The following is a 57671-nucleotide window of genomic DNA, read 5'->3' as shown; positions in this document are numbered from 1 at the left end:
TCAGCGTCACCGTGTCCACCAGGTGGACACGTGGCCGAAGCGGCCCGGACCCCCGGTTCGGCCGGCGGTGATTTCGCGTCAGATTAATGGCCATGCGCGCTCAGCGATCACCCTTTAACCGCCTGTCACCTGCGGTTTCACCCGATCTCCACGTCGCTCGTCGCCCTTCGAACGCCCCCCGGCGGGCCGTCTTCTGTGTCAGAAGGGTTAAATCTCGATGGCGGGGTGCCTGAACCATCCCATATGTCAAGTGTTCAGATCTCAGGTAGGTATCACCGCTATCCGGACTGTTCCTGACTCCCTGCGAACGTAGGTAGTGTTCGGCCGGTCAAGATGCATCCACATAGCGGACCCGGAGTGGCCCCAATATGCGCATACCCAAGTCCCCAGTCGCTCGGGCGATCACGGCCGCGGTGGCGGTCGGTCTGATTGCCACGGGCTGCTCCAGCGAGCGGGACAGTGACAACCAGAGCGGCGGCTCGAAGGACACCTTCGTCTTCGCCGGTGCCGGTGACCCGGGTTCCCTGGACCCTGCCCTCGCGAGCGACGGTGAAACCTTCCGCGTGACGCGGCAGGCGTTCGAGGCCCTGCTCGAGCACGAGTCCGGCGGCACCAAGCTGGTCGGCGGTCTCGCCGAGACCTGGTCGAGCAACGAAAAGGGCACCGTCTGGACCTTCAACCTGCGCAAGGGCGTGAAGTTCCACGACGGCGAGGCGTTCAACGCCGCGGCCGTGTGCGCCAACTACGACCACTGGTTCAACTGGACGGGCACCTACCAGTCCAGCGCGGTCTCGTACTACTGGCAGACCATCATGGGTGGCTTCGCGAAGAACGAGGACAAGGAGGCGCCCGAGGCGAACTACAAGTCCTGCACCGCGAAGGACGACAACACCGCCGTCATCGAGGTCAAGAAGCCCTCCGCCAACCTCCCCGGCGGCTTCTCCCTCAACGCCCTCGCGATCCACTCGCCGAAGGCCATCGAGGCGTACAAGAAGCAGGACGCGTCCGCCAAGGGCGACGCCATCACGTACCCCAAGTACAGCCAGGAGGCCGGCACGGTCGCCGGTACCGGCCCGTACAAGATCACGAAGTGGAACAAGGGCAACAAGGAAGTCTCCCTTGAGCGCTTCGACGACTACTGGGGCGAGAAGGCGAAGATCAAGAACCTGGTCTTCCGCACCATCGACACCGAAGAGGGCCGCCGCCAGGCGCTCCAGGCCGGTGACATCGACGGCTACGACCTCGTCGCCCCGGCCGACATCAAGACCCTCGAGAAGGACGGCTACGTCGTCCCGACCCGTGGTGTCTTCAACCTCTTCTACGTCGGTATGAGCCAGTCGGCGAACCCGGCCCTCAAGAAGAAGGACGTCCGCCAGGCGATCGCGCAGGCGATCGACAAGGAGAACCTGGTCAAGACCCAGCTGCCCGAGGGTGGCAAGGTCGCCGACCAGTTCATGCCGGACACGATCGCGGGCTACTCCAAGAACGTCACCAAGTACCCGTTCGACACCGCCAAGGCCAAGGGCCTCCTCAAGAAGGCCGGTGAGGAGAAGCTCGAGATCGAGTTCTGCTACCCGACCGAGGTCACCCGCCCGTACATGCCTGCCCCGCAGGACCTGTTCGAGCTGATGAAGGCCGACCTGGAGAAGGCCGGCATCACCGTCAAGCCGAAGGCCATGAAGTGGGCCCCGGACTACCTGGACGCCACCGAGGCGGGCTCCTGCGCCCTGCACATGCTCGGCTGGACCGGTGACTTCAACGACGGCTACAACTTCATCGGCACCTGGTTCGCCGGGTTCGACAAGCAGTGGGGCTTCAAGGACAAGAAGGTCTTCGACGCCGTGAACGCGGGCTCGGAGCTGGGCAAGGCCGAGGAGCGCATCGCCGCCTACGAGAAGGCCAACGTGGCCATCATGGACTACCTCCCGGGTGTCCCGATCTCGTCCTCCCCGCCGGCCATCGCCTTCGCCAAGAACGTGAACCCGCCGAACGTCTCCCCGCTGACGCAGGAGGTCTTCGCCGAGGCCTCGTTCAAGTAAGCGCCTGATCGGCAGGAAAACCACAACGGGGGGTTCCGCCCGGCCGCCGCAACTCGGCGGCCGGGCGGGTCCATTCATGTAAGACCTCACGCAAGAAAGGGGCATGCGGGGTGCTGCGTCTCGTCGTACGAAGACTGCTCCAGCTCATACCCACGCTGCTCGGCCTGTCGGTTCTGCTCTTCCTGTGGCTCAACCGGCTCCCCGGTGGACCGGCCTCAGCGATCCTGGGGGAAAAGGCCACCGAAGCCGAAGTGGCGCGCATCAACCGTGCGCTCGGGCTGGACCAGCCCGTACACGTTCAGTACTGGCGCTTCCTGAAGCGCATCTTCGAACTCGACCTGGGGACCTCCACCCAGACCGGACAGCCGGTGTGGGACGAGTTCGTCCTGCGGTTCCCCGCGACCGTGGAGCTGTCCCTGCTGGCGATCCTGATCGCCGTGGCTGTCGGTGTCCCGCTCGGTTACTTCGCCGCTCGCAAGCGTGGTAGCTGGCTCGACCTCAGCGCGGTCTCCGGCTCGCTCGTCGGCATCTGCATCCCGGTCTTCTTCCTGGCCCTGATCCTCAAGCAGATCTTCGCCGTCAACCTCGGCATCTTTCCCAGCTACGGGCGCCTGGACACCGGTATCAACGCCACCGACGTGACCGGCTTCGCCGTCCTGGACGGCATCCTCACCGGTGAGTTCGACGCCTCCTGGAACGCGATCACCCATCTGGTCCTGCCGTCCGTCGCCCTGGCCACCATCCCGCTCGCGGTCATCGTGCGCATGACCCGCGCCAGCGTCCTCGAGGTGCAGGACGAGGACTACGTCCGCACCGCCGAGGCCAAGGGTCTCAAGCGGAGCGTCATCCGAGGCCGGCATGTGCTGCGCAACGCGATGCTCCCCGTGATCACCGCGGTCGGCCTGCTCACCGGCTCCCTGCTGTCCGGCGCGGTCCTGACCGAGTCGGTGTTCTCCTTCGGCGGCATCGGTTCTTTCATCTGGACCGCGATCAACGGCCGTGACTACCCCGTGCTCGTCGGATTCATCATGTTCATCGCGCTGATTTACGTCCTGATCAACTTGCTGGTGGACCTGGCGTACAGCCTCATCGACCCGAGAGTGCGGGTGCACTAATGAGCGTCGCCACCACCAAGACCGACAAGATCCAGCGCCTCGCCGAACTGGCCGCGACCAAGGAGACCAGCACCGGCGCCAGCCTGTGGCGGGAGGCGTTCCGACGCCTCAAGCGCAGCAAGATGGCGATCGTCGGCGCGGTCATCATCGCCCTGTTCATCCTTCTCGCGATCGTCGGCCCGTACATCGCCCCGTACTCCCCGACCGCGCAGACCTGGCGCGACGAGGTCTTCTCCAACCGTGGCGAGTTCGTCGGCATGCGCGGCGAGAACTGGTTCGGGCTGGACCACCTCGGCAGGGACCTGTTCTCCCGCTTCCTGGTCGGCGCCCGCCAGACGCTGCTGGTCGGCGTCGTCGCCACGCTGATCGGCCTGACCATCGGCTTCCTGATCGGCGGCCTGGCCGGCGCCTTCGCCACCCTCGGTGGCGAACGGGGCAGGCGCATCGACTCCGTCATCATGCGGTTCATCGACATCATGCTGGCGATGCCCTCGCTGCTGCTGGCCGTGTCCATCGCCGCCGTCATGGGGCAGTCACTGACCACGGTGATGATCGCCGTGGGTATCGTGCAGATCCCGGTGTTCGCACGGCTGCTGCGCGGCTCCATGCTGGTGCAGGGCGGCGCGGACTACGTGCTCGCCGCCAAGTCCCTGGGCGTGCGCAAGCGGCGCATCGTGGTCTCGCAGATCATCCCCAACTCCCTCAGCCCGGTGATCGTGCAGGCCACGCTCTCCCTGGCCACCGCGATCATCGAGGCCGCCGCGCTGTCCTACCTGGGCCTCGGCAACCCCGACCCGGCCATCCCCGAGTGGGGCGTCATGCTCACCCAGGCGCAGCGCTTCTTCGACAACGCGCCGATGATGGCGGTCTACCCCGCCGTCGGCATCATCATCACCGCCCTCGGCTTCACCCTCCTCGGCGAGGCCATGCGGGAAGCCCTCGACCCGAAGCTGAGGGGCTGAACCACCATGTCTCTGCTCACTGTCGACGAACTGACCATCACCTTCGGAGGCCACGGCCGCACGGAGTCCCGGGCGGTCGACGGCGTCTCCTTCGAGGTCGACCAGGGCCAGGTCGTGGGCCTGGTCGGCGAGTCCGGCTGCGGAAAGTCCGTCACCTCCCTGGCCCTGATGGGCCTGCTGCCCCACAAGGGCGTCAAGGTCGGCGGCCGTGCGACGTTCGACGGTACGGACCTGTTCACGATGAGCCCGTCCGCCCGCCGCGATCTGCGCGGCAGCCAGATGGCGATGATCTTCCAGGACCCGCTGTCCTCGCTCAACCCGGTCGTGCCGGTCGGGGTGCAGGTCACCGAGATCCTGGAGCGCCACCGCGGGATGAAGGGCGCGGCCGCCCGCAAGGAGGCCGCCCACCTGCTGGACCGGGTCGGCATCCCCGACCCGACCCGCCGGCTCAAGGAGTACCCGCACCAGCTCTCCGGCGGTATGCGCCAGCGCGCGCTGATCGCCATGGCGGTGGCCTGCGCCCCGAGCATGCTCATCGCCGACGAGCCCACCACGGCGCTGGACGTGACGATCCAGGCGCAGATCCTGGAACTGCTCAAGGAACTCGTGGACCAGGAGGGCACCGCCCTGCTGATGATCACCCACGACCTCGGTGTGGTCGCCGGTCTCTGCGACCAGGTCAACGTGCTCTACGCGGGCAAGGTCGTGGAGTCCGCCGGGCGCCGCGAGCTGTTCGCCCACCCCACCCACCCGTACGCGCACGGGCTGCTGGGCTCCATCCCGCGTCTCGACGCCCCCCGGGGCGAGCCGCTCAAGCCCATCCGCGGCTCCATCAACGACCGCATCGCGTGGGCCGACGGCTGCGCCTTCGCGCCCCGCTGCGACCGGTACGAGATGGACTGCCTGACCGGTACCCCGCAGCTCACCGAGCCGCGCGCCACCGGTCACCAGGTGCGGTGCGTCCACCCCGTACTCGACGACGCGAAGGCCGAGGAGGTCCCCGCATGAGCCTGCTCGAACTGGACGGCGTCAAGGTCCACTTCCCCATCAAGAAGGGTGTCCTGTTCGACCGTACGGTCGGTCACGTCTACGCCGTGGACGGGATCTCCCTGAAGGTCGAGGCCGGCCAGACCTACGGCCTGGTCGGCGAGTCCGGCTGCGGCAAGACCACCCTCGGGCGGTCGGTGCTGCGGCTGGTGGACATCACCGAGGGCTCCGTCGTCCTCGACGGCACCGACCTGGCCAAGCTCCCGAGTGAGGAGCTGCGCCGCTTCCGGCACCGGCTCCAGATGGTCTTCCAGGACCCGCTCGGCTCGCTCAACCCCCGGCAGAACATCGAGTCGATCCTGTCCGAGGGCATGGTCGCCCACGGCATCGGCAAGAACCAGGAGGAGCGCCGGGAGAAGATCACGTCGATCCTGGACAAGGTCGGCCTGCCCTCCAACGCGCTCGCCCGCTACCCGCACGAGTTCTCCGGCGGTCAGCGCCAGCGCATCGGCATCGCCCGCGCGCTGGTCCTCGAACCCGATGTGATCATCTGCGACGAGCCGGTCTCGGCGCTCGACGTGTCGGTCCAGGCCCAGGTCATCAACCTGCTGGAGGAACTCCAGGAGGAGCTCGGCCTCACCTATCTGGTGATCGCCCACGACCTCGCGGTGGTCCGGCACATCTCCGACGTGATCGGTGTGATGTACCTGGGCGCCCTGGTCGAGGAGGCGCCGAGCGACGCGCTCTACGCCGAGCCGAAGCACCCGTACACCAAGGCCCTGATGTCGGCCGTGCCGGTGCCCGACCCGGAGGTGGAGGACCAGCGCGAGCGCATCCTGCTCATCGGTGACCTGCCCTCCCCGGCGAACCCGCCGAGCGGCTGCCGCTTCCACACCCGCTGCCCGTGGGCCCAGGCCGAGCGGTGCTCGACCGAACGGCCGGAACTGCGGGACGTCGGCGGCGGCCATCGGGTGGCCTGCCACTACACCGAGGAGATCGCTGCCGGGACGCTGAAGCTGACCACCGGCGAGGTCGTGTCGGCCACGCGCGAGGGAGTGGAGGACGCCCCGGTGTCCGAGGAGCTGGCGGCGGCGGTGCCGGAGCAGGAAGGCAGGAAGGCCGAGCCCGCCGAGACGGCGGCTGTGAAGGTCGAGAAGGCCGAAATGGCTGTGCAGGCGGCGGAGCAGGCCGAGCAGGCGGAGAAGTCCGAGGACGCGGAGAAGGCCGAGCAGGCGGAGAAGGCCGAGGACGCGGAGAAGGCCGAGCAGCCCGCGAAGTCGACCGACAAGGCCGTATAGCGGTTGAAGACAGCAAGCTCGCCGCACCCCTCGCCTTGTTTTGAAAGGCGAGGGGTGCTTGCTGAGTAAGAATGTACGGGTGCTGCAGCAACTGTTCAGTCCGTCCGTCCTGCATACGCTCGACCTGATGGGCATCTTCGTCTTCGCGATCTCCGGTGCCCTGCTGGCCGTGCGCAAGAACTTCGACGTCTTCGGCATCGCCGTGCTCGCCGAGGCCACCGCGCTGGGCGGAGGACTCTTCCGCGACCTGGTCATCGGCGCCGTGCCGCCCGCCGCCTTCACGGACCTGGGCTACTTCGTCACCCCCCTGGTCGCCGCGGCACTGGTGTTCTTCCTTCACCCGCACGTGGAGCGCATCCAGGTCGGCGTCAATGTCTTCGACGCGGCCGGCCTCGGCCTCTTCTGCGTCGTCGGGACCACCAAGGCCTACGACCACGGACTCGGCCTGACCGCCTCCGCCTGTCTGGGCCTGGCCACCGCGGTGGGCGGCGGTGTGCTGCGCGACGTGCTCGCCAACGAGGTGCCCTCGCTGCTGCGCTGGGACCGCGATCTGTACGCGGTTCCGGCCGTCGTCGGCGCCACCATGGTCGCGCTGTGCCTCCGCTACGACGTGCTGAACGCGATGACCAGCTCCGTCGCCGCGGTCACGGCCTTCGTGCTGCGGCTGCTCGCGATGCGCTGTCACTGGCGGGCACCCAGGGCGTGGCACCGTCGTTCGACGGTCCGCGAGGAGTAGCGGCGATGCGCGCCGCCCCGCAAAGCTACCGCTTAGTATCTTCTTCTTGTACTGTTCAGCCATGCCAGAAGCAGCCTCCGCCCAGGCCACCCGGGCCACGATCGGCGCCAGTGAGTTCGACCGCGACACCGCTCTCACCCCGCGCGCGCCCGGCGTCTACGACATCGACCTCTCCGCCGGCTGGACGATCATCAACGCCGTCAACGGCGGCTATCTGCTGGCTGTCCTGGGCCGTGCGCTCGCGGACGCCCTGCCGCACTCCGACCCGTTCACCATCTCCGCGCACTATCTGACCGCCTCACAGCCGGGCCCGGCGGTCGTCCGCACCGAGACCGTGCGCACCGGGCGGACCCTGTCGACCGGTCAGGCGTCCCTGTTCCAGCACGACGAGCGGGGCGACGAGGTGGAGCGGATCCGCGTCCTCGCCTCCTACGGCGATCTGGACTCCCTGCCCGCCGACGTGCGTACGACGGCCGAGCCGCCCGCGATACCGCCGATGGAGCGGTGCTTCGGCCCCGAGGACGGACCCGCTCCCGTCGACGGCAGCTCCGCCATCACCGACCGCCTGATGCTCAAGCTCGACCCGTCGACGCTGGGCTGGGCCCTCGGGCAGCCCTCCGGCAACGGGGAGATGCGGGCCTGGTTCGGCCTCGCCGACGGCCGGGACCCCGACCCCTTCGCCCTGCTGCTCGCGGTCGACGCCCTGCCGCCGACTGCCTTCGAGCTGGGCATCTCCGGCTGGGTCCCCACCGTGGAACTGACCGTCCACGTCCGCTCCCGCCCCGCCCCGGGCCCCCTGCGCGTCTCGATCACCACCCGCAACCTCGCCGGTGGCTTTCTGGAGGAGGACGCCGAGGTCTGGGACAGCGAGGACCGTCTGGTCGCACAATCCCGCCAGCTCGCCCGAGTCCGCCTGGTCTGAAGTCGGCTCGTCCGGCGTCTTTTGCGGACGAGGCCCGTTGACCCAAGGGGGTGCGGGGGCGCAGCCTCCGGGGGACGGGACGGGAGCAAAGGCCGGCGGAGCGGTGGGGGCGGAAACCCTCGCCCGCCCCCACCGCTCTCACCCGCACCCCGCGTAGCCGTCACCCGCCCCTCACCATGCAACTCACCGCACCGGCCGGCCGCCGCACCGGAATCCACGACGCCGACGGGATGGCCGTCGCGTCCTTCGTCCTGGGCCTGCTGGGCCTGCTCGTCCTCAACGTCCTTCTCGGCCCGACCGCGATCGTGCTGGCTGCCCTGGCATTGTGGCGGGGCACGCCCCGGCGTGGCCGCGCCCTCCTCGGCCTCGGGCTCGGCATCGCCGACCTCCTCGTCCTCGTGGCATTCATGCAGGCGGACGGCACGGTCTCGTGGAGCTTCTGAGCCGGCGGACCCGCCCCGGCCACCCGCGATCCGTGGCCGGTGCGCCGGGCCCCGTAGAATCGGGCCCACCATGGCTTACCTCGACCACGCCGCGACCACGCCGATGCTCCCCGAGGCAGTCGAGGCGCTCACCGCGCACCTGGGCGTCACCGGCAACGCCTCCTCCCTCCACGCGGCCGGACGCCTCGCCCGGCGCACCGTCGAGGAGGCACGCGAGACCCTCGCCGAAGCGCTCGGCGCACGCCCCAGCGAGGTCGTCTTCACCTCCGGCGGCACGGAGGCCGACAACCTCGCCGTGAAGGGCCTGTACTGGTCCCGCCGCGACGCCGACCCGGCCCGCACCCGGGTCCTCGCCAGTCCCGTCGAGCACCACGCCGTCCTCGACGCCGTCCACTGGCTCGGCGAGCACGAGGGCGCGACCGTCGAGTATCTGCCGGTCGACTCCCACGGCAGGGTCCACCCGGACGCCCTGCGCGAGGCCATCGCCCGCAACCCCGGCGATGTGGCCCTCGCCACGGTCATGTGGGCCAACAACGAGATCGGGACCGTCCTGCCGGTCCGTGAACTCGCCGAGACCGCCGCCGAGTTCGGGATCCCCCTGCACTCCGACGCGGTCCAGGCCTTCGGCCAGGTCCCGGTGGACTTCGCCGCGTCCGGGCTCGCCGCGATGACCGTATCCGGCCACAAGATCGGCGGACCGTACGGCATCGGCGCGCTGGTCCTGGGCCGTGAGCACACCCCCGTCCCCGTCCTGCACGGCGGAGGCCAGGAGCGCCATGTCCGCTCCGGCACACTCGACGTCCCCGCCATCGCCTCCTTCGCGGCCGCCGGACGACTCGCCGCCGAGCAGCGGGAGTGGTTCGCCCACGAGATCGGGCGGCTGCGCGACGATCTGGTCGCAGCGGTCCGTGAGGCCGTCCCGGACGCCCTCCTCGGGGGCGACCCCTCATCCGAGGGACGCCTTCCGGCCAACGCCCACTTCACCTTCCCCGGCTGCGAGGGCGACTCCCTGCTCCTCCTCCTCGACGCCCAGGGCATCGAGTGCTCCACCGGCTCCGCCTGCACCGCCGGTGTGGCGCAGCCCAGCCACGTCCTCCTGGCCACCGGGGTGGATCCCGATCTGGCTCGGGGGACCCTGCGTTTCTCCCTGGGGCACACCTCGACCGAGGCCGACGTGGAGGCCCTGGCCAAGGCCATCGGGCCGGCGGTGGAGCGGGCCCGGGTGGCGGGGCTGAGCTAGCCGGACGTGGGTGACGGGGAACCGGACGGCTCGGTTCGAGCCTGTGTCGTGCGGGCCCGCCGTACCAGCTTCATGTAGCGGTCCCAGTCCCAGTGGGGGCCCGGGTCGGTGTGGTCCGTGCCGGGGACCTCGACGTGGCCGATGACGTGTTCCCGGTCGATGGGGATGTCGTAGCGGGCGCATATTCGGGCCGTGAGGCGGGCCGAGGCCTCGTACATCTCGTCCGTCAGGTCCTTGGGGCGGTCCACGAAGCCTTCGTGCTCGATGCCGACGCTGCGCTCGTTGTAGTCGCGGTTGCCCGCGTGGTACGCCACGTCCAGCTCGCGGATCATCTGGGTGATACGGCCGTCCTGGCCGACGATGTAGTGCGTCGACGCCTTGTGTCCCGGGTCCCGGAACGCCTGCACCGCGCTGTCGAAGCTGCCCTGGGTGACATGGACGATCACCATGTCGATTCCGAAGTCGTCCGGCCGGTCCGCCCGGCGCCAGTTGGCGTCCGAGGCCGCCACCCAGCGGGCGCCCGCGTAGTCGACGGCGCCCTGCTCGCGCGGCTTCTCGACACCGGGCACCCGCCACCACAGCCGCGCCAGCTCGTCCCGCGCCAGCACCGCCGTGCCCGTCGCGGCCGCCACCCCGCCCACGATCAGGGCCCGCCGCCCGATGCGCCGGTCCCCGTCCTCGGATGCTCGGTTCTCCCCCACGTGATCGTGAACGGATACCAGGCGGCCGTGGTTCCCGAGCCCCGTACCCTGGAGAGGTTATGACTGACATCCCGCAGCCCTCCCGCCCCCTCCGCGTCCTGGCCGCCATGTCCGGCGGTGTCGACTCCGCCGTCGCCGCGGCCCGCGCGGCCGAAGCGGGTCACGACGTGACCGGAGTCCACCTCGCGCTCTCCGCGAACCCGCAGTCGTTCCGCACCGGCGCGCGGGGCTGTTGCACCATCGAGGACTCGCGCGACGCCCGCCGCGCCGCCGACGTCATCGGCATCCCGTTCTACGTGTGGGACCTCGCCGACCGCTTCCGCGAGGACGTCGTCGAGGACTTCGTCGCCGAGTACGAGGCAGGCCGCACACCCAACCCCTGCCTGCGCTGCAACGAGAAGATCAAGTTCGCCGCGCTGCTCGACAAGGCGCTGGCCCTCGGTTTCGACGCGGTCTGCACCGGCCACTACGCGCAGGTGATCCAGAACGAGGACGGCACCCGCGAACTGCACCGCGCCTCCGACATGGCCAAGGACCAGAGCTACGTCCTCGGCGTGCTGGACGACCGTCAGCTCGCCCACGCCATGTTCCCGCTCGGCGACACGGTCACCACCAAGGAGGAGATCCGCGCGGAGGCCGAGCGGCGCGGACTCGCCGTCGCCAAGAAGCCCGACTCGCACGACATCTGCTTCATCGCCGACGGCGACACCCAGGGCTTCCTCGCGAGCCGGCTGGGACGCGCCGAAGGCGACATCGTGGACGAGTCCGGCAGCAAGGTCGGCACCCACGAGGGCGCGTACGGATTCACCATCGGCCAGCGCAAGGGCCTGCGCATCGGCACGCCCGCCCCCGACGGCAAGCCCCGCTACGTCCTCGACATCTCCCCGGTCGACAACACGGTCACGGTCGGCCCCGCGGCGGCCCTGGACGTCACCGCCCTCTCCGCCGTCAAGCCCCGCTGGTGCGGCGCCGCCCCGTCCGGCCCCGGCACCTACACCGCCCAGCTGCGCGCCCACGGCGGCGAGACCGAGGTGACGGCGGAACTCGTCGACGGGTCCCTCGAAGTGTCGTTCGCCGAACCCGTCCGCGGCGTCGCCCCCGGCCAGGCGATCGTGCTGTACGACGGCACCCGCGTGGTCGGCTCGGCGACGATCGCGTCGACGGTGCGGGCGACGGCCGGCGTGGCCTGAGACCGACGCACGACGGCGGGAGCGGCCCGGGCGCTCCGCACGACGGCGGGCGCCCCGCGCGGCGGCTCGGCCGGGGAGCCGGCGGGCCGCTCACCGCGCGAAGAACTCCGCCAGCACCGGCGCCAGGACATCCGGTTCCACCATGTGGGTCTGGCCCCCCAGGGTGCGGTACGTGCCCCGGGGGACGGATTCCGCGATCGCCCGCGCGGCCTCACGCATCCACGCCGGACTCGCGTCCCCCGCGATCGACAGCACCGGTACGCCGATCTTCGACAGCAGATCGCGCGGGACACCCCCGTCGCCCATCACGGCGTCGTCGTACGCGAGACTCGACGCCATCGCCTCCATCCCGGCCCACATCGGGGACTGCCGGGCGCCCTGGATGACCGCCTCACCCAGCCCGGTCAGCCGCAGGAAGAGCTCCACCGCGTCCCCGCGCCGCCCCTCGGCGAGCGCCACCGTCAGCTCCTCGGTGTACCGCGCGCGCTCCTGAAGGTCGTCGGCCGACATCGCGTACGGCGTCTCGTACACGGCGACGTGGCGCACCCGCAGTCCGCTCGCCGCCGCCCTGAGCGCCAGCGCGCCGCCCGAGGAGATGCCGTACAGCGACGCCTCACCGCCCACCGACTCGATCAGCGCCGCAAGGTCCTCGACCTCGCGCTCCACCGCGTACGGTGCCGTGTCGCCGCTCGCGCCCCGGCCCCGGCGGTCGTACACGACCACCCGGAACCGCTCCGACAGGGGAGCCGCCAGCGGCGCCACCGTGGCACCCGTCGACATCGCGCCGCTGACGAGGACGATCGTGGACCCTCGCCCGGCGCTCTCGTAGGCCAGGGACGTGCCGTCGCGCGAAGAGATGTTCTTGTCCATGTCTCACCAGACTGCCGCACGGCGCGAACTTCATCGGGGAGGCGGGCGGCGCGTCCGCCGATCGCAACCCGTCCACGCCATCAGCCGACTTCCACGTCGTAGAAGCAGAGGTGGTCCCTGATCTCCGCGACGTCCGTCTTCGGGTCCGGATACGCCCAGACCAGATCCGCCGCCTCCGGCAGCGACCAGTAGGACGCGGTGCCCTTGAACGGGCAGTGCGTGCGCGTCCCGGACGGTGACAGCAGATCGAGCCGTACGTCCTCGGGCGGGATGTAGTACCGCGCGGGACAGCCCGTCTCGCGCAGCACCCACGCCCGGTCGCTCTCCGCCAGCACTTGGCCGCCGCGCACCACCCGGACGTGCCGGTCACTGGGCTCGACGGTGATGCGGTGGCCTCTGGTCACGATCGCTCCTCCTGGGTAGCCGACTCAGCGGATACAGCGCACGCTGAAGCGGAGTTCTTCCCGAGGAGGCCAGCAGATGGGAGCCGAGGAGACCGGCAGGAACCGGGGGACCCTGGCCCACCGGGCCCGCTACGCCCTGCGGAATCCGCGGCGCGTCCCCGCCCACGCGCGGCGCGCCCTGCGCGACGCCTGGCTGCGGCTGCGGCACCGCGACCACATCGCGTACTACCGCGCGGTGATGGCCTCCGACGCGGCCCGCAGCGCCGAGGCCGCCGTCGGCCACAACCCCTCGCGCGAGCAGTGGGCGCGGATCGGCCGGATGCAGTTCGACTATCTGGTGGGCCACGGCCTCCAGCCGCACCACCGGATGCTGGAGATCGGCTGTGGCAACCTCCGCGCGGGGCGCCTGTTCATCGACCACCTGGAACCGGGCCACTACTACGGCATCGACATCTCGCCGCACATCCTGCTCGCCGCCCAGGACACCCTCGTACGCGACGGGCTGCAGGCAAAGCTGCCCCACCTGACCCTCGCGAACGACCTCACCTTCGCCTTCCTGCCCGACGGGCACTTCGACGTCGTCCACGCGCACAGCGTCTTCTCGCACTCGCCCCGGCACGTCATCGAGGAGTGCTTCGCGCACGTCGGCAGGGTGCTGGCGCCCGGCGGGTTCTTCGACTTCACCTTTGACCGCACCGACGGCGAGGAGCACCAGGTGCTGCACGAGGATTTCTACTACCGGACGCAGACGCTGGTGGAGCTGGCCGCAGGGTACGGCCTGTCCGCGCGGTTCATGGACGACTGGGAGGAACTGCCGCACAGGCAGTCGAAGATGCGGCTGACCGCTACGTCCGACCGGGCCCGTACTGTGGGCTCGTGAACATCTGCGTCTTCCTTTCCGCCGCCGACCTCGACGACCGCTACACCGGCCCCGCGCGGGACTTCGCGCGGCTGCTCGGCAAGGGCGGACACACCCTGGTGTGGGGCGGCTCGGACGTCGGTCTGATGAAGGTCGTCGCCGACGGTGTGGAGGAGGCGGGCGGCCGGCTCCTCGGCGTCTCGGTGGAGTTCCTCGCGGCGAAGGCGCGTGCCGGCGTCGACGAGATGGTGGTCGCCAGGGACCTCGCGGAGCGCAAGAGGCTGCTGCTGGAGAAGGCGGACGCGGTCGTCGTCATGGTCGGCGGCACCGGCACCCTCGACGAGGCGACCGAGATCCTGGAGCTCAAGAAGCACGGGCACACCGAGAAGCCGGTGGTGCTGCTCAACACGGCGGGGTTCTACGACGGGCTCAAGGAGCAGTTCCGCCGCATGGAGGACGAGGGTTTCCTGCCCCGCCCCCTCACCGACCTGGTGTTCTTCGCCGAGGAACCGGTGGGCGCGCTGGCGTACCTGGAGGAGAGCCTGGGTGTGGAGTGAGCGCCCGCTGATGCGAGCATGGCGGACATGGCTACCCATGTGATCACCGGAGCGGGCTCCGGCATCGGCGCGGCCGTCGCCCGCCGTCTGCACGCGCGCGGGGACGACCTCGTGCTGCACGCGCGTGACGCGGGCCGGGCCAAGGACCTCGCGGCCGAGTACCCCGGTGCCCGCACCCTCGTCGGCGACCTCGCGGACCCCGACCGGCTCAGCTGGGCCTTCTCCCACCAGTCGCTCCCGGGCCGGGTGGATTCCCTCCTCCACATCGCCGGCGTCGTCGACCTCGGACCGGTCGGCGACCTCACCCCGAAGACCTGGCGGCACCAGCTCAACGTCAATCTCGTCGCGCCCGCAGAACTGACCCGCCACTTCCTGCCCCAGCTCCGCGCGAGCCGGGGCCACGTCGTCTTCGTCAACTCCGGCGCCGGTCTGAACGCCCACGCCGACTGGTCCGCCTACGCGGCCTCCAAGCACGGCCTGAAGGCCCTCGCCGACTCCCTGCGCCACGAGGAGCACGCGAGCGGTGTCAGGGTCACCTCGGTCTACCCCGGCCGCACGGCCAGCCCCATGCAGGCCAAGGTCCATCAGCAGGAGGGCAAGGACTACGACCCCGGCAGGTGGATCGACCCCGAGTCGGTCGCCACGACGATCGTCATGGCCCTGGACCTCCCACGGGACGCGGAGGTCAACGACCTGACGGTGCGGCCGGGGCGGTGACCACCAGCCCGTCCGGCGTTTGAGGACGCGTTCAGGCCGAAGGGGGTCCGGGGGCGTCGCCCCGGGGGTGGGACGGGAAGGGGTGGCTGGGGCGGAAACCCCCACCGCCCACTGCGTACGCTTCTCGCGTGAGCGAAAACAGCCTGCCCCCCTTCGGCCCCGCCACCGGCATCGGCTCCCTGCCGGGCGGAGACGCCCGAGAAGCCGCCAGAACCGTCACCGGCAGCTTCGAGGACTTCCCCCACCTCCCCGAACTCCCCGCCCGCGGCCCCGGCGCGGACATGATCGGCCGAACCGCAGGCATGCTCGTGGAGCTGTACGCCCGCGTCGAACCCAGCGGCTGGCGCCTCGGCGACCGCCCCGGCCGCGACACCAAACGCGCCCGCTCCTGGCTCGGCGAGGACCTCGACGCGCTGGAGGAGTTCACGCAGGAGTACCAGGGCCCGCTGAAGGTACAGGCGGTCGGGCCGTGGACGCTCGCCGCCAACCTGGAATTGAGGAACGGCGAGGCCGCCCTCTCCGACCCCGGCGCCTGCCGCGACCTCGCCGCGTCCCTCGCCGAAGGGCTCCGCCTCCACCTCGCCGAGGTGCGGCGCCGCGTCCCCGGCGCGCAGCCCGTCCTGCAACTCGACGAACCCTCCCTCACCTCCGTACTGCGGGGACACGTGCGGAGCGCGAGCGGCTACCGCACCCACCGCGCGGTGGACCGGCAGACCGTCGAAGCCACGCTGCGGGACGTCGTCGGGGTTCACGACGGCGGGCCCGTCGTGGTCCACTCGTGCGCACCCGATGTTCCGTTCGCCCTGCTGCGCCGGGCGGGCGCGGCGGCGGTCTCCTTCGACTTCTCCCTCCTCACCGAGCGTGACGACGAGACGATCGGGGAAGCGGTGGAGAGCGGGACACGGCTGTTCGCCGGTGTCGTCCCGGGCGCGGAGGGACCGTTGTCGGACCCGGGCGGTAGCGTCATGGGGGTCAGGACGCTCTGGCGCAGGCTGGGGCTGCGGCCGGGACTCCTCCCGGAGGCGGTCACGCTCACTCCGGCGTGCGGGCTCGCGGGGGCCTCCCCGGAGTACGCGCGCACGGCCTACGCACACTGCGTCCGGGCGGCGAGATCCCTCGCGGACAACCCAGAGTAACGGGAGGACACACGGTGGCCGGCGACAAGCAAGCGGAGACGACGAGCGTGCCCGCCGAAGCACGGGAGAAGCACGCCGGGCTCGCCGAGCAGATCGAGGAGCACCGCTTCCGGTACTACGTGAACGACGCCCCCGTGGTCAGCGACGCCGACTTCGACAGGCTGTTGCGGGAGCTGGAGGCGCTGGAGGCGGAGCATCCGGAGCTGCGCACCCCGGACTCGCCGACCCAGAAGGTCGCCGGGGCGTACGAGACGGAGTTCACCTCCGTCCAGCACGTCTCGCGCATGCTCTCCCTCGACAACACCTTCAACGACGACGACCTCGCCGCCTGGGCCGAGCGCATCCACAAGGAACTGGGCGAGCAGAGGTTCCACTTCCTGTGCGAGCTGAAGGTCGACGGCCTCGCCGTCAACCTCACCTACGAGCGGGGCCGGCTCGTCCGCGCGGCGACCCGCGGCGACGGCCGCACCGGTGAGGACATCACGCCCAACGTCCGCACCATCGCCGAGATCCCGGACCGGCTGAAGGGCGACAAGGTGCCCGACCTCGTCGAGATCCGCGGCGAGGTCTACTTCCCGATGGAGAAGTTCCAGGAGCTCAACGCGCGGCTGAACGCGGCCGGCGACAAGCCGTTCGCCAACCCGCGCAACGCGGCGGCCGGTTCGCTGCGGCAGAAGGACCCGCGGGTCACCGCCACCCGGCCGCTGCACATGGTGGTCCACGGCATCGGTGTCCTGGAGGGCTACCAGGGCATGCCCCGCCTCTCCCAGGGCTACGACCTGCTCAAGACCTGGGGTCTGCCCACCTCCACCCACAACAAGGTCGTCGACGACCTGGCCGGCGTCAGGGATTTCATCGCCTCCTACGGTGAGAACCGGCACTCCGTGGCGCACGAGATCGACGGCGTCGTCGTCAAGCTCGACGAGATCCCGCTTCAGGGCCGTCTCGGCACCACCTCGCGCGCCCCGCGCTGGGCCATCGCGTACAAGTACGCGCCCGAGGAGGTCAACACCAGGCTCGTCAACATCCGTGTGGGAGTGGGCCGCACGGGCAGGGTCACCCCGTACGCACAGGTGGAGCCGGTCACCGTCGCCGGGTCCGAGGTCGAGTTCGCCACGCTGCACAACCAGGACGTGGTCAGGGCCAAGGGCGTTCTCATCGGTGACACGGTGGTGCTGCGCAAGGCCGGTGACGTGATCCCCGAGATCCTCGGGCCGGTCGCCGACCTGCGGGACGGCAGCGAGCGGGAGTTCGTGATGCCGGCCGAGTGCCCCGAGTGCGGTACGCCGCTGAAGGCGATGAAGGAGGGGGACGTCGACCTGCGTTGTCCCAACGCCCGCTCGTGTCCGGCCCAGTTGCGGGAGCGGCTGTTCTACCTCGCCGGGCGCAAGGCACTGGACATCGAGCACTTCGGCTATGTCGCCGCGGCGGCGCTGACCAGACCGCTGGAGCCCGCGGACCCGCCGCTCACGGACGAGGGTGATCTCTTCGACCTCACCGTCGAGCGGTTGCTGCCCATCAAGGCGTACGTCCTCGACCAGGACAGCGGTCTGCCCAAGCGGGACCCGAAGACCGGCGAGGAGAAGGTCGCCACCGTCTTCGCCAACCAGGAGGGTGAGCCGAGGAAGAACGCGGTCGCGATGCTGGCGAACATCGACGCGGCCAAGGAGCGTCCGCTGGCCCGCGTGCTGACCGGTCTGTCGATCCGTCATGTCGGGCCGGTCGCGGCGGAAGCACTGGCCCGGGAGTTCCGCTCCGTCGACCGCATCGAGCAGGCCACCGAGGAGGAACTGGCGAACACCGAGGGGGTCGGACCGACCATCGCCGCCTCGCTCAAGCAGTGGTTCGCCGAGGACTGGCACCGCGAGATCATCCGCAAGTGGAAGGCGGCGGGTGTCCGCATGGAGGACGGGGGCGCCGGCGAGGACCAGGGCCCGCGTCCGCTGCAAGGGCTCACCGTCGTCGTGACCGGAACTCTGGACCATTTCACCCGTGATGGCGCGAAAGAGGCCCTGCAGAGCCAGGGGGCGAAGGTGACCGGATCGGTCTCCAAGAAGACCTCGTTCGTCGTGGTGGGCGACAATCCCGGGTCAAAATATGACAAGGCGATGCAGCTGAAGGTGCCGGTCCTGAACGAAGAAGGCTTCAACGTCCTTCTCGAACAAGGGCCGAAGGCCGCGGCCGACGTCGCCCTTTCGGCCGAGGAGTAACGGTTGAAGGCCACCTGATCGGCGCATATCAGATGCATACGGGTGGCTGGGGCGCATTCGGGCAACCGTCGGAGACCGGTGCCCGTGGAAGCCTTCCGCGGCCTACTGTTGAGAGGTGCGCCCGCCGTGCCCAGCTGCGGTCGGGGCAACCCCGTACTCGCGAAGGGTCCGGGAAAGGGCTTTCCACCGCGGAGCCGCCGAGGGTCGACGGGCATCGGGCCGCGTGGCGTGGGCACCGCCGGCTGTGAGAGGGACGGGAATGGAACCGACCGAGAGCGCCGCCCCGGGCTCACGGCTGCGCCTGCGCCGCATGGCGGTCATCTGGCGGCGCGGCCGTGGGGACGGGCGGCCCGCGGGGCGGCCGGGCGCGCAGGGGCGCACCGGCGCGGGCACCGCGGACGCGCGCGGTGCCGGACAGCCGGCCGCCGGGCACGGCCCCGGGCTGTCCCAGTCACTGTCCGGTTCGCTCACCGAGGTGGACACGGAACGGCACCCGTCCTGGCCCGCGTTGCCCACCGCGGTCGTCGCGGCGGCCGGCTTCGTGCTGGGCGCCGGCTTCCTGCGGGCCTTCACCGGGGGACACGCGCTGTTCCCGTCCGGGACCGTCGGCTGGTCCCTGGCCGTGCTGACCGGAATCATCGTCGGCCATCTCGTGATGCTGGGGCGCTGCCGCTGGTGGGGCGGCACCGGCTCGGGCGCCGCCCTCACCCTCGCCGTGCTGATGCTGTACGGCTGGGTCCCGGCCGGCATGGTCAGCCTCACCGTCGTCGTGCTGGTCGGCATCGCCCGGCGGGGCCGCTGGCGGCAGGGCGTGCTGCACGGGGCGGTGGATCTGCTCGGCATCGGCGCCGGGGCGCTGGTGCTGGCCGCGTTCGGCTGCGTGCCGTCCGTCGAGTCGCCGTCGACTCCCGACACCTGGACGCTGTACACGGCCCCCGGGGTCGTCCTCGTCGCGGCCACCTATCTCGCGGTCACCCGCGGTCTGCTCTGGTATCTGCACACTCCGCGCGCGGGACTGCCCACCGTGGTCCGAACCGCCCTGGCCCGACAAGGGCTTGTCGCGGTCGCCCTGCTCGGCATAGCGCCCCTGATCTGTGTCGTCGCCGACGCCAAGCCCGTGCTGCTGCCCCTCTTCTCCATCCCCCTGATCGCCCTCGACTCCACCCTGTGGATAGCCCGCGCGCGGGCCGAGGAGCAGCTGCGCGATCCGCTCACCGGACTGCCCAACCGGCAGTGGCTGCTGGAACGGATCTGGCCCGCGCTGGACGACGCGGAGCGGATGGGTGTGCGCTCCGCTCTCATGCTGATCGACCTGGACCGGTTCCGGTCGGTCAATGACACGCTCGGGCATCTCGCCGGTGACCGGCTGCTGCTGCAGATCGCCGACCGGCTCAGACTGGCCCTGCCGCGCGGGGCGGAGGCCGCGCGGCTCGGCGGTGACGAGTTCGCCGTCTTACTGCCCGTCGCCGACTCCACGACCTCCGCGACCCGGGCCGCCCGCGGTCTGGTCACCGCCCTCAGCTCCCCGCTCGACCTCGACGGGCTCACCCTCGTCCTGGAGGCGAGTGCGGGAGTCGCCGTGTTCCCGGACCATGCGGTCGACGCGGAGGGGCTGCTGCGGCGGGCGGACGTGGCGATGTACCAGGCGAAGCGGGACCGCACGGGGGTCGAGGCGTACGAGTCCAAGCGTGACTCCAACACCCCCGACCGGCTCGGGCTGCTGGGCGATCTGCGCCGGGCCCTGGACGCTCGCGAGGTGCAGCTGCACTACCAGCCCAAGGTCCGCTTCGACGGGCAGGTCGCGGGGCTCGAGGCCCTGGTGCGGTGGGTGCATCCTGAGCGGGGCAAGGTGCCGCCGGACGAGTTCATAGCGATCGCGGAGTCGTCCGGGCTGATGCCCCATCTCACCGAGTACGTGCTGGAGACCGCGCTCGGGCAGGTGGCCGAGTGGCGGTCCCAGGGGCTGTTCGTACCGGTCGCCGTCAATGTGTCGCCGCGCGATGTGCACACACCCGGCTTCGCCGGCTCCGTCGCGGCACGGCTGGCCCGGCACGGAGTGCCGGCGGGAGCGCTCCAACTGGAGATCACCGAGCATGTCCTGCTGGAGGATCCGCAGCGTGCGGCCGACACACTGAACGCGCTGACCGGGCACGGCGTGAAGATGTCCCTGGACGACTTCGGGACCGGCTACTCCTCGCTGGTGCATCTGCGGCGGCTGCCGGTGAGTGAGCTGAAGATCGACCGGTCGTTCGTGGCGCGGCTGGCCGTCGACACCGAGGACGCGGAGATCGTGCGGTGCACGATCGATCTGGCGCACTCGCTGGGGCTGCTCGTGGTCGCGGAGGGTGTCGAGGACGACGAGACGTGGGAGCGGTTGCGGGATCTGCGGTGCGACGCCGTGCAGGGATGGCTGGTCGCGGCGGCGATGCCGCCGGACGAGACGACGGCGTGGCTGCTCGCCCGAGGCTCCCGGGGCTGGCAACGGCCCGCGGCGGCGCTGCCGGCGGCGAGGACGGCCGAGGACTAGCCTGCGGCGCGACACCCCGGCCCAGCGTCAACGCCGCGGAACCCCCGAAGCGCAGGGTTGCGAACCCCCGTGCGGGACGGTCAACGAGGCGCCCGGGGCCGCGCAGCCCCGCCCTCGCCGGCACGGGACAGCGCGGCGCCCGGGAACACGTTTCACGGGCACGGCCCGCCGCCCCATAGGATTGGCCCCAAACCACACACACTCACCCCAGAGGATCGCTGCATGCCTGGCATTACGCGCGAGGAGGTCGCCCACCTCGCCCGGCTGGCGCGTCTGGAGCTGAAGCCCGAAGAGCTCGACCACTTCGCAGGCCAGCTCGACGACATCATCGGCGCGGTCGCCCGCGTCAGCGAGGTCGCCGACCAAGACGTACCGCCGACCTCGCACCCGCTCCCGCTGACCAACGTCATGCGGCCGGACGACGTCCGTCCCTCGCTCACCCCCGAGCAGGCGCTTTCCGGCGCCCCGGCCCAGGAGCAGCAGCGTTTCAAGGTGCCGCAGATCCTGGGGGAGGAGTAACCCGCCATGAGCGATCACATCATCAGGCTCACCGCCGCCGAGACCGCCGCGAAGATCGCCTCGGGCGAGCTCACCGCCGTCGAGGTCACCGAGGCGCACCTGGCCCGGATCGAGGCCGTCGACGAGAAGGTGCACGCCTTCCTGCACGTCGACCGTGAGGGCGCCCTCGCCCAGGCCCGCGCCGTGGACGAGAAGCGCGCCAAGGGCGAGAAGCTCGGCCCGCTGGCCGGCGTCCCGCTCGCGCTGAAGGACATCTTCACCACCGAGGGCATCCCGACCACCGTCGGCTCCAGGATCCTCGAGGGCTGGATCCCGCCGTACGACGCGACGCTCACCAAGCGGCTCAAGGCCGCCGACGTCGTCATCCTCGGCAAGACCAACATGGACGAGTTCGCCATGGGGTCGAGCACCGAGAACAGCGCCTACGGGCCGACCGGCAACCCGTGGGATCTCACCAAGATCCCGGGAGGATCCGGAGGCGGTTCTTCCGCCGCGCTCGCCTCCTTCCAGGCGCCGCTCGCCATCGGCACCGACACCGGCGGTTCCATCCGGCAGCCGGCCGCCGTCACCGGCACCGTCGGCGTGAAGCCGACGTACGGCGCGGTGTCCCGGTACGGCATGGTCGCCTTCTCCAGCTCCCTGGACCAGGGCGGCCCCTGCGCCCGTACGGTCCTGGACGCGGCCCTGCTGCACGAGGTGATCGCCGGGCACGACCCGATGGACTCCACCTCCATCGACGAGCCGGTGCCCGCGGTCGTCGAGGCCGCCCGCAACGGCAGCGTCGACGGCATGCGCGTCGGCGTCGTCAAGCAGTTCCGCGGCGAGGGCTACCAGGCCGGTGTCATTCAGCGCTTCGACGAGTCCGTCGTGCTGCTCAAGGAGCTGGGCGCCGAGATCGTCGAGCTGGACTGCCCGTCCTTCGACCTCGCCCTGTCGGCGTACTACCTGATCGCCCCGTCCGAGTGCTCCTCCAACCTCGCCCGCTTCGACGGCCTGCGCTACGGCCGCCGCACCGGCGACGACGGCAGCCACTCCGCCGAGGAGGTCACCTCGCTGACCCGCGAGGCCGGCTTCGGTGACGAGGTCAAGCGCCGCATCATGCTCGGCACCTACGCGCTCAGTTCCGGCTACTACGACGCGTACTACGGCAGCGCCCAGAAGGTCCGCACGCTGATCAAGCAGGACTTCGACAGGGCGTTCGAGCAGGTCGACGTGATCGTCTCCCCGACGACACCCACCACCGCCTTCGCGATCGGCGAGCGCGCCGACGACCCGATGGCGATGTACCTCGCCGACCTGTGCACCATCCCGACCAACCTGGCAGGCAACGCGGCCATGTCGCTGCCCTGCGGCCTCGCGCCCGAGGACAACCTGCCGGTCGGACTGCAGATCATCGCCCCGGTCATGAAGGACGACCGCCTCTACAAGGTGGGTGCGGCCGTCGAGGCCGCCTTCGTGGAAAGGTGGGGCCACCCGCTGATCGAGGAGGCTCCGTCGCTGTGAGTGCACTGACCAAGGCCAAGGGCTTCAAGAAGTCCAAGTCCGGTACGTACCTGTCCATGGCCGCCACCGCGCTCGGCGCGATCGGCGTCGCCAAGCGTGTCAAGAAGGCGCGGCTGGAGAAGGACACCCTGGTCCTGATCGACGCCACCGTGTCCGCCGCCGCCATCGTCACCGGCCTCGCCATCCTCTACCGCGAGCTGAAGCGGCTGGGCGACGACGACGTCCTGCTGGGCTGAGAGGGAAGTTACACCGTGACCACCACGACCGACCTGGTGTCGTACGAGGACGCTCTCGCGTCGTACGACCCCGTCATGGGCCTCGAGGTCCATGTCGAACTCGGCACCAAGACCAAGATGTTCTGCGGGTGCTCCACCGAGCTGGGCGCCGACGCCAACTCGCAGACCTGCCCCGTCTGCCTCGGCATGCCCGGCGCCCTCCCGGTCGTCAACGCGATCGGCGTCGAGTCCGCAGTGAAGATCGGTCTCGCGCTGAACTGCGAGATCGCCGAGTGGTGCCGCTTCGCCCGGAAGAACTACTTCTATCCGGACATGCCGAAGAACTTCCAGACCTCCCAGTACGACGAGCCGATCGCCTTCAACGGCTACCTCGACGTGCAGCTGGAGGACGGCGAGACCTTCCGCGTCGAGATCGAGCGCGCCCACATGGAGGAGGACACCGGAAAGTCCACGCACGTGGGCGGCGCCACCGGGCGCATCCACGGCGCCTCCCACTCGCTGCTCGACTACAACCGCGCGGGCATCCCGCTCATCGAGATCGTCACCAAGCCGATCGTCGGTGCCGGTGAGCGTGCTCCCGAGGTCGCGCGGGCGTACGTCCGTGAGCTGCGCGAGCTCATCCGGGCGCTCGGCGTGTCCGAGGCCCGCATGGAGATGGGCCAGATGCGCTGCGACGTGAACCTGTCGCTGCGCCCGCACGGCCGGGAGAAGTTCGGCACCCGCTCGGAGACGAAGAACGTCAACTCGCTCCGGTCGGTCGAGCGCGCCGCCCGGTTCGAGATCCAGCGGCACGCCGCCGTGCTGAACGACGGCGGCACGATCATCCAGGAGACCCGCCACTTCCACGAGGACACGGGGTCCACGACCTCGGGCCGCGTGAAGGAGGAGGCCGAGGACTACCGGTACTTCCCGGAGCCCGACCTGGTCCCGGTCGCCCCGCCCCGCGAGTGGGTCGAGGAGATCCGTTCGGGTCTGCCCGAGCTGCCGCTGGTGCGCCGCAACCGGCTCCGCGAGGAGTGGGGGATCTCCGGCACCGACATGCAGGCCATCCTCAACGCCGGTGCGCTGGACCCGATCGTCGCCACGATCGACGCCGGTGCCGACGCGGCCTCCGCCCGGAAGTGGTGGATGGGCGAGCTGGCGCGCGCCGCCAACGAGTCCGGCACGGCGCTCGACGAGCTCGCGATCACCCCGGAGCAGGTCGCCCGGGTCACCGAGCTGGTGAACGCGGGTGACCTCAACGACAAGCTGGCCCGTCAGGTCATCGAGGGCGTGCTCGCCGGTGAGGGCACCCCGGACGAGGTCGTCGACAAGCGCGGTCTGAAGGTCGTGTCCGACGAGGGCGCGCTGACCACGGCCGTCGAGGAGGCCATCGCCGGCAACCCGGCCATCGCGGACAAGATCCGCGGCGGCAAGGTCGCCGCGGTCGGTGCGCTGGTCGGCGCCGTCATGAAGGCCACGCGCGGTCAGGCGGACGCGGCCCGCGTGAAGGAGCTGATCCTTCAGAAGCTGGACGTCAGCGAGGGCTGAGTTCCACGGAGCGCGGGTGAGGGGACGCATCGGGGTCGATGCGTCCCCTCACCCATGCGATCAGCGCCGGTGCGTCACGCGGTCGGAGGGCGGCGTCCCACCACACGCGAGAAACCCAGGGTGCGGCCCCGGTCCGCGCGCAGCAGGTCCGCGTTCTCCCGGCTCATCCGCACGTGGAACTCCTCCGTGCTCTCCTCGGCGACCACGTCGCACCAGAGGAGCCACTCCCGCCAGCCGTCCCGCAGCCAGTCGGCCGTCTCGACCTCCACGGCCCCGCTGCGGGTCCAGTGGCGGCGCCACCAGGCGGGGCTGTGGAAGCACCAGAACGCGGGGTCCCAGAAGGGCTTCAGGTGCTCCGGCGGTTCGCTGCCCCCGATCTCCTCGGGCACCGACGGGACAACGACGCCGATCCGGCCGCCGGGCTTCAGCAGCCGGGTCAGCGTCGGCAGATAGAGATCGTCGGTGCCGAAGTACTGGTAGGCGTCGATCGAGACGATCGCGTCGAAGCTCTCCTCCCCGAAGGGCAGGTCGTGCGCCTCGGCGAGAACCGGCAGTACCCGGTCGGCGACGCCGGCCTCGGTGATCCGGCGCGCGTTCTCGTCCGGCTTGATCCACAGATCGGCCGCGGTGACCTGGACGTCGTACTCCCTGGCAAGGAAGACGGACGTCATGGCGCGTCCGCAGCCCAGGTCGAGTACGCGTGCGCCGGGGCGCAGGGTGTCGAGTCCGAGGGCCGGGGCGAGCCACTCCAGCAGCCACAGTGCGTGCGGGCCCATCGCGTTCTCGATGGTCCACCGGGCGTCGTAGGTGCCGCTGCGCGGGTACCGGGGCAGGGTGAGGCGGCTAACGAGGTCGTCGTGCGGGGTGTTCGATGTGATGTCCGACATCGGTGAACGGGCTCCTTGGGGCCGTGAAGAGAGAAGGGGAAGCGTCGGAGACCGGGCGGACAAACATCAAAGCACCTGCTTCGGTCGGCGGCGGGGCGCCGCGGAACGTCGGACCGACGGACGCTAACAGCCGCCCACCGGACCCCGCATCCCGGTTTCCCTGCCCGGCGCGCTACGCTCCCGCGCCATGAGTGGACGTGTCGAGTCCGGCCTGCCCCCGGACCCTCGGACCGGAGACGTCGACGATGCCCGTGACATCGATGACGCCGATCCGGCCGATCCCGACGATCCCGACGATCCCGGTGACGGCCTCCACGGGGAGGTGCGGCGGGCCCGGTGGGCCGCGGCCGGCGCCGGAGGCGTGCTCGCCGTGGCCGGGATGGCGGCGGCCCTGCTCCGGATCAACGACTCCGCTCCCGCCCTCGTCCCGGCCGCCTACGCCTGCGGGGCCGCGGTCTGCGTCCTCGCGGCCGTCCTCGGGACGCGCGGGCGGACGCGCAGGGCGTTGTGGCTGCTGATCGTGGGACTCCTGGTCATGGCGCTGGGGGACCAGTTCGACTGATCCGTTCCGGAAATGTGAGTTAGTCCACGAAAGGGACAAACGATCATTTGTGCCTGCAACAGTGGCAGTGCATTGCTCATGCGTTCTTTGCGGGCTGTTCGGTTCTCGCTCGACTGTTCCCGGTAAAGATCCACACCGAGTCACCCTGGGAGCACGTTCGTGGCAGCCCTTGCACGCTGGTGTGTCCAACGCCGACTGATCGTCGTTCTGTTCTGGCTCCTCGCCCTTGGCGGGGTCGCCGCGGGCGCCTTCGCCGCCGGCTCCGCCTATTCGAATGACTACAAGGTGCCCGGCACCGAGTCCGGACGGGCCACCGAGCTGCTGAGGGAGGGCTTCCCCGGTCTCGGCGGCGACAGCGACAACGTGGTCTGGCACACGGCGTCCGGCAGCGTCCGGGACACCGGCGTCGAGCAGACCATGACCCGCACCCTGGACCGGATCGAGGACCTGCCCGGCGTGGCCGCCGTGAGCGGCCCGTATGACGACGAGGGCGCCGGACGCGTCAGCCAGGACGGCCGCACCGCGTACGCCACGGTCGCCTTCGACGAGCAGGCCAAGGACATGGAGCCCGGCGAGGCCGCCGCCGTGGTGGAGACGGCCAAGGCCGCGGAGACCGACGGGCTGCGCGTCGAGCTGAGCGGCGGCGCCGTCGAACTCAGCGAGGCCCCCGGTGGGCACACCGCCGAGATCGTCGGCGTGCTGGTCGCCGCCGCCGTCCTCTTCGTCGCCTTCGGCTCGCTCGCCGCCTCGCTGCTGCCCATCGCCACCGCCCTGGTCAGCGTGGGGACCGCCTATGCCGGGATCGTGCTGCTCGGCCACGTCATGACCGTCGCCGACTTCGCGCCCATGCTCGGCATGCTGATCGGGCTCGGCGTGGGCATCGACTACGCGCTGTTCATCGTCACCCGGCACCGACGTGGACTGAAGCGCGGCCTCACCGTCACCGAGGCCGCCGCCAACGCCGTCGCCACCACCGGACGGGCAGTCGTCTTCGCGGGCGCAACGGTGTGCATAGCCCTGCTGGGCATGCTGATCCTCCGGCTGAACTTCCTCAACGGCGTCGCCATCGCGGCCGCGCTCACCGTGGTGCTGACCGTCGCCGCCGCCGTCACCCTGCTGCCGGCCCTGCTGTCGTACATCGGCATGCGCGCACTCAACCGCCGTGAGCGGCGCCGGCTGGCCGAGCACGGGCCCGAGCCGGAGGTTCCGACCGGGTTCACCGCCCGCTGGTCGGCGTTCGTGGAGCGCCACCCGAAGCTGCTCGGCGCGGTCGCGATCGCCGTCATGGCCGTCCTCGCCCTGCCCACCCTCTCGCTGCACCTGGGCACCTCCGACCAGGGCAACGACCCCAAGGCATCCACCACCCGCCAGGCCTACGACCTCCTCGCGGACGGCTTCGGCCCCGGCGTGAACGGTCCCCTCACCCTGGTCACCGAGGTCGCCGACGCCGGGGACCGCCTCACCCTGGACAACCTCGGCACCATTCTGCGCGACACCGACGGGATCGCGTCCGTGTCACCGGTGACCTACGGCCAGGCCGGTGACACCGCCTACCTCACCGTCGTTCCGGAGTCGTCCCCGCAGTCTCAGCAGACCAGTGACCTCGTCGACCGGCTGCGCTCCGACGTGCTGCCCCGGGCCGAGTCCGGTACCTCGCTCGATCTGCACGTCGGCGGCGTGACGGCCGGCTACGACGACTTCGCCGACGTCATCGTCGACAAGCTGCCCCTCTTCGTGGGCGTCGTGATCGGCCTGGGCTGTCTGCTGCTCCTGCTGGCCTTCCGCTCGATCGCCATCCCGCTGAAGGCCGCCGCGATGAACGTGGCCGCCGTCGCCGCCGCGTTCGGCGTCGTGGTCGCGATCTTCCAGTGGGGCTGGGGCAGCGAACTGCTCGGCCTCGGCCGGGCCGGCCCCATAGAACCCTTCCTGCCCGTGATCATGGTGTCGGTCCTTTTCGGGCTCTCCATGGACTACCAGGTCTTCCTGGTGAGCCGGATGTACGAGGAGTGGCTGGAGACCGGCGACAACCGGCGCTCGGTCCGCGTCGGCCTCGCGGAGACCGGCCGGGTGATCAACTCCGCCGCCGTGATCATGATCTCGGTCTTCCTCGCCTTCGTCCTCACCGGTGACCGCGTGATCGCCATGTTCGGCATCGCGCTCGCCGCGGCCGTCGCCCTCGACGCCTTCGTCCTGCGCACCCTGCTCGTCCCCGCACTCATGCATCTCCTCGGCGGCGCCAACTGGTGGCTGCCGCGCCGGCTGGACCGTGTCCTGCCCCGGATCAGCATCGAGCCGCCAGAGGCCCGTGCCGCCCATGAGAGGCTGGCCGCCGCCACGGACGCCGAGGTGGCGGACGTGCTGGCCGAGGAGGAGCGACAGCAGGATGTACGCCATACGACTGGGTGACGACAAAGCCGAGCTGCGCCCGCTGGAGCCCTGGCACGCCGAGGAGTTCCTCACCCATCTGGACCGGGGCCGGGAGTTCATCAACCAGTACGTCCCCTTCGGCTCCAAGGCCACGGACCTGGACGGCGCGCGGGAGGTGCTCCAGCGGTACGCCGACTGGCGCGCCGCCGATACCGCTTCCCTGCACGGGCTGTGGCTGGACGGCACGCTCGTGGGCGGCGTGCTCACCCTGAACTTCGACGCGGGGAACGGCAGCTGCGAGGTCGGCTGCTGGCTGGAGCCCGCCGCCACCGGGCGCGGGCTGGTCACCCGCGCGATGCGGGTGCTCATCGACTGGGCGGTCGAGCGGCGCGGGATCCACCGGGTCGAATGGGTCGCCGCGGCCGGCAATGTGCCGAGCATCGCCATCGCCCGTCGGCTCGGTATGACCCGCGACGGTGTGCGTCGCGAGGCCCACCTTCACCACGGGGTGCGCCACGACCTGGAGGTGTGGTCGGTCCTGGCCCCGGAATGGCGCGCACGCAACGAGCACCGGCGCAACGAATGCCAGGACAACGATCATTAAGCGGACTCTCACAGAGCGTCCGTACGGTGCGGGGCATGGGAACCAGGACAGTGGACGAAACCGGAGCCGGAACCGAGCGCGACGAGACGGCAGAGACGGCAGTGGACGCCACTGAGGCCGCCGGCACGGAGGCTCAAGCGAAAACGGAAGCGGAAACGGAAACGGAAGCGGTAGCAGAAGCAGAAGCAGAAGCGGACAGGGCCGCACCCGGGGCCGAGGAGTCGTCCGGAGTCGGGCAGGGCGCCGCAGCCGTTGTCTCGGTGGCGCTCGGCCTCGTCTCGCTCACCGGCAGTTGGCTGGGCACCGTCGCCGCCGCGCGCGAGACCCTCGTGGGCCAGCTGGAGACAGCGGCGGATGCCGGCGTCGCCGCTCAGGTCAAGGAGGTGTACGGCGATGCCTGGAACACCAGCGCCCTGTGGGGCGGCCTGTTCGCGCTGACCGCGCTGATCGTCGGCGTGGTGGTGCTCGCGAGGCCCGCCTTCGGAACGCCCGGCCGGACGACCCAGGCACCCTGGATCAAGTCGGTCGCCTGGGCGGGTGTCACGCTCGGCGTCATCGGACTGCTCCTGGCGGTCCTCAAGTACACCGACATCCTCCTGGGCATGCCCGCTGCCGGCTGAGCCGACGCAGGTCACGAGGGGTCTTCGGGCAACGGAGGCCCCTTGCGCCCGTCCGGGAGGGGGAGTTTCGGCGAGGGCTCAGGCAGTGGCGGAGAGCTCGGCGACCGTACTAAGTGCCTTCTAAGGCCCCGCACCCGTGGAAGATACGGAACCTTCCCGATGTGGGCGGCCGGCCTCTGAGACGAAGGTGGAGACATCGCAGAAAGCGATGTCTCCACCGACTCCGCCAGGGGGACCACACCATGTTCGAGTACGCGCTCCACCAGCAGCGCCACGAGGAGCTCCTCCGCCGGGCGGCGCACGAGCGACGGGTTCTCGAGGCACTCCGCGGCCGACGTGCCGCCCGCCGCGAAGCCGCCGCACGAAGCTCCGAGCCCGAGAGCCATATCCGCCGCCACCGACGCTCCCGGTTCGCCCGGGCGGCATGAGCCCGCAGTGGGTGACGGCGGTCGCACGGGGGTCGGCCGCCGTCCCCGCCGCTCCGGCTCCCGTCGGGCCGGCGGGCACCGCCGTCTGCGCGGGTGACTCGGCCCGGGGGCGGAGGCAACCGGTATCCGGCCGGAAGTCCGGCGCCGGGCGAGCACCTGGCGCGGGCCGGCCGAGGGCGGCGGTCCCGCCCGTAAGTGAACGCCTGCCGGTCGGGGCAGCCCCGCGCGACGCCGGGAGCGGGTGGTGCCGTGGGCTTCCCTCCCGGAACGAAAACAGGTGCCCTGTTGTCGGAGGTGCGTGCGATGCTCGGGGGCGTGGAGACCAAGTCCGTGAGTCCGGTGTTCGTCGGCCGCACCTCTGAGCTCAACACTCTGAACAGCGCGCTCGCCCGGGCCGGGGCCGGTGAGCCGCAAGCGCTGCTGGTCGGTGGCGAGGCCGGTGTCGGAAAGACCCGACTCGTCGAGGAGTTCGCCGCGGCGGCCCGCCGCCGGGGCGCGATCGTCGCGCTCGGCGGCTGCGTCGAGATCGGCGCCGACGGACTGCCCTTCGCCCCCTTCTCCACCGCGCTGCGCCAGCTGCGCCGCGAGCTGCCCGAGCAACTCGCCGCCTCCTCCTCCGGGCAGGAGGAGGAACTCGCCCGGCTGCTGCCCGAACTCGGCACCGCCGCCGCCCGCGAGGCCCGGCGCGACGAACAGGGCATGGCCCGTCTCTTCGAACTCACCGCCCGCCTGCTGGAACGCGTCACCGCCGAGCACACCGTCGTCCTCGCCCTGGAGGACCTGCACTGGGCCGATGCCTCGACCCGCCACCTGCTCGCCTACCTGTTCCGCACCCTGCGCACCGGCCGCCTCGTCGTCCTCGCCACCTACCGCTCCGACGACATCCACCGCCGCCATCCCCTGCGCCCCCTGCTCGCCGAACTCGACCGGCTCCGCACCGTCCAGCGCGTCGAACTCGGCCGCTTCAACCGCGAGGAGGTACACCGCCAGATCGCCGGTATCCTCTCCCGCGAACCAGACCCGGACCGCGTCGACGACATCTTCGACCGCTCCGACGGCAACGCCTTCTTCGTCGAGGAACTCGCCGTCGCCGCCGACGAGGGCTGCTGCACCGGCCTCACCGACTCCCTGCGCGACCTGCTCCTGGTCCGTGTCGAGGGCCTGCCGGAGAGCGCCCAGCGGGTCGCCCGGATCGTCGCCGAGGGCGGCTCCACCGTCGAGGACCGACTGCTGGCCGCCGTCGCCCGGCTCACCGAGGACGACCTCATCGAAGCCCTGCGGGCCGGCGTCAACGCCAACATCCTCGCCCCCGCACCCGACCGGGACGGCTACCGCTTCCGCCACTCCCTGGTCCGCGAGGCCGTCAGCGACGACCTGCTGCCCGGCGAACGCTCCCGCCTCAACCGCCGCTACGCCGAGGCACTGGAAGCCGACCCCACCCTCGTCCCCGCCGACGAGCGGGTGACCCGCCTGGCCAGCTACTGGTACCACGCCCACGACGCCGCCAAGGCCCTGCCCGCCGTCCTCGACGCCTCCGTCGAGGCCCGCCGACGCCATGCCCACTCCGAGCAACTGCGCCTGCTGGAGCGGGCCATGGAGCTGTGGGACGCCGTTCCCGACACCGTACGGGCCACCCTGCGACCCGTCGACTACGCCGAGGTCTACCCCCCCTGCGGATGCGCCGCGGAGACAGCGCCGCTGCGCTACCTCGACCTGATGGCAGAGGCCGCCGTCGCCGGCCGCCTCTGCGGGGAACGCGAACGCTCGCTGAAGATCACCAAGCGGGCGCTGCGCCTCCTCGACGAGGACCCCGACCCCTTGCGGGCCGCCTGGTTCTGGGTGCAGCGCTCCCGGCTCACCCAGGCTCTCGCCCGCGGCGACGGCTGGGCCGAACTCGGCACCGCACGGGATCTGGTGCGCGGTCTGCCGCCCTCCGAGGTGCACGCCGACGTCCTCGCCTCCGCGGCCAGCTGGTCGATGCTGCACGAACCCGGCCCGGAGGCCATGGCCGCCGCCGAACGCGCCGTCGAGTACGCGCGCATGGTCGGCGCCCCCGACATCGAGCTCAACGCCCGGCTCACCCTTGGCGGCCTCATGGTCGACGCCGGTGACATCGAGACCGGACTCGCCGAGATGTACGAGGTCAAGGACCGGGCGGCCGAACTGGGAGTGGACATGGTCGTGGCGCGCGCCCATGTGAACCTCCCCTCCGTACTCGAAGGCATCGGCCGCTCCGACGAGGCGGCGGCACTCCTCGGCGAGGGCGTCCACATCACCCGCGGGCTCGGGCTGCTGGACTCCGAGGGCTGGGTGTGGGGCAACCTCGCCGAGTCCCTCCACTCCCTCGGCCGCTGGGACGAGGCGGCGCAGGCCGCGGCCAACGCGCAACGCCTCGAGCAGAGCGCCAAGCCGCGCGCCGGCGGCTCGATGCGCCTGGCGTACCTCGCGTACGACCGCGGGGACCTGGCCGAGGCTGCCCGCCGTCTCGCCGACGCCCGCACCTTCTTCGGCACCCACGACCCGATGCCGCAGTACGCCCTCCCCATGAAGTGGGTCGCCGTCGGTATCGCCGCCGCCGAGGGCCGCCTGCCCGACGCCCGCGCCGAACTGCTCGCCGCCCTCGACACCGGACTCCCACCCGGTACCCAGCGCTACGGCTGGCCCCTGCTGCTCGCTGCCACGACCGCGGAGGCGGACGCCCACGGCGATCCGGCGGCCGAGACCGGTCGGCCGGAGATCCTGGAGCGGATCCGCAAGGCCGCCAGGACCCTGGCGACCGGCGTGCCCCTGTGGAGGGCCCACGACCTCTGGCTGCGCGCAGAACTGCTGCGCGCCGAGGGCCGGTTCGCGCCGGACGAGTGGTCTGCCGCCGTCGAGGCGGTGGAGCCGTTGGGCCGACCCTACGATCTCGCACGCGTCCGGTACCGTCTCGCCGAAGCGCTGCTCGCCTCCGGGGCGGACGGCGACGAGCGCGCCCGCGCCGCGGAGCTGCTGCGGCTGGTCGACGCCGTCGCCGGTCACCTCGGCGCCGTACCGCTGGCTCGCTGCGCCGCCCTGCTGGCGCAGCGGGCGCGCCTCGCACCGGCCCTCGCCGTCCGGGAGATGGCTCCCGGCCCCGCCGATCCGGTGGAGGCGCTCGGTCTCACCAGCCGGGAGCGCGATGTCCTGCGCCTGGTGGCGGCCGGCCACACCAACCGCCGTATCGCCGGGGAACTGTTCATCTCTCCGAAGACGGCCAGCGTCCATGTCTCCAACATCCTCGCCAAGCTGGGCGTCTCCGGCCGCGGCGAGGCGGCGGCGGTGGCGCACCGGCTCGGCCTCTTTCCGGCGGAGGAGGAAGAACGGCTGGCGGCGGGATACTAGGTGCACGACACAGGCGGCACCGGGAGGGGGATCGATGTTCAACGCTTTCGAGGAACTGTTCGCCCCGGGCCGCAAGCACACCCGTGATGAGCAGAACCGCCTGGAGCTGACCCGGGAGGACGCCGGCGACGCCGACCCCGGACGCGGGCCGATCGACCTCGCGTCCGGAAAGGTCACGGTGCGGCCCGCGGTGCCGGATGAGGTACCGCGGGGGGACTGAACGCCGGCTAGCTCACCTGGAGCTCCAGGATGCGGTCGTCGCCGTCCTTCGGGGTGAGCCTGCCGTCCGTGTTGCTGGTGACAAGCCACAGCTTGTCGTCGCCCGCCGCGACCACCGTGCGCAGCCGGCCGTACTCCCCCTCCAGGAAGGACTGCGGGTCCGCCGAGGCCTCCCTGCCCTTCAGGGGTATGCGCCACAGGCGCTCGCCGCGCAGGCCCGCCATCCAGACCGAGCCCTCGGCGTACGCGATGCCGCTGGGGGAGGCCTCGGCCGGCTTCCACTGGTCGATGGGGTCGTGGAAGTCGCCGTCGTCGGATTCGCCCTCCGCCTCCGGCCAGCCGTAGTTGTCTCCCGGCTCGATCGCGTTCAGTTCGTCCCAGGTGTTCTGGCCGAACTCCGAGGCGAACAGCCGCTGCTTGCCGTCCCAGGCCAGACCCTGCACATTGCGATGGCCGTAGGTGTACACGGGCGAGTCGGGGAACGGGTTGCCCGGGGCGGGCTCACCCTCCGGGGTCAGTCGAAGGATCTTGCCGCCGAGCGACTCCTTGTCCTGGGACAGGCCGGTGTCACCGCTCTCGCCCGTGCCCACGTACAGCATCTTGTCCGGGCCGAAGGCGATCCGCCCGCCGTTGTGGATCACTCCCTTGGGGATGCCCCGGAAGACCGTGTCGGGAGCGCCCAGCTGGTTTCCGGCCGGTTGCCCGGCGTCGTGGATCAGGCGGACGACGCGGTTGTCGGAGGCCGAGGTGAAGTAGGCGTAGATCATGTGGTCCGAGGCGTACTCGGGGGAGAGGGCGATGCCCAGGAGACCGCCCTCGCCCGACGGCGACGCCCCCGGCACCTCGCCCAGCTCGGTCTTCTTTCCGGTCCTGCCGTCGACCCGGGTGATCGTCGCCTCGTCCCGGGAGGACACCAGGAGGTCGCCGCCCGGCAGGGGCGCCAGGCCCCAGGGGCTGTCCAGGCCCGACGCGACCGTGCGGACCACCTTCACCGAGCCCTTCGCGGGTGGGGTCGTCTCCCCGGTCCGCTCCGGGGCCGACGAGCGCGCCGTCGTATCCCTCGGGGTGGCGCTGCCGTCTCCGCCGGCTGCTCCTCCGTCACCGGAGGAGCAGCCGGCCGTCAGCAGGAGCGCGGAGGCGGCCAGGACGGCCGTCGCGGCTCGATGTCCCACGATCTTGTCCCTTCGACGCGGCGGGTTCTACCTGTCATACACCGCTCGCGCCTCCCAGGTTCCCGATCGTCCCCGCCCCGAACCGGAAGACAGCGAGTGATGAGCCGCCGCCCGCCGCCCGCCGGCCCCGGGCTCGGCCCGTCACCCCCACGACCTCCGTCGGCTCAGTCCCACGACCCCTGGGCCGCGGGCAGCGCCGCGATGTCCGTGAGGTCCTGTTCCGTCAGGTTCAGGGCTGTCGCCGCCGCGTTCTCGGTGGCCCACCGCTCCCGCTTCGTGCCGGGAACCGGGATCACCTGGCGGCCGCGGCTCAGCACCCAGGCCAGGGCCACCTGCGCCGGGGTGGTGGTATCGCCGTGCCGGCGGGCGACGCGGCGCAGGCCGACCACGATCGGCTGGTTCGCGGCCATCATCTCCGCCGTGAAGCGGGGGTGACGGGCGCGCAGGTCGTCCGCCTCGAATCCGACGCCGGGCGTCAGCGTTCCCGTCAGGAAGCCGTTGCCCAGCGGCATGGCGGCGAGGAAGCCGATCCCCCGCGACTCGCACCACGGCAGGAGCGTCTCCAGCGCCTCCGGTGACCACACGGACAGCTCCGCCTCCACGGCGCTCACCGGAAAGACCTGCTGCACCCGCTCCAGTTGCCGGACCGTCGCGTCGTGCAGCCGCGCCCCCGGCCGCCGGGACGAGCGGGCCCCGACCGCGCACAGCCCCAACGCCCGTACCTTCCCCGCCTGTACGAGGTCGGCCATCGCGCCCCAGGTCTCCTCGACGGGGACCTCCGGGTCGGCGCGGTGCAGCTGGTAGAGGTCGATGACGTCGGTCTGGAGCCGGCGCAGCGACGCGTCGCAGGCTCTTCTGACGTACCCGGGGCGGCCGTTGGCCACGATGTGCTGGTCGCCCACCAGCAGCCCGACCTTCGTCGACACGAAGGCGTCGCGGCGCCGCTCCTTCAACACCCGCCCGATCAGCAGCTCGTTGGTGAACGGGCCGTACATGTCGGCGGTGTCGAGGAGGGTCGAGCCCGCATCCAGCGCCCGGTGCACCGCCCTGAGCGATTCCTCGCCGCGCTGCCGGGACGTGCTGTAGGCCCAGCTCATCGGCATGCAGCCGAGCCCTACGGCCCCCACCGCGAGCGCCGCCGCGCCGATAGTCCTGCGCTCCACCTGCTCGTGACCCTCCCTCTCCGGTCCCCAACCTAACCTCTGCCGCGGACAGCTCCTGAACTAGCCTCCCGACCATGACTGCCGCTGACGTATGGCTTCCCTTTCCGCCGGACGAGATCGACGGCCTCCCCGAGGGCCCGCGCTACCGCTTCTGGGACGGCGGTGAGGAGTTTCCCGCCGACCCGGCCGACTGCGCCTTCTACGTCGTGCCGTACATGAAGCCGGCAGGGGTCGGGGTGCGGCCGATGCCGCTGATGCGTTCCGTGCGGGTCGTGCAGACTCTGTCGGCAGGCACCGACCACGTCGAACCCGGGCTGAAGCACCTGCCCCCGGGCGTGCGGCTGTGCAATGCGCGTGGAGTGCACGAGGCCAGCACCGCCGAACTCACGCTCGCGCTGACCCTGGCCTCCCTGCGCGGCATCCCCGGGTTCGTGCGAGCGCAGGACAGGGGTGAGTGGCGCGGAGGGTTCCGGCCCGCGCTCGCCGACAAGAACGTGCTCATCGTGGGCTACGGATCGATCGGCGCGGCCATCGAGGACCGGCTCGTGCCGTTCGAACTCGCGCGGGTGGCGCGCGTCGCGCGCTCCGCGCGCACCACGGAGCGCGGGCCGGTGCACCCGCTCACCGAACTGCCTTGCCTGCTTCCGGAGGCGGATGTCGTCGTTCTCTCCACCCCGCTGAACGAGACCACCCGGCACCTCGTGGACGCCGGGTTTCTGGCCCGGATGAAGGACGGCGCCCTGCTCGTGAACGTGGCCCGCGGAGGCGTCGTTGACACCGAGGCGCTGCTCACCGAGCTGGAGAGCGGGCGCATCACCGCGGCCCTCGACGTCACGGATCCGGAACCGCTGCCCGCGGAACATCCCTTGTGGCGGGCACCGGGCGTGCTCGTCACCCCGCACGTCGGGGGACCCACGTCCGCCTTCCTGCCGCGCGCCGAGCGGTTGCTGCGGGATCAGTTGCGCCGTTACGTGAACCAGGAGGAGCTCGGAAACGTGGTTCTTGTGACGGGAGCGGAAGGCACGTAGTCCGCTTCGGGTACCGTCCGCGTTTTCCCGGACGCGGTGGGTACTCATATAGCAGTTGATCGTTACGGAGCGTAGAGATGCTATGTCCCTGAGTGACGAGACTGGTGTATCGTCCCGACAGGGGCTGCGCCGCTGACCAACGGCGCGGGGGATGGACACGGAGACTGAGGGGGGCGACGGACGATGCACGGCCTGTGGACGAGCGATCCGACGCGGCGGGGCCATCAGCGGCGGCAAGGGCGTGCGGACGCGGGCGGCCGCGGTCGCCACGGCGGCCATCACACCCGGCAGGACGACCGGCCCGGCCGTCCGGGTCCTGTGTACCACCGGCATGCCGGCCCCAGGAGGCATGCCCACCCGGTGCACCGGGGGCCGAGGGATCCGGGAGCGGCGCGGACCGGGAGGAACCGGTGAGCGCGCCCACCCCCACGTCGACCCTCGACGGAGCGCTGCGCCCGCCGCCCGCCGGGCGGGCGGCGCTGCCCGACGTGCCGGTCGCCGGCCACCGGGCCGGCCCGGTCGCGCAACTCGTCCTGGCCCTCGTCTGCGGGGCCTACGCCATCGGTGCCGCGCTCGGCTGGGGCTCGGAGCAACTCGCACTGATCATGGGTGACTTCGGGCTGAGCGCCGCCGCCGGTGCCGCGGCCGTCTCCTGCTTCGTCTACGCCCGCCGCCCTCGTACCCGGTTTCGACCCGCCTGGACGCTGTTCGCCCTCTCCTCGGTCATGGCCTCCCTGGGCAACCTGGTCTGGGGGTGGTACGAGGTCGTGCTGGGCATCGCGGTGCCCAGTCCCAGCTATGCGGACCTGTTCTTCCTGTGCTTCGCGCCGCCCGCGATCGTGGGACTGCTGGTGCTCGCCAAACGGCCCGTGACCAAGGCCGGCTGGGTCTGTCTCGCCCTGGACGCCTGGCTGATCGGCGGCTCCCTGCTGACACTCGCGTGGAGCCTGGCCCTCGCGCAGGCCGCCCAGGCCGAGGGCCCGGGCGTCGCGCACACCGCGCTGTCGCTGGCGTACCCGCTGCTCGACATCGCCCTGGTCAGCATGGTGCTCGCGCTCCACTTCCGGCGTTCCGCGGTGAACCGGTCCGCGGTCAACACCGCGATCGGCGCGCTCGCGCTGACCGTGATGTGCGACGCCCTGTTCACCTCCCCGCTGCTGCACGCCGGTTACCGCTCAGGACAACTGCTCGACGCCGGCTGGTTCGCCGGCTCGCTGCTCCTGGCCTACGCCCCCTGGACCGCGCCCCGCGGCGGACCGCCCGAGTGCGAGGGGCACACCCGCGTGGTCCGCGAGCACCTGCCGGGGCGGCGCGGCGGACCGGACCACCACCCCCCGTCGGCGCCCGGCGGCGAGCCCGGCCGGTATCCGCTCTCCCGGCCCATCGCAGGCTCCCTCGCCGCGCTCACGCCGTACCTCGCCGCGGCCGTGTGCACCCTGGGGATCCTCTACAACGTCCTGAACGGTCGCAGTGTGGACCGTGTCGTGCTGATCACCGGGGGCACCGTGGTGCTCGCGCTCGTCGTGCGCCAGGGCATCATGCTGTTGGACAACATCACCCTCACCCAGGAACTGGCGCAGAAGGAGAACCACTTCCGCTCCCTGGTGCAGGGCTCCAGCGACGTCATCATGATCGCCGCGCCCAGTGGCATCCTCCGCTACGTCTCCCCGGCCGCCGCAGGTGTGTACGGTCGCCCCGCGGAGGACCTCGTGGGGACGGAACTGGCCGGTCTCATCCACCCGGAGGACCTGGGCCGCGTCGTGCACGAGGTGCGCCGCTTCCTCGCCGCCGACCCGGTCGAGGAACCAACGACCCGCATCGAGTGCCGCTTCCGCTCCGGCGGTGGGGGCACTTCCCGCTCAGGGGGGTCCCCCCGCTCGAGCGGAGCCGGGAGTGGGGGAGAAGCCGAGAGCGGGGGAGGATGGCTCAACGTCGAGTCGACCGTCAACCGGCACCACGGCGGCCTCATCTTCAACAGCCGTGACGTGACCGAGAGGGTGCGGCTCCAGGCGCAGCTCCAGCACAACGCGGAGCACGACCCGCTCACCGACCTGCCCAACCGCGCCCTGTTCACCCGGCGCGTCCAGCAGGCGCTGTCCGGCCGCCGTGCCTCCGACCGCGGGGCCGCCCTCAAGGGCACGGCGGTGCTCTTCATCGACCTCGACGGCTTCAAGGGCGTCAACGACACCATCGGGCACCAGGCCGGGGACGAACTGCTCGTCCAGGCCGCCCGCAGGCTCCAGGACGCGGTCCGCAAGGGCGACACCGCCTCCCGGCTGGGCGGCGACGAGTTCGCTGCCCTGATCGCCGGGGACGGCGTCCGTGACCGGGAGGCCCGGGAGCGGCACATGCTGGAGCTCGCCGACCGCCTCAGAGTGACCCTGTCCCAGCCCTACGTCATCGACGGCAACGATGTCCGGGTCAACGCCTCGATCGGTGTGGCCTTCGCCGAACCGGGCGTCGGAGCAGGCGAGTTGCTGCGCAACGCCGACCTCGCCATGTACCGGGCCAAGGCGGCGGGCAAGGGCCGGGTGGAGTTGTACGAGCCGCACATGCAGCAGGACGTCATCCGCAAGGCGGAACTGGCCACGCGGCTGCGTGCGGCACTGCACCACGGTGAGTTCGCCCTGCTCCACCAGCCGGTGGTGTGTCTGGCGGACGGCCGGATCACGTCCGTCTGCGCCCAGGCGCGCTGGCGCTCGTCCCAGGGGGTGCTTTTCACGCCCGCGGAGTTCCTGCGGGTGGCCGAGGACAGCGAGAAGACCGCCGAGCTGGGCCGATGGGTGCTGGAGGAGGCCGTCGAGCAGGCCGCCGAACGGCACGCGACCGGCCTGCCCGTGCCCGTGGCCGTCCGGCTGAGCGCACGCCGGCTGTTGGACCGGTCCCTGCCGCTGGGCTCGATCGAGGCCCTGCTCACCCGGCACGGGCTGCCGTCCGGCTCCCTGGTCGTCGAGCTTGCCGACACCGACCCCCGGGTTCCGCTCGACGAACTGGAGCACCGGCTGACCGTGCTCAAGCGGCTCGGTGTCCGGATCGCGCTCGACGGGTTCGGAGGTGGTTCCGCCGCGATCACGGCCCTCAGACGGCTCCCCGTCGACATACTCAAGCTCGACCGCAGTCTGATCGACGGCGTCATGGAGTCCGCGCGGCTGCACAAGATCACCGGTGGGCTGCTGCGCATCGCCTCCGACCTCGGGATGCACTCCGTGGCCGTGGGCGTGGACCTGCCCGAGCAGGCCCTGGCCCTGCGCGCCATGGGCTGTACGCACGGGCAGGGCATGGCCTTCTCCGGGCCGCTGGACGAGTACCGGCTGCGCAGGGCGCTGGCCGCCGGACACCGTTTGGTACCGCACGGACCGTCCGAGCCCGTTTTCGTCGGCGGGGGGCCGGGCGTGTACTCCACCGGTGTGACCGCCGTCCTCAAAGGTGGTACGGCACTCCGCTCACATCGTGAGACTCCCGTCCCACCCACTTGACAGTGGGTGTGCGCCGGGGGGAGGGTCAGATCCATGCGCACCCGAATTCTCGTACTTGGACAGCGCGTCGGCTGACGCTGAGCCCTGATCGCTCAGCGACCACCACCCGACGCGCTTCCCCTCGCTTGCCTTTTGGCACGAGGGGTTTTTTGTTGCACAGGCACCTGCCGAGCAGCACGCGTAACCCGCAGAAACGTCGCAAAAACCCTCAGCATCGAGAAGAGAATGCCGATGACCGAGCAGGCCACCGGGGCCCATCACCCGCAGCCCCGGCCCCGATCCGGAGGACAGTCCACCCCTGTCGAGCACGTCACGGGTGCGCAGTCCCTCATTCGCTCTCTCGAGGAGGTCGGCGCCGACACGGTATTCGGCATTCCCGGCGGCGCGATCCTTCCCGCCTACGACCCGCTGATGGACTCCACCCGGGTGCGTCACGTCCTGGTCCGGCACGAGCAGGGCGCCGGCCACGCGGCCACGGGTTACGCGCAGGCCACCGGCAGGGTGGGGGTCTGCATGGCGACCTCCGGGCCCGGGGCCACCAACCTGGTCACCCCGATCGCCGACGCGCACATGGACTCCGTGCCGATGGTCGCGATCACCGGTCAGGTCGCCTCCAAGGCGATCGGCACGGACGCCTTCCAGGAAGCGGACATCGTCGGCATCACCATGCCGATCACCAAGCACAACTTCCTGGTCACCAAGGCCGAGGACATCCCGCGGGTGATCGCGCAGGCGTTCCACATCGCCTCCACCGGCCGCCCCGGCCCGGTGCTGGTCGACATCGCCAAGGACGCCCTCCAGGCGAGGACGACCTTCTCCTGGCCGCCCACCATGGACCTGCCCGGCTACCGGCCCGTCACCAAGCCGCACGCCAAGCAGATCCGCGAGGCCGCCAAGCTGATCACCGCCGCCAAGCGGCCGGTCCTCTACGTCGGCGGCGGCGTCATCAAGGCCCGCGCCACCGCCGAGCTGAAGGTCCTCGCGGAACTCACCGGAGCTCCCGTCACCACCACCCTGATGGGACTCGGCGCATTCCCCGACAGTCACGAGCTGCACGTGGGAATGCCGGGCATGCACGGTGCGGTCACCGCCGTCACCGCGCTGCAGAAGGCCGACCTGATCGTCGCCCTCGGAGCCCGCTTCGACGACCGCGTCACCGGCAAGCTGGACAGCTTCGCCCCGTACGCCAAGATCGTCCACGCCGACATCGACCCGGCGGAGATCGGCAAGAACCGCGCCGCCGACGTGCCGATCGTCGGTGACGCCCGTGAGGTCCTCGCCGACCTCATCCAGGCCGTCCACAAGGAGCACACCGAGGGCAACCGCGGCGACTACACCGCCTGGTGGAAGGACCTGAACCGCTGGCGTGAGACCTACCCGCTCGGTTACGACCAGCCCGGGGACGGCTCGCTCTCCCCGCAACAGGTCATCGAGCGCATCGGGCAGCTGGCGCCCGAGGGCACCGTCTTCGCGGCCGGTGTCGGCCAGCACCAGATGTGGGCCGCGCACTTCATCCAGTACGACAAGCCCGCCACCTGGCTGAACTCCGGCGGCGCCGGAACCATGGGCTACGCGGTCCCGGCCGCCATGGGCGCCAAGGCCGGTGTGCCGGACCGCGCGGTCTGGGCGATCGACGGCGACGGCTGCTTCCAGATGACCAACCAGGAACTCACCACCTGCGCCCTGAACAACATCCCGATCAAGGTCGCCATCATCAACAACGGCGCCCTCGGGATGGTCCGCCAGTGGCAGACCCTCTTCTACAACCAGCGGTACTCCAACACGGTGCTGCACTCGGGTCCCGGAGCGGACACGACCGAGAAGAGCGCCGGCACCCGCGTCCCCGACTTCGTGAGGCTGTCGGAGGCCATGGGCTGCTACGCGATCCGCTGCGAGAACCCCGCCGACCTCGACAAGGTCATCGAGGAGGCGAACTCGATCAACGACCGCCCGGTCGTCGTGGACTTCATCGTCCACGAGGACGCGATGGTGTGGCCGATGGTCGCCGCCGGGACCTCCAACGACGAGATCATGGCCGCCCGGGACGTCCGCCCCGACTTCGGCGACAACGAAGACGACTGAGAGCCGTAAAGGAAAGCAGATCATGTCCAAGCACACGCTCTCCGTCCTGGTGGAGAACACCCCCGGCATTCTGGCCCGGATCGCCGCCCTGTTCTCCCGCCGCGGCTTCAACATCGACTCACTCGCCGTCGGTGTCACCGAGCACCCCGACATCTCCCGCATCACCATCGTGGTGAGCGTCGACGAGTTCCCGCTGGAGCAGGTGACCAAGCAGCTCAACAAGCTCGTCAACGTGCTGAAGATCGTCGAGCTCGAACCGGGGCACGCCGTCCAGCGCGAACTCGTTCTGGTGAAGGTGCGCGCCGACAACGAGACGCGTTCCCAGATCGTCGAGATCGTCCAGCTGTTCCGCGCCAAGACGGTGGACGTCTCCCCGGAAGCCGTGACCATCGAGGCCACCGGCAGCAGCGACAAGCTGTCCGCCATGCTCAAGATGCTGGAGCCGTTCGGCATCAAGGAGCTCGTCCAGTCCGGAACGATCGCGATCGGACGAGGCGCCCGCTCGATCACGGACCGGTCGCTGCGCGCCCTGGACCGGTCGGCGTAGGACAGCGAACGGGTGGTCGGCCGCGACACCGGCCGCCCGTATTCCGAGACTCCGAAACGTCCCCTCCCCCAACCGTCATACGGTGGGACGCAACACCTGCACTCAAGGAGAGAACCCAAAGTGGCCGAGCTGTTCTACGACGCCGACGCCGACCTGTCCATCATCCAGGGCCGCAAGGTCGCGGTCATCGGTTACGGCAGCCAGGGCCACGCCCACGCCCTGTCGCTGCGCGACTCCGGCGTCGACGTGCGCGTCGGCCTGCACGAGGGCTCGGGGTCCAAGGCCAAGGCCGAGGAGCAGGGCCTGCGCGTGGTGGGCCCGGCCGAGGCCGCCGCCGAGGCCGACGTCATCATGATCCTCGTTCCGGACCCGATCCAGGCCCAGGTCTACGAGGAGCACATCAAGGACAACCTGAAGGACGGCGACGCCCTGTTCTTCGGCCACGGCCTGAACATCCGCTACGGCTTCATCAAGCCCCCGGCCGGCGTGGACGTCTGCATGGTCGCCCCCAAGGGCCCGGGCCACCTGGTGCGCCGTCAGTACGAGGAGGGCCGCGGCGTTCCCTGCATCGCGGCCGTCGAGCAGGACGCCACGGGCAACGCCTTCGCGCTGGCCCTGTCGTACGCCAAGGGCATCGGGGGCACCCGGGCCGGAGTCATCAAGACCACCTTCACCGAGGAGACCGAGACCGACCTGTTCGGCGAGCAGGCCGTCCTCTGCGGTGGCACGGCGGCGCTGGTCAAGGCGGGCTTCGAGACGCTGACCGAGGCCGGCTACCAGCCGGAGATCGCCTACTTCGAGTGCCTGCACGAGCTGAAGCTGATCGTGGACCTCATGTACGAGGGCGGCCTGGAGAAGATGCGCTGGTCGATCTCCGAGACCGCCGAGTGGGGCGACTACGTCACCGGCCCGCGCATCATCACCGACGCCACCAAGGCCGAGATGAAGAAGGTCCTCGCCGAGATCCAGGACGGCACGTTCGCGAGGCAGTGGATGGACGAGTACCACGGCGGTCTGAAGAAGTACAACGAGTACAAGAAGCAGGACTCCGAGCACCTGCTGGAGACCACCGGCAAGGAGCTGCGCAAGCTCATGAGCTGGGTCGACGAGGAGGCGTAAGCGGATGCGCTCCGCGACGGTGCCGCCGGTTCCGGGCGCCGTCGCGGGGCTTGCCCCGGACCCCGCTCCTCGAAACTCCCCCTACCCTTGTAGGCGTGGGGACCGCCAGGGGGCCGGTTCTGCCTACCGCCACTTCCGGGTGATCATTCCGCAGAGGCGCAGGACGACTCGCCAGGCGCCACTAGACTGCTGTTCAACAAACGCGTCAGGCCCACAGCGTCGTGCGTCTTCCACGCGGCTAGCACTTCTTCACCGCCTGCGGCCGTCGGGACGGCCGTCCGCATTGGACTTGTGAGGACTAACGTGAGCTCGAAACCCGTCGTACTCATCGCTGAAGAGCTGTCGCCCGCCACCGTCGACGCCCTCGGGCCGGACTTCGAGATCCGCCAGTGCAACGGCGCGGACCGCGCCGAGCTGCTGCCGGCCATCGCCGAGGTGGACGCGATCCTGATCCGCTCGGCCACCAAGGTCGACGCCGAGGCGATCGCCGCCGCGAACAGGCTCAAGGTCGTCGCCCGTGCCGGCGTCGGCCTCGACAACGTCGACGTCTCCGCCGCCACCAAGGCCGGCGTGATGGTCGTCAACGCCCCCACCTCCAACATCGTGACCGCCGCCGAACTCGCCTGCGGTCTGATCGTCGCCACCGCGCGCAACATCCCGCAGGCCAACGCCGCCCTCAAGAACGGCGAGTGGAAGCGCAGCAAGTACACGGGCGTCGAGCTGGCCGAGAAGACCCTCGGTGTCGTGGGTCTGGGCCGCATCGGTGCGCTCGTCGCGCAGCGCATGTCCGCCTTCGGCATGAAGGTCGTCGCCTACGACCCCTACGTACAGCCCGCGCGTGCCGCGCAGATGGGCGTGAAGGTGCTGTCCCTCGACGAGCTGCTCGAGGTCTCCGACTTCATCACCGTCCACCTGCCCAAGACCCCCGAGACCCTCGGTCTGATCGGCGACGAGGCGCTGCGCAAGGTCAAGCCGAGCGTGCGCGTCATCAACGCCGCGCGCGGCGGCATCGTCGACGAGGAGGCGCTGTACGCGGCGCTCAAGGAGGGCCGCGTCGCCGGCGCCGGTCTCGACGTGTACGCCAAGGAGCCGTGCACCGACTCCCCGCTGTTCGAGTTCGACCAGGTCGTCTGCACGCCGCACCTGGGTGCCTCCACCGACGAGGCCCAGGAGAAGGCCGGTATCGCCGTCGCCCGCTCGGTGCGCCTCGCGCTCGCCGGTGAGCTGGTCCCGGACGCGGTGAACGTGCAGGGCGGGGTCATCGCCGAGGACGTCAAGCCGGGCCTGCCGCTCGCCGAGCGCCTCGGTCGGATCTTCACCGCGCTCGCCGGTGAGGTCGCGGTCCGCCTCGACGTCGAGGTGTACGGCGAGATCACCCAGCACGATGTGAAGGTGCTGGAGCTGTCGGCGCTCAAGGGCGTCTTCGAGGACGTCGTCGACGAGACGGTGTCCTATGTCAACGCCCCGCTGTTCGCGCAGGAGCGCGGCGTCGAGGTCCGGCTGACCACCAGTTCGGAGTCGGCCGACCACCGCAATGTCGTCACCGTGCGCGGAACCCTCTCCGACGGCGAGGAGATCTCGGTCTCCGGCACGCTGGCCGGCCCCAAGCACGTCCAGAAGATCGTCGCGGTCGGCGAGTACGACGTGGATCTCGCGCTCGCCGACCACATGGTCGTCCTGCGCTACGAGGACCGTCCGGGCGTCGTCGGCGCCGTGGGCCGCGTCCTGGGCGAGGCGGGCATCAACATCGCCGGCATGCAGGTCGCCCGCGCGACGGTCGGCGGCGAGGCGCTCGCCGTGCTCACGGTCGACGACACCGTGTCCACCGCGGTGCTGGGTGAGCTGTCGGCGGAGATCGGGGCGACCTCCGCCCGCTCCGTCAACCTGGTCTGAGAGTGCCGGGGGCTCTGCCCCCGGACCCCCGTTCGCCCTGAACGGGCTCGTCCTCACACGCCGGACGGGCTGAGTGTGTCAGCCTGTTCGGCGTTTTCCGTGGGTGCCTCCGGAGGCACCCCCATGCGCCGCAGGCCCGCGGCCGCCAGCCCTGCCGCCCCGAGGAGGAGCACCGCACCCTGCGGCGGCCGATGCGGTCGCCCAGAGCGCCCATCGTGAAGGAGCCCGGCTCGGCGTGGCGGCTCAGTATGGAGGCTCTGGCCCTCGGGGACCGGCTGCCCGAGGTGCGCGACCACCTGGCGGCGGCACAGCGTGAGGCCGGACGCGGTCTGGTCCCGCTGCTGATGGGAGGCCGGGACGAGGACGTGTCCGACGAGACCGTGGACACCCTCGGCATGTTCTACGTGACCCTGATGACGGGCCTCATCGCCCAGTGGAGCTTCGATCCGAAGTCGGCGCCCGACGGCGAGCAGCTCACCGTCGGCCTCCGCCGGGCGATCGAGGCAGCCGCCGCAGACGGTGCGCCTTGAGCGCCATGTGCAGCAGCAGACGGTCCTCGCCGTCGTCCAGGTCCAGACCCGTGAGCTGCTCGATCCGCGACAGGCGGTAGTAGAGCGTCTGGCGGTGGATGCCCAGTTCGGCGGCCGCGCGGCCCGCCTGGCCGGCGCAGTCCAGGTAGATCTCGGCGGTGCGGGCCAGTTCGGTCTGGGAGGGGGAGAGCAGCGGGCGGACGGCGGGGTCGTGGGCGGCCCCGGGGGACAGCGCGGTCAGCAGACGGAAGGGACCGATCGACGCCCACTGGGCGACCGGCCCCAGCCGGGGTTCGGCCAGCGCCGCCCGTGCCGAGGCCGACGCCTCCGCCCACGCCGAGCCCAGCTCGGCGAGACCCGCGCGGGGCGCGGCGATCCCGGCGGCCGGCGCAGGGCCGCCCCGGCCGCCTGGACCACTGTCCCGATCTCGCGCCTGCTCCAGCAGCCTGGACGCCGCCGTCATCGCCGGGGTCGGTACGTCCGTCGAGCGCAGCCGGATCAGGAGGGCCAGGGACAGGCCCTCCTCCACCGGCTCAGGGGCGTGCGAGGTACTCCCATCACCCCACGGCAGGGTGCACAGCGCCGTCGCCCCCGGCACCGTACGGACCGACGGGGCGTCGTCCGGGTCGGTGGAGGGCCAGGGGGCGACACAGACCACGGTGTGCGGGCCGTCGGCGCGGTTGCCCAGGGCGGTACGCAGCTCGGCGACGGCCATCTCCCGCTGCCAGTCCCGCTCGGCGGTCAGCACCGCCCGCAGTTCGCGCGTGAGATCGGCGCCGTGCTGCGCCTCGTCCGCGAGCAGCGCCCCGATCCGCGCCGTCACCCGCATGGCCGCGTCCAACTGCTGCCGGGACGGTCCCGGGTCGTAGTCGAGCAGCCAGACATAACCGAGGACGACACCCCGGTGGCGTACCGGCAGACAGATGCGCCCCCGGTGCACGCCCGCCTCCGGGGTGCGGGGGATGCGGACCGGACCGGTCGCCCGCGTGATGCCGAAGCCCTCGAACCAGGCGCGGACCGCGGCCGTCGAACGGCGGGTCAGGATCGAGCGGGTGCGCACCGGGTCCAGCGCGGACGGATCCAGATCGCCCTCGCTGTCGTACGCCCCGAAGACGATCAGCTCGAAGTCTCGGTTCTCCAGGGTCGCCGGAGCGCCGAGCAGCTCCGACATCTCGTCCACCAGCTCCTGGTAGTCATCCCTGTATTCCGACGTCACCCGGGCATTCTGCCGCAAAACCCGGCACCCTTCATACATCTGTCTGAGATCTGCCGCACGGATGCGTGACAGCTGTCGATGGCCCACGATCGGGGTCATCCTTAGGTTTCACGGTGGTTCTCCGTGCCGTTCCCGAAAGGTCGGGCGACGGCCTCATGCAGCTGTGGAGGTGCCCCGTGCTGGGTCCCGTGATTCTTGCCGCGTCGCGCAGCGACCGGATGCGACGCCTGATCTCGGCGGCCCCGGTGACCAAGCAGGTCGTCGACCGTTTCATCCCCGGTGAGAGCGTCGGCGAGGTCCTGCCGATCATCCAGGAGCTCACCGGCAGCGGCCTGGAACTCACGATGGACGTCGTCGGCGAGGACATCACCACCCCCGAACAGGCCGCCGCCGCGCGGGACGCGTACCTGGAACTGGTCGACCGCCTCGAGCCGCTGGAGCTCGGCGGCCGCGTCGAGATGTCGGTGAAGCTGTCGATGTTCGGGCAGGCGCTTCCCGGCGGTCATGAGCTTGCACTCGCCAACGTCCGTCCGGTCGTCGAGGCCGCCGCCGCGATCGGCACCACGGTCACGCTGGACGCGGAGGACCACACCACCCTCGACTCGATGTTCGCCATCCACGAGGAGCTGCGCAAAGACGTGCCGGGGACCGGCTGCGTCGTCCAGGCCTACCTCTTCCGCACCGAGGAGGACGCGCGCCGCCTCGCCGCGGCCGGCAGTCGCGTACGGTTGGTGAAGGGCGCCTACAAGGAGCCCGCCGAGGTCGCCCACCAGCAGAGGCACGCGATCGACAAGGCGTACGTGCGCATCCTGCGGACGCTGATGGAGGGCGAGGGCTACCCGATGATCGGGTCCCACGACCCGCGCCTGATCTCCATCGCCCAGGAGCTGGCCCGCACCGCCGGGCGAAAGCCCGACGAGTACGAGTTCCAGATGCTCTACGGCATCCGCGGCGACGAGCACCTGCGACTGGCCGCCGAGGGCCACCGCATGCGCGTCTACACGGCCTACGGCACCGACTGGTACGGCTACTTCATGCGCCGTCTGGCGGAGAGGCCCGCGAATCTGGGCTTCTTCCTGCGAAGTGTGATGAGTCATGACTGAGACGAGGCGGCTGTGCCGCAGCTGCGGCCCCGGCCGGCGGTCCGGGGAACGCCCCCGGGCAGGCGCAGCACGCGCCGTCCGGCCAAGACACCGGTCGGCCTCAGGTTCTCCGCCCGCAGCATGATCACCAAGGGCCGACACCACACCGCTCACGACAAGGAGATACGCCACCCATGGACGCTGTGACCCAGGTCCCCACCCCCGTCAACGAGCCGGTGCACGGCTACGCCCCCGGGACGCCCGAGCGTGCCCGGCTGGAGGCCAAGCTCAAGGAGCTGGCCGACAACCCGATCGATCTCCCCTGCACCATCGGCGGCGAGCAGCGGATGGGCGGCGGCGAGCGCTTCGACGTCGTGCAGCCGCACCACCACAAGGCACGCCTGGGCACCTACGCCAACGCCACGCAAGCGGATGCCCAGGACGCCATCGACGCGGCCCTCGCCGCCGCGCCCGGCTGGCGTGCGATGGCCTTCGACGACCGCGCGGCGATCATCCTGCGCGCCGCCGAACTGCTGTCCGGCCCCTGGCGGGAGACCATCGCCGCCTCCACCATGCTGGGCCAGTCCAAGACCGCGCAGCAGGCCGAGATCGACAGCCCCTGTGAGCTGATCGACTTCTGGCGTTTCAACGTCCACTACGCCCGGGGCATCCTCGCCGAGCAGCCGCCGGCCAACTCGCCGGGCGTGTGGAACCGCATGGACCACCGCCCGCTGGAGGGCTTCGTCTACGCGATCACGCCCTTCAACTTCAGCGCGATCGCGGCCAATCTGCCCACTGCCCCGGCGCTGATGGGCAATGTGGTGCTCTGGAAGCCGTCCCCGACGCAGACCCACGCCGCCGTGCTGCTGATGCGGCTGCTGGAGGAGGCGGGTCTGCCCAAGGGCGTGATCAACCTCGTCACGGGTGACGGCATCGAGGTCTCCAAGGTCGCCCTGGAGCACCGGGACCTGGCGGGCATTCACTTCACCGGCTCGACCAAGACCTTCCAGCACCTGTGGAAGACGGTCGGCAACAACATCGAGAAGTACCGCACCTACCCGCGCCTGGTCGGCGAGACCGGCGGCAAGGACTTCCTGGTCGCCCATCCGAGCGCCGACCGCGCCGTGCTCAAGACCGCCCTGACCCGCGGTGCCTTCGAGTACCAGGGCCAGAAGTGCAGCGCCACCTCCCGTGCCTACATCCCGGCGTCCATCTGGAACGACGGCTTCAAGGAGGAGTTCGCCGCCGAGGTCGACTACCTCACCATGGGTGACGTCACCGACTTGTCGAACTTCATCGGCGCCGTCATCGACGAGCGGTCCTTCGCCAAGAACAAGGCCGCGATCGACCGCGCCAAGGAGGACGCGTCCTGCACGATCGTCGCGGGCGGCTCCTACGACGACTCGGTCGGCTACTTCGTCCGCCCGACGGTCGTCGAGTGCTCCGACCCGGAGAACGAGGTGTTCCGCACCGAGTACTTCGGCCCGATCCTCGCCGTGTACGTCTACGACGACAGCTCGGCCGACAAGTACGACGAGATGCTGACCCAGATGGAGGCGGTGTCCGACTACGCCCTCACCGGCTCGGTCATCGCGGGTGACCGGGCGGCGGCGGCGTACACGATGGAGAAGCTGCGCTACGCGGCCGGCAACTTCTACATCAACGACAAGTCGACCGGAGCCGTCGTCGGCCAGCAGCCCTTCGGCGGTGGCCGAGCCTCCGGCACCAACGACAAGGCCGGCGCTCCGCAGAACCTGATGCGCTGGACGCTGACCCGCGCCATCAAGGAGACGCTGGTCGCGCCGACCGACTACACCTACCCGCACATGGGCTGACCTCGCGCGTGCCCGACCGGGGCCAGGCCGTCCTCGACGGCCTGGCCCCGGTGTGTTCAGGGGTGGGCCCGCGGGGAGACGTCCCGCTGGACGGCGCGGGCTTCCGCGGGGACGAAGAGTCCGACGGCGGGGGTCGCCGTAGTCGTGTGCGTACGGATCCGGGGGTGCAGTCTCAGATAGTAGGAAGTCCGAGTAATTGTGCAGACAGATGTGCCGGGCTCCCTTAGCTTTGTAGGAGCCGAACGCCTCGCTCGACCAAGCGAATGGCGGTTGTGAGCAGGCCCCGTGCAGGCAATCCCTGCGGCCGTCGCTCCCCGCCCATCCGGCGTCTCGTAACCCCCTTCTTTCCGTACTCCAGTCATGCCGAAGGAGTCGATGCCCCATGGCCGAGACGACCGTCCGCCGCCGCGTCCGCCACACCTCCCGCACGAGCGAATCCGACCGCAAGAACGCCGCGGCCGCCCTCCAGCGCGCCCTCGACCGCCGGGACAACGGCGGCTCGACCGGCCACTGACACGCGCATGGCGTCCGCATGCCGGACGCCGTATGTCATCCCGTGGGACGAGGAGTAGGGTGCCCGCATGTCTCGCAGCATCAATCTCGCAGTGATCCCCGGTGACGGCATCGGCCAGGAGGTCGTGGCCGAAGGCCTGAAGGTCCTCTCCGCCGTCCTCCCGCAGGATGTGAAGCTGGAGACCAAGGACTACGACTTCGGCGCCCGGCGCTACCACGCCACCGGTGAGACCCTCACCGACGCCGACCTCGACGAGCTGAAGCGGCACGACGCCATCCTGCTCGGCGCCATCGGCGACCCGAGCGTCCCGTCCGGTGTCCTCGAGCGCGGCTTCCTGCTCAAGCTCCGCTTCGCCTTCGACCACCACGTCAACCTGAGGCCGTCGAAGCTCCTCCCGGGCGTCGCCACCCCGCTCGCCGGGCAGCCCGAGATCGACTTCGTCGTGGTCCGCGAGGGCACCGAGGGCCCGTACACGGGCAACGGCGGCACCATCCGCAAGGGCACGCCGCACGAGGTCGCCACCGAGGTCTCCGTCAACACGGCCTTCGGTGTCGAGCGCGTGGTCCGCGACGCCTTCGCCCGCGCCCAGTCACGCCCGCGCAAGAAGCTCACGCTGGTCCACAAGAACAACGTGCTGGCCTTCGCCGGCCATCTGTGGACGAACGTCTTCCACCAGGTGGCCGAGGAGTTCCCCGAGGTCACCACCGACTACATCCACGTCGACGCCGCGACGATCTACCTCGTCACCGACCCGGCCCGCTTCGACGTCATCGTCACCGACAACCTCTTCGGCGACATCATCACCGACCTCGCCGCGGCCGTCTCCGGCGGCATCGGCGTCGCCGCGAGCGGGAACATCAACCCCTCCGGCGCGTACCCGTCCATGTTCGAGCCGGTGCACGGCTCGGCCCCGGACATCGCCGGCCAGGGCAAGGCCGACCCCAGCGCCACGGTCCTGTCCGTAGCCCTCCTCCTGCGCCACCTCGGCCACGACGCCGAGGCCGCCCGCATCGAGGACGCCGTCTCCGCCGACCTCGCGGAGCGCGGTGCCCTGCCCGCCCGCAGCACCTCGGAGATCGGCGACGCCCTCGCCGCGCGAGTAGCCGGCTGACCCGGCGCGCCACCTCGAAAACCTTCGAAGCCGCCGGGTCGCATCCGCGCCCGGCGGCTTCCCCCTGTCCCCGCCGGGTGCCACCATCGACCACCGGGCCGCATTCACCCCGTTTCTTCCGCCGCCGCCCCCGGGCGATAATCGAACGCGGAGCCGCGGAATGAGGGAATGCTCGGACGTCCAAGTACTGGCCACCGGCCGTACGGGCGTGTGCGCGGCCCGTCACTACAACCGGTGAAGGACAACCACTCATGACGACGCCCACGATCGAGCTCAAGCCCTCGGCCCACCCGCTCATGGATGCGGAGCGCGAGGCGATCCTTGCCAGCCCCGGCTTCGGCCGCCACTTCACCGACCACATGGTGACGATCAAGTGGACCGAGGGCCGTGGCTGGCACGACGGTCAGCTCGTCCCGTACGCGCCGATCTCCCTCGACCCGGCGACCACCGTGCTGCACTACGCGCAGGAGATCTTCGAGGGTCTGAAGGCCTACCGTCGGCCCGACGGTTCCGTCGCCACCTTCCGCCCCGAGAAGAACGCCGAGCGCTTCCAGCGTTCCGCCCGCCGTCTCGCCATGCCCGAGCTGCCGGTCGAGACCTTCATCGAGGCGTGCGACGCCCTTGTCACCCAGGACAAGGCATGGGTGCCGGCGCACGGCGGCGAGGAGTCGCTCTACCTGCGCCCGTTCATGATCGCGACTGAGGTCGGGCTGGGTGTGAAGCCCGCCAACGAGTATCTGTTCCTGGTCATCGCCTCCCCGGCCGGCGCCTACTTCCCGGGTGGCGTGAAGCCGGTCTCCATCTGGGTTTCGGAGGACCGCGTCCGCGCCGTCCCCGGCGGCATGGGCGACGCGAAGACCGGCGGCAACTACGCGGCCTCCCTGCTCGCCCAGGCCGAGGCGGCCGCCAAGGGCTGCGACCAGGTCTGCTACCTCGACGCCGTGGAGCACGCGTGGGTCGAGGAACTGGGCGGCATGAACCTCTACTTCGTGTACGGGGACAAGATCATCACCCCCACCCTCACCGGTTCCATCCTGGAGGGCGTCACCCGTGACTCCCTCCTCGCCGTCGCCCGTGACCTCGGCTACGAGGCGGTCGAGGAGCGGGTCTCCGTCGAGCAGTGGCAGCGCGACTCGGAGAACGGCAGCCTCACCGAGGTGTTCGCCTGCGGTACGGCGGCCGTGATCACCCCGGTCGGCACCGTGAAGCGGCACGGCGCGCAGTGGCAGCAGAGCGGGGGCGAGCCCGGTGAGGTCACGCTCCGTCTGCGCCAGGCACTGCTCGACATCCAGCGGGGTACGGCCGAGGACCGGCACGGCTGGATGCACAAGCTGGCGTAGGCGTAGGCGTAGGCGTAGGCGTCGGTGCGGGCAGGTTGTCGAGGACCGCGTCGCCGCCTCCGCGGAGGCGGCCGAGGGAGGCGCCACGGCACTCCGACGGCTTCGACCGACGCCCGCGCCGAACACCCACCGCCCGCATCCTGAGACGGATCGTGAGCACGAGGGCGGCTTGTGTCACACTTCCCCCCGTGCTCTCGTTCGCCACGATTATTGGCAGCAGGCGCGCCGGTCCGCAGTGACCGCACGTACGACACGGTACGGGCGGACACCGTCGTCCTCGACCCGCGCGCAGACCTCTCGCACCCGCGAGAGGTTTTTCTGTTTCCTGGCCCCACCACGGCCGGGGGATGAGCGTGAGGGACCATGGGGGAACGGTGGAACCGGTCATTCCGGTAGACCGAGATCAAATCAGGAGCCTTCAGACCATGACCGCAACCAGCGAGCCCGACGACTCGTTCCACGTCTTCGACACCACCCTGCGTGACGGCGCCCAGCGCGAGGGCATCAACCTCACCGTCGCCGACAAGCTGGCCATCGCACGGCACCTGGACGAGTTCGGTGTGGGCTTCATCGAGGGCGGCTGGCCCGGCGCGAACCCCCGGGACACCGAGTTCTTCGCCCGCGCCCGGCAGGAGATCGAGTTCCGGCACGCGGCGCTGGTCGCCTTCGGCGCCACCCGCCGCGCGGGCACCACAGCGGAGCAGGACCCGCAGGTCAAGGCGCTGCTCGACTCCGGCGCGCAGGTGATCACGCTGGTCGCGAAGTCCCACGACCGCCATGTCGAGCTTGCCCTGCGCACCACCCTCGACGAGAACCTGGCGATGGTCCGCGACACGGTGTCCTTCCTCAAGGGGCAGGGCCGCCGCGTCTTCGTCGACTGCGAACACTTCTTTGACGGCTACCGCGCCAACCCCGAGTACGCGAAGTCGGTCGTCCGCGCCGCCTCCGAGGCCGGCGCCGACGTCGTCGTCCTGTGCGACACCAACGGCGGCATGCTCCCCGCGCAGATCCAGGCCGTGGTCGCCACGGTGCTCGCCGACACCGGTGCCCGGCTCGGCATCCACGCCCAGGACGACACCGGCTGCGCGGTCGCCAACACCCTCGCCGCCGTCGACGCGGGCGCCACCCACGTCCAGTGCACCGCCAACGGCTACGGCGAGCGGGTCGGCAACGCCAACCTGTTCCCGGTCGTGGCGGCCCTGGAGCTGAAGTACGGCAAGAAGGTCCTCCCCGAAGGCCGCCTGCGCGAGATGACCCGCATCTCGCACGCCATCGCCGAGGTCGTCAACCTGACCCCCTCCACCCACCAGCCGTACGTCGGCGTCTCCGCCTTCGCGCACAAGGCGGGCCTGCACGCGTCCGCGATCAAGGTCGACCCCGACCTGTACCAGCACATCGACCCCGAACAGGTCGGTAACACCATGCGCATGCTGGTGTCCGACATGGCCGGCCGTGCCTCGATCGAGCTCAAGGGCAAGGAGCTCGGCATCGACCTCGGCGGCGACCGCGAACTGGTCGGCCGCGTCGTGGGGCGGGTCAAGGAGCGCGAGCTCGAGGGCTACACGTACGAGGCCGCCGACGCCTCCTTCGAGCTGCTGCTCCGCGCGGAGGCCGAGGGCAGGCCGCTGAAGTACTTCGAGGTCGAGTCCTGGCGCGCGATCGTCGAGGACCGCCCCGACGGCAGCCACGCCAACGAGGCCACCGTCAAGCTGTGGGCCAAGAGCGAGCGCATCGTCGCCACCGCGGAGGGCAACGGCCCGGTCAACGCCCTGGACCGTTCCCTGCGGGTCGCCCTGGAGAGGATCTACCCCCAGCTGGCCAAGCTGGAGCTGGTCGACTACAAGGTCCGCATCCTCGAGGGCAAGCACGGCACGCAGTCGACGACCAGGGTACTGATCTCCACCTCCGACGGGGCGGGGGAGTGGTCGACGGTGGGCGTCGCGGAGAACGTCATCGCCGCGTCCTGGCAGGCACTGGAGGACGCGTACACGTACGGGCTGCTGCGGGCCGGTGTGGAACCGGCGGCGTAGGAGCCCTTCATCCGGTCCCGGTCATCCGCCCGGTCATCCGCCCGGTCACCTGGTCCCGGCAGAGGCGTCGCCAAACCTCTGCCGGCCCGGATGTCCGTTTCCGGACCGGTTCGGGTAACTTCGTAGGTATGAGGGTCGCGCTGACGCGTACTTTCGTACGCCTGCTGATCGTGCCGGTGGCCGCCGTTCTGGCGGTCCTGATGGCCGGTGCGCCGGGGGCGCAGGCGGCCACGGACATCTCGGTCATCGCCGAGAAACTCCGCGAGAGCCCCGTCTACGTCGACCCCGAGGCCGAGGACATCCTCGCGCGGTCCGACGCCGAGGCGCTCGCCGACAAGATCGAGGACGCCGACAAACCGGTCTTCGTCGTGGTCCTCCCGGCGGACCAGCCGACCCGGAACCTCTTCGGGAACCTGCGCACGGAGACCGGCATCACCGGTCTGTACGGCGTCCGGCTCGGCGACGAGTTCGACGCGCGCGCCGACAGCAGTGTGCTGAGCCGGCAGGGCGTGCGGAACCTGGTCAGCTCCGTGCAGGGCGCCGGGGACGCCAAGGCCCAGCTGAACGACTTCGTCGACAGTGCCCTGCGCAACACCGGCGGAGGGGCTCCCGGTTCCTGGACCGAGGGGTCCGGCGAGGTCCCGGTCGGCGGGCTGATCACCGTCGGCGCGGTGCTGGCGGCCGGCGGCGCGGGCGTGTACGCCCTGTCCCGCCGAAACCGGCGCCGCCACGAGGACGAGCAGCGGGCCGCGCTGGAGAAGCTGCGGGTGGTGGTCGACGAGGACATCACCGCGTTCGGCGAGGAACTCGACCGCCTCGACTTCCACCCCGGCGAACCCGGCGCGGACGATGCGATGCGCGCGGACTACGAGCACGCGCTGGACGCCTACGAGCAGTCCAAGTCGCACATGGCCGCGGCCCGTAAACCGGAGGACGTCCGGGCCGTCACCCAGGCCGTGGAAGACGGCCGCTTCGCCCTGGCCCGGCTCGACGCCCGCCGCGACGGACGCCCGCTGCCGGAGCGCCGGCCGCCCTGCTTCTTCGACCCGCGGCACGGCCCTTCGGTCGCCGACGCCATCTGGACACCCCCGGGCGGTGCCGAGCGCGAGGTCCCCGTGTGTGCGGCCGACCGCGCCCGCCTGGCCGACGGTGTCGACCCCGCGGTCCGTGAGGTCGACACCGACTACGGACGCCGGCCCTATTACGAGGCGGGCCCCGCCTACGGCCCCTGGGCCGGCGGCTACTTCGGCGGCGGTCTACTGCCCGGCCTGCTCGTCGGCACCATGCTCGGCGGCATGATGGCCGGCCCCGGCTACGCGTCCGACTACGGCGCCGGTTACGGCGACTTCGGCGGCTACGGTGGCGGCGACGTCTCCGGGGCCGACTTCGACTCCGGGGACTTCGGTGGCGACTTCGGTGGCGGAGGCGACTTCGGCGGCGGTGGTTTCGGTGGCGGAGGCGACTTCGGCGGGGGTTTCTGAACTCCCGGTTCCAGGCGGCGGAGGCGGGCTCGGTTCTCGACACGGTGATCCACGCGTCACCGGCCGTCCGGGCGTCCCACCGCCGTACCGCGCGGACGAACGGCGTCCAGCCGATCCCGGCCTGATGCCGGGCTTGTCCGTCGGCGCGGACGCCGGTGGCGAACGCCACGGAAACGCCGAGCGCCCGCCCTTCCCGTCCGGGGAAGGGGGGGGGGGTTAGGGGTGGGGTCGGGTGGAGGGGCGGGGCGGGGGGTCCGGCATTTCGGATCGCCGAAATGTCAGAGATTAGACTTATCTTTTT

Annotated in this window: 46 protein-coding genes and 1 pseudogene; 40 read left to right on the top strand and 7 right to left on the bottom strand. The window is 70.8% G+C overall.

Annotated features, from left to right (window positions below; translation table 11 throughout):
• Window positions 1-368: 368 nt before the first annotated feature.
• From ACZ5C2_RS20605 to ACZ5C2_RS20565, 9 genes are all read left to right on the top strand, one after another.
• Window positions 369-2039, top strand: a complete 1671-nt coding sequence (locus ACZ5C2_RS20605) for an ABC transporter substrate-binding protein (RefSeq protein WP_468792992.1) — start codon at window positions 369-371, stop codon at window positions 2037-2039.
• A 110-nt stretch (window positions 2040-2149) separates the two neighbouring features.
• Window positions 2150-3154, top strand: coding sequence for an ABC transporter permease (locus tag ACZ5C2_RS20600; RefSeq protein ID WP_468792990.1), 1005 nt, complete (start codon window positions 2150-2152; stop codon window positions 3152-3154).
• Window positions 3154-4116: an ABC transporter permease gene (locus ACZ5C2_RS20595; RefSeq protein WP_468792987.1), complete on the top strand. Its 963-nt coding sequence runs from the start codon at window positions 3154-3156 to the stop codon at window positions 4114-4116. Before ACZ5C2_RS20600 ends, ACZ5C2_RS20595 begins: the two co-directional genes overlap by 1 nt.
• 6 nt (window positions 4117-4122) lie before the next feature.
• On the top strand, window positions 4123-5124 hold the full coding sequence (locus tag ACZ5C2_RS20590; protein ID WP_468792985.1) for an ABC transporter ATP-binding protein: 1002 nt from the start codon (window positions 4123-4125) through the stop codon (window positions 5122-5124).
• Window positions 5121-6401, top strand: coding sequence for an ABC transporter ATP-binding protein (locus ACZ5C2_RS20585; protein WP_468792982.1), 1281 nt, complete (start codon window positions 5121-5123; stop codon window positions 6399-6401). Before ACZ5C2_RS20590 ends, ACZ5C2_RS20585 begins: the two co-directional genes overlap by 4 nt.
• Before the next feature lie 79 nt (window positions 6402-6480).
• The gene (locus ACZ5C2_RS20580; protein WP_468792979.1) at window positions 6481-7137 is read left to right on the top strand and encodes a trimeric intracellular cation channel family protein; all 657 of its coding nucleotides are present in this window, start codon (window positions 6481-6483) and stop codon (window positions 7135-7137) included.
• A gap of 61 nt (window positions 7138-7198) precedes the next feature.
• Window positions 7199-8059, top strand: a complete 861-nt coding sequence (locus ACZ5C2_RS20575; protein WP_468792976.1) for a thioesterase family protein — start codon at window positions 7199-7201, stop codon at window positions 8057-8059.
• A 176-nt stretch (window positions 8060-8235) separates the two neighbouring features.
• Window positions 8236-8502 (top strand): DUF4190 domain-containing protein, encoded by a 267-nt coding sequence (locus ACZ5C2_RS20570; protein WP_468792973.1) that lies wholly within the window; start codon window positions 8236-8238, stop codon window positions 8500-8502.
• Window positions 8503-8572: 70 nt separating this feature from the next.
• Window positions 8573-9742 (top strand): cysteine desulfurase family protein, encoded by a 1170-nt coding sequence (locus ACZ5C2_RS20565; protein WP_468792971.1) that lies wholly within the window; start codon window positions 8573-8575, stop codon window positions 9740-9742.
• Here the strand turns inward: ACZ5C2_RS20565 and ACZ5C2_RS20560 are convergent.
• Window positions 9739-10443: an N-acetylmuramoyl-L-alanine amidase gene (locus ACZ5C2_RS20560; protein ID WP_468792968.1), complete on the bottom strand. Its 705-nt coding sequence runs from the start codon at window positions 10441-10443 to the stop codon at window positions 9739-9741. The two genes, ACZ5C2_RS20565 and ACZ5C2_RS20560, sit on opposite strands and share 4 nt — an antisense overlap.
• Before the next feature lie 59 nt (window positions 10444-10502).
• On the opposite strand from ACZ5C2_RS20560, the gene mnmA reads away from it, so the two are divergent.
• On the top strand, window positions 10503-11633 hold the full coding sequence (mnmA, locus tag ACZ5C2_RS20555) for a tRNA 2-thiouridine(34) synthase MnmA (RefSeq protein WP_468792965.1): 1131 nt from the start codon (window positions 10503-10505) through the stop codon (window positions 11631-11633).
• A 90-nt stretch (window positions 11634-11723) separates the two neighbouring features.
• Here the strand turns inward: mnmA and ACZ5C2_RS20550 are convergent, their stop codons facing one another.
• Window positions 11724-12503, bottom strand: coding sequence for an alpha/beta fold hydrolase (locus ACZ5C2_RS20550; RefSeq protein ID WP_468792963.1), 780 nt, complete (start codon window positions 12501-12503; stop codon window positions 11724-11726).
• A gap of 80 nt (window positions 12504-12583) precedes the next feature.
• Window positions 12584-12907, bottom strand: a complete 324-nt coding sequence (locus ACZ5C2_RS20545; protein ID WP_468792960.1) for a DUF427 domain-containing protein — start codon at window positions 12905-12907, stop codon at window positions 12584-12586.
• 76 nt (window positions 12908-12983) lie between these two features.
• Here ACZ5C2_RS20545 and ACZ5C2_RS20540 point away from each other — a divergent pair, with 76 nt between their 5' ends.
• The 10 genes from ACZ5C2_RS20540 (at window position 12984) to gatB (ending at window position 24701) form a co-directional block, all read left to right on the top strand.
• A complete protein-coding gene (locus tag ACZ5C2_RS20540; RefSeq protein WP_468792958.1) occupies window positions 12984-13787 on the top strand; it encodes a class I SAM-dependent methyltransferase in 804 nt (267 codons plus the stop codon).
• The gene (locus tag ACZ5C2_RS20535; RefSeq protein WP_468792955.1) at window positions 13784-14323 is read left to right on the top strand and encodes an LOG family protein; all 540 of its coding nucleotides are present in this window, start codon (window positions 13784-13786) and stop codon (window positions 14321-14323) included. Before ACZ5C2_RS20540 ends, ACZ5C2_RS20535 begins: the two co-directional genes overlap by 4 nt.
• 27 nt (window positions 14324-14350) lie before the next feature.
• Entirely contained in the window at window positions 14351-15040 is a 690-nt protein-coding gene (locus tag ACZ5C2_RS20530) for an SDR family oxidoreductase (protein WP_468792952.1), read from the top strand.
• Between the two features lie 128 nt (window positions 15041-15168).
• Window positions 15169-16176 carry a methionine synthase gene (locus tag ACZ5C2_RS20525; RefSeq protein ID WP_468792950.1) on the top strand — a complete coding sequence of 336 codons (1008 nt, stop codon included), beginning with the start codon at window positions 15169-15171 and terminating at the stop codon, window positions 16174-16176.
• A 14-nt stretch (window positions 16177-16190) separates the two neighbouring features.
• A complete protein-coding gene (gene ligA / locus ACZ5C2_RS20520) occupies window positions 16191-18386 on the top strand; it encodes an NAD-dependent DNA ligase LigA (protein WP_468792947.1) in 2196 nt (731 codons plus the stop codon).
• Between the two features lie 259 nt (window positions 18387-18645).
• Complete coding sequence (locus tag ACZ5C2_RS20515) at window positions 18646-20913, top strand: putative bifunctional diguanylate cyclase/phosphodiesterase (RefSeq protein WP_468792945.1); 2268 nt, start codon at window positions 18646-18648, stop codon at window positions 20911-20913.
• A gap of 222 nt (window positions 20914-21135) precedes the next feature.
• Window positions 21136-21432: an Asp-tRNA(Asn)/Glu-tRNA(Gln) amidotransferase subunit GatC gene (gene gatC / locus ACZ5C2_RS20510; protein WP_468792942.1), complete on the top strand. Its 297-nt coding sequence runs from the start codon at window positions 21136-21138 to the stop codon at window positions 21430-21432.
• A gap of 6 nt (window positions 21433-21438) precedes the next feature.
• Window positions 21439-22935: an Asp-tRNA(Asn)/Glu-tRNA(Gln) amidotransferase subunit GatA gene (gene gatA / locus ACZ5C2_RS20505; RefSeq protein ID WP_468792939.1), complete on the top strand. Its 1497-nt coding sequence runs from the start codon at window positions 21439-21441 to the stop codon at window positions 22933-22935.
• Window positions 22932-23171, top strand: a complete 240-nt coding sequence (locus tag ACZ5C2_RS20500) for a hypothetical protein (protein WP_103541083.1) — start codon at window positions 22932-22934, stop codon at window positions 23169-23171. The genes gatA and ACZ5C2_RS20500 overlap by 4 nt, the downstream gene beginning before the upstream one ends.
• Before the next feature lie 15 nt (window positions 23172-23186).
• Complete coding sequence (gene gatB / locus ACZ5C2_RS20495) at window positions 23187-24701, top strand: Asp-tRNA(Asn)/Glu-tRNA(Gln) amidotransferase subunit GatB (protein ID WP_468792937.1); 1515 nt, start codon at window positions 23187-23189, stop codon at window positions 24699-24701.
• Window positions 24702-24775: 74 nt separating this feature from the next.
• Here gatB and ACZ5C2_RS20490 read toward each other — a convergent pair whose 3' ends face one another.
• Entirely contained in the window at window positions 24776-25588 is an 813-nt protein-coding gene (locus ACZ5C2_RS20490; RefSeq protein ID WP_468792934.1) for an SAM-dependent methyltransferase, read from the bottom strand.
• Between the two features lie 187 nt (window positions 25589-25775).
• Here ACZ5C2_RS20490 and ACZ5C2_RS20485 point away from each other — a divergent pair, with 187 nt between their 5' ends.
• From ACZ5C2_RS20485 to ACZ5C2_RS20460, 6 genes are all read left to right on the top strand, one after another.
• Window positions 25776-26150 (top strand): hypothetical protein, encoded by a 375-nt coding sequence (locus ACZ5C2_RS20485; protein WP_468792932.1) that lies wholly within the window; start codon window positions 25776-25778, stop codon window positions 26148-26150.
• A 159-nt stretch (window positions 26151-26309) separates the two neighbouring features.
• Window positions 26310-28556: an MMPL family transporter gene (locus tag ACZ5C2_RS20480; protein WP_468792929.1), complete on the top strand. Its 2247-nt coding sequence runs from the start codon at window positions 26310-26312 to the stop codon at window positions 28554-28556.
• Window positions 28534-29121 carry a GNAT family N-acetyltransferase gene (locus tag ACZ5C2_RS20475; RefSeq protein WP_468792927.1) on the top strand — a complete coding sequence of 196 codons (588 nt, stop codon included), beginning with the start codon at window positions 28534-28536 and terminating at the stop codon, window positions 29119-29121. The genes ACZ5C2_RS20480 and ACZ5C2_RS20475 overlap by 23 nt, the downstream gene beginning before the upstream one ends.
• Before the next feature lie 35 nt (window positions 29122-29156).
• The gene (locus tag ACZ5C2_RS20470) at window positions 29157-29741 is read left to right on the top strand and encodes a hypothetical protein (RefSeq protein WP_468792924.1); all 585 of its coding nucleotides are present in this window, start codon (window positions 29157-29159) and stop codon (window positions 29739-29741) included.
• Between the two features lie 731 nt (window positions 29742-30472).
• Window positions 30473-33532, top strand: a complete 3060-nt coding sequence (locus ACZ5C2_RS20465; RefSeq protein ID WP_468793144.1) for a helix-turn-helix transcriptional regulator — start codon at window positions 30473-30475, stop codon at window positions 33530-33532.
• Between the two features lie 34 nt (window positions 33533-33566).
• Window positions 33567-33752 (top strand): DUF6191 domain-containing protein, encoded by a 186-nt coding sequence (locus tag ACZ5C2_RS20460; protein ID WP_468792922.1) that lies wholly within the window; start codon window positions 33567-33569, stop codon window positions 33750-33752.
• Window positions 33753-33759: 7 nt separating this feature from the next.
• Here ACZ5C2_RS20460 and ACZ5C2_RS20455 read toward each other — a convergent pair whose 3' ends face one another.
• Together ACZ5C2_RS20455 and ACZ5C2_RS20450 are read right to left on the bottom strand one after the other, a co-directional pair.
• Window positions 33760-34923 carry a PQQ-dependent sugar dehydrogenase gene (locus ACZ5C2_RS20455; protein WP_468792919.1) on the bottom strand — a complete coding sequence of 388 codons (1164 nt, stop codon included), beginning with the start codon at window positions 34921-34923 and terminating at the stop codon, window positions 33760-33762.
• Between the two features lie 164 nt (window positions 34924-35087).
• Window positions 35088-36086 (bottom strand): aldo/keto reductase, encoded by a 999-nt coding sequence (locus tag ACZ5C2_RS20450; RefSeq protein WP_468792916.1) that lies wholly within the window; start codon window positions 36084-36086, stop codon window positions 35088-35090.
• A gap of 74 nt (window positions 36087-36160) precedes the next feature.
• Here ACZ5C2_RS20450 and ACZ5C2_RS20445 point away from each other — a divergent pair, with 74 nt between their 5' ends.
• From ACZ5C2_RS20445 to ACZ5C2_RS20415, 7 genes and pseudogenes are all read left to right on the top strand, one after another.
• On the top strand, window positions 36161-37114 hold the full coding sequence (locus ACZ5C2_RS20445; RefSeq protein WP_468792914.1) for a 2-hydroxyacid dehydrogenase: 954 nt from the start codon (window positions 36161-36163) through the stop codon (window positions 37112-37114).
• A gap of 410 nt (window positions 37115-37524) precedes the next feature.
• A complete protein-coding gene (locus ACZ5C2_RS20440; RefSeq protein WP_468792911.1) occupies window positions 37525-40590 on the top strand; it encodes a putative bifunctional diguanylate cyclase/phosphodiesterase in 3066 nt (1021 codons plus the stop codon).
• 225 nt (window positions 40591-40815) lie between these two features.
• Complete coding sequence (locus tag ACZ5C2_RS20435; RefSeq protein WP_468792909.1) at window positions 40816-42672, top strand: acetolactate synthase large subunit; 1857 nt, start codon at window positions 40816-40818, stop codon at window positions 42670-42672.
• 22 nt (window positions 42673-42694) lie between these two features.
• Window positions 42695-43219, top strand: coding sequence for an acetolactate synthase small subunit (gene ilvN, locus ACZ5C2_RS20430; protein WP_024888027.1), 525 nt, complete (start codon window positions 42695-42697; stop codon window positions 43217-43219).
• Window positions 43220-43339: 120 nt separating this feature from the next.
• Window positions 43340-44338 (top strand): ketol-acid reductoisomerase, encoded by a 999-nt coding sequence (gene ilvC, locus ACZ5C2_RS20425; RefSeq protein WP_468792907.1) that lies wholly within the window; start codon window positions 43340-43342, stop codon window positions 44336-44338.
• A gap of 303 nt (window positions 44339-44641) precedes the next feature.
• The gene (gene serA, locus ACZ5C2_RS20420) at window positions 44642-46231 is read left to right on the top strand and encodes a phosphoglycerate dehydrogenase (protein WP_468792904.1); all 1590 of its coding nucleotides are present in this window, start codon (window positions 44642-44644) and stop codon (window positions 46229-46231) included.
• Window positions 46232-46446: 215 nt separating this feature from the next.
• Window positions 46447-46761 (top strand): annotated as a pseudogene (locus ACZ5C2_RS20415) (TetR/AcrR family transcriptional regulator); the annotation flags it as partial.
• Here ACZ5C2_RS20415 and ACZ5C2_RS20410 read toward each other — a convergent pair.
• Window positions 46706-48016, bottom strand: a complete 1311-nt coding sequence (locus ACZ5C2_RS20410; protein WP_468792902.1) for a helix-turn-helix domain-containing protein — start codon at window positions 48014-48016, stop codon at window positions 46706-46708. The pseudogene ACZ5C2_RS20415 and the gene ACZ5C2_RS20410 overlap by 56 nt on opposite strands.
• A 137-nt stretch (window positions 48017-48153) precedes the next feature.
• Between ACZ5C2_RS20410 and ACZ5C2_RS20405 the strand changes: the two genes are divergently transcribed.
• From ACZ5C2_RS20405 to ACZ5C2_RS20375, 7 genes are all read left to right on the top strand, one after another.
• Window positions 48154-49080 (top strand): proline dehydrogenase family protein, encoded by a 927-nt coding sequence (locus ACZ5C2_RS20405; RefSeq protein WP_468792899.1) that lies wholly within the window; start codon window positions 48154-48156, stop codon window positions 49078-49080.
• A gap of 173 nt (window positions 49081-49253) precedes the next feature.
• Window positions 49254-50894 (top strand): L-glutamate gamma-semialdehyde dehydrogenase, encoded by a 1641-nt coding sequence (pruA, locus tag ACZ5C2_RS20400; RefSeq protein ID WP_468792897.1) that lies wholly within the window; start codon window positions 49254-49256, stop codon window positions 50892-50894.
• Window positions 50895-51276: 382 nt separating this feature from the next.
• Window positions 51277-51408, top strand: a complete 132-nt coding sequence (locus ACZ5C2_RS20395) for a hypothetical protein (protein ID WP_106982032.1) — start codon at window positions 51277-51279, stop codon at window positions 51406-51408.
• Between the two features lie 67 nt (window positions 51409-51475).
• Window positions 51476-52519, top strand: coding sequence for a 3-isopropylmalate dehydrogenase (locus ACZ5C2_RS20390; protein WP_468792894.1), 1044 nt, complete (start codon window positions 51476-51478; stop codon window positions 52517-52519).
• 251 nt (window positions 52520-52770) lie between these two features.
• The gene (locus ACZ5C2_RS20385; RefSeq protein ID WP_468792892.1) at window positions 52771-53859 is read left to right on the top strand and encodes a branched-chain amino acid aminotransferase; all 1089 of its coding nucleotides are present in this window, start codon (window positions 52771-52773) and stop codon (window positions 53857-53859) included.
• A 425-nt stretch (window positions 53860-54284) separates the two neighbouring features.
• A complete protein-coding gene (gene cimA / locus ACZ5C2_RS20380) occupies window positions 54285-55889 on the top strand; it encodes a citramalate synthase (RefSeq protein ID WP_468792889.1) in 1605 nt (534 codons plus the stop codon).
• A gap of 128 nt (window positions 55890-56017) precedes the next feature.
• The gene (locus ACZ5C2_RS20375) at window positions 56018-57370 is read left to right on the top strand and encodes a hypothetical protein (RefSeq protein ID WP_468792886.1); all 1353 of its coding nucleotides are present in this window, start codon (window positions 56018-56020) and stop codon (window positions 57368-57370) included.
• The last annotated feature ends 301 nt before the right edge of the window (window positions 57371-57671 follow it).

It is taken from the genome of Streptomyces sp. NPDC031365 (assembly GCF_055569765.1).
The sequence above is the reverse complement of the archived record's forward strand: the minus strand, read 5'-3'. Positions and strand labels throughout refer to the sequence as shown.

Excerpts from the sequence above, each read along its gene's own strand:
- ACZ5C2_RS20605 (WP_468792992.1), top strand. The coding sequence starts at position 369 with ATGCGCATACCCAAGTCCCCAGTCGCTCGGGCGATCACGGCCGCGGTG.
- ACZ5C2_RS20595 (WP_468792987.1), top strand. The coding sequence starts at position 3,154 with ATGAGCGTCGCCACCACCAAGACCGACAAGATCCAGCGCCTCGCCGAA.
- ACZ5C2_RS20590 (WP_468792985.1), top strand. The coding sequence starts at position 4,123 with ATGTCTCTGCTCACTGTCGACGAACTGACCATCACCTTCGGAGGCCAC.
- ACZ5C2_RS20585 (WP_468792982.1), top strand. The coding sequence starts at position 5,121 with ATGAGCCTGCTCGAACTGGACGGCGTCAAGGTCCACTTCCCCATCAAG.
- ACZ5C2_RS20575 (WP_468792976.1), top strand. The coding sequence starts at position 7,199 with ATGCCAGAAGCAGCCTCCGCCCAGGCCACCCGGGCCACGATCGGCGCC.
- ACZ5C2_RS20570 (WP_468792973.1), top strand. The coding sequence starts at position 8,236 with ATGCAACTCACCGCACCGGCCGGCCGCCGCACCGGAATCCACGACGCC.
- ACZ5C2_RS20565 (WP_468792971.1), top strand. The coding sequence starts at position 8,573 with ATGGCTTACCTCGACCACGCCGCGACCACGCCGATGCTCCCCGAGGCA.
- mnmA (WP_468792965.1), top strand. The coding sequence starts at position 10,503 with ATGACTGACATCCCGCAGCCCTCCCGCCCCCTCCGCGTCCTGGCCGCC.
- ACZ5C2_RS20550 (WP_468792963.1), bottom strand. The coding sequence starts at position 12,503 with ATGGACAAGAACATCTCTTCGCGCGACGGCACGTCCCTGGCCTACGAG.
- ACZ5C2_RS20540 (WP_468792958.1), top strand. The coding sequence starts at position 12,984 with ATGGGAGCCGAGGAGACCGGCAGGAACCGGGGGACCCTGGCCCACCGG.
- ACZ5C2_RS20530 (WP_468792952.1), top strand. The coding sequence starts at position 14,351 with ATGGCTACCCATGTGATCACCGGAGCGGGCTCCGGCATCGGCGCGGCC.
- ACZ5C2_RS20515 (WP_468792945.1), top strand. The coding sequence starts at position 18,646 with ATGGAACCGACCGAGAGCGCCGCCCCGGGCTCACGGCTGCGCCTGCGC.
- gatC (WP_468792942.1), top strand. The coding sequence starts at position 21,136 with ATGCCTGGCATTACGCGCGAGGAGGTCGCCCACCTCGCCCGGCTGGCG.
- gatA (WP_468792939.1), top strand. The coding sequence starts at position 21,439 with ATGAGCGATCACATCATCAGGCTCACCGCCGCCGAGACCGCCGCGAAG.
- ACZ5C2_RS20490 (WP_468792934.1), bottom strand. The coding sequence starts at position 25,588 with ATGTCGGACATCACATCGAACACCCCGCACGACGACCTCGTTAGCCGC.
- ACZ5C2_RS20485 (WP_468792932.1), top strand. The coding sequence starts at position 25,776 with ATGAGTGGACGTGTCGAGTCCGGCCTGCCCCCGGACCCTCGGACCGGA.
- ACZ5C2_RS20475 (WP_468792927.1), top strand. The coding sequence starts at position 28,534 with ATGTACGCCATACGACTGGGTGACGACAAAGCCGAGCTGCGCCCGCTG.
- ACZ5C2_RS20470 (WP_468792924.1), top strand. The coding sequence starts at position 29,157 with ATGGGAACCAGGACAGTGGACGAAACCGGAGCCGGAACCGAGCGCGAC.
- ACZ5C2_RS20465 (WP_468793144.1), top strand. The coding sequence starts at position 30,473 with ATGCTCGGGGGCGTGGAGACCAAGTCCGTGAGTCCGGTGTTCGTCGGC.
- ACZ5C2_RS20460 (WP_468792922.1), top strand. The coding sequence starts at position 33,567 with ATGTTCAACGCTTTCGAGGAACTGTTCGCCCCGGGCCGCAAGCACACC.
- ACZ5C2_RS20445 (WP_468792914.1), top strand. The coding sequence starts at position 36,161 with ATGACTGCCGCTGACGTATGGCTTCCCTTTCCGCCGGACGAGATCGAC.
- ACZ5C2_RS20435 (WP_468792909.1), top strand. The coding sequence starts at position 40,816 with ATGCCGATGACCGAGCAGGCCACCGGGGCCCATCACCCGCAGCCCCGG.
- ilvN (WP_024888027.1), top strand. The coding sequence starts at position 42,695 with ATGTCCAAGCACACGCTCTCCGTCCTGGTGGAGAACACCCCCGGCATT.
- ACZ5C2_RS20410 (WP_468792902.1), bottom strand. The coding sequence starts at position 48,016 with ATGTATGAAGGGTGCCGGGTTTTGCGGCAGAATGCCCGGGTGACGTCG.
- pruA (WP_468792897.1), top strand. The coding sequence starts at position 49,254 with ATGGACGCTGTGACCCAGGTCCCCACCCCCGTCAACGAGCCGGTGCAC.
- ACZ5C2_RS20395 (WP_106982032.1), top strand. The coding sequence starts at position 51,277 with ATGGCCGAGACGACCGTCCGCCGCCGCGTCCGCCACACCTCCCGCACG.
- ACZ5C2_RS20390 (WP_468792894.1), top strand. The coding sequence starts at position 51,476 with ATGTCTCGCAGCATCAATCTCGCAGTGATCCCCGGTGACGGCATCGGC.
- ACZ5C2_RS20385 (WP_468792892.1), top strand. The coding sequence starts at position 52,771 with ATGACGACGCCCACGATCGAGCTCAAGCCCTCGGCCCACCCGCTCATG.
- cimA (WP_468792889.1), top strand. The coding sequence starts at position 54,285 with ATGACCGCAACCAGCGAGCCCGACGACTCGTTCCACGTCTTCGACACC.
- ACZ5C2_RS20375 (WP_468792886.1), top strand. The coding sequence starts at position 56,018 with ATGAGGGTCGCGCTGACGCGTACTTTCGTACGCCTGCTGATCGTGCCG.